This window comes from Caulobacter sp. Root1472, from assembly GCF_001426985.1.
In the GTDB taxonomy this organism is placed as follows: Bacteria; Pseudomonadota; Alphaproteobacteria; order Caulobacterales; family Caulobacteraceae; genus Caulobacter; species Caulobacter rhizosphaerae.
Genome location: NZ_LMFX01000051.1, coordinates 1 through 56,933, shown reverse-complemented (window position 1 = coordinate 56,933; position 56,933 = coordinate 1). Strand labels below are relative to the sequence as shown.

Annotated in this window: 49 protein-coding genes, 1 tRNA gene and 1 pseudogene (1 of these 51 running past the window's edge); 31 read left to right on the top strand and 20 right to left on the bottom strand. The window is 68.3% G+C overall.

The window, feature by feature from the left end; translation table 11 throughout:
- The 5 genes from greA to ASD47_RS24745 all read left to right on the top strand — a co-directional run.
- Nucleotides 1-450, top strand: partial view of a transcription elongation factor GreA gene (gene greA / locus ASD47_RS24765; RefSeq protein WP_056762473.1) — the 3' portion only. The gene continues 24 nt to the left of window position 1, outside the view; the window shows 450 of its 474 coding nt (coding positions 25-474); its start codon lies off the left edge, out of view; it ends in the stop codon at nt 448-450.
- A 71-nt stretch (nt 451-521) separates the two neighbouring features.
- On the top strand, nt 522-1,700 hold the full coding sequence (locus ASD47_RS24760; protein ID WP_235526206.1) for a mitochondrial fission ELM1 family protein: 1,179 nt from the start codon (nt 522-524) through the stop codon (nt 1,698-1,700).
- Nucleotides 1,701-1,806: 106 nt separating this feature from the next.
- Nucleotides 1,807-2,520 carry a cytidylyltransferase domain-containing protein gene (locus ASD47_RS24755; protein ID WP_056762471.1) on the top strand — a complete coding sequence of 238 codons (714 nt, stop codon included), beginning with the start codon at nt 1,807-1,809 and terminating at the stop codon, nt 2,518-2,520.
- Nucleotides 2,517-3,599 carry a UDP-2,4-diacetamido-2,4,6-trideoxy-beta-L-altropyranose hydrolase gene (pseG, locus tag ASD47_RS24750; protein ID WP_255355549.1) on the top strand — a complete coding sequence of 361 codons (1,083 nt, stop codon included), beginning with the start codon at nt 2,517-2,519 and terminating at the stop codon, nt 3,597-3,599. Before ASD47_RS24755 ends, pseG begins: the two co-directional genes overlap by 4 nt.
- A 46-nt stretch (nt 3,600-3,645) precedes the next feature.
- Entirely contained in the window at nt 3,646-4,518 is an 873-nt protein-coding gene (locus tag ASD47_RS24745) for an SDR family NAD(P)-dependent oxidoreductase (protein WP_056762469.1), read from the top strand.
- 26 nt (nt 4,519-4,544) lie between these two features.
- On the opposite strand, the gene pseI is transcribed toward ASD47_RS24745, so the two are convergent.
- On the bottom strand, nt 4,545-5,597 hold the full coding sequence (gene pseI / locus ASD47_RS24740) for a pseudaminic acid synthase (protein ID WP_056762468.1): 1,053 nt from the start codon (nt 5,595-5,597) through the stop codon (nt 4,545-4,547).
- Nucleotides 5,598-5,751: 154 nt separating this feature from the next.
- Between pseI and trxB the strand changes: the two genes are divergently transcribed.
- The gene (trxB, locus tag ASD47_RS24735; RefSeq protein ID WP_056762466.1) at nt 5,752-6,759 is read left to right on the top strand and encodes a thioredoxin-disulfide reductase; all 1,008 of its coding nucleotides are present in this window, start codon (nt 5,752-5,754) and stop codon (nt 6,757-6,759) included.
- Between the two features lie 48 nt (nt 6,760-6,807).
- On the opposite strand, the gene ASD47_RS24730 is transcribed toward trxB, so the two are convergent.
- A complete protein-coding gene (locus tag ASD47_RS24730; protein ID WP_310029518.1) occupies nt 6,808-8,025 on the bottom strand; it encodes a cell wall hydrolase in 1,218 nt (405 codons plus the stop codon).
- A 16-nt stretch (nt 8,026-8,041) separates the two neighbouring features.
- Nucleotides 8,042-8,521: a Dps family protein gene (locus ASD47_RS24725; protein ID WP_056762463.1), complete on the bottom strand. Its 480-nt coding sequence runs from the start codon at nt 8,519-8,521 to the stop codon at nt 8,042-8,044.
- Nucleotides 8,522-8,700: 179 nt separating this feature from the next.
- On the opposite strand from ASD47_RS24725, the gene ASD47_RS24720 reads away from it, so the two are divergent.
- From ASD47_RS24720 to ASD47_RS24685, 8 genes are all read left to right on the top strand, one after another.
- Complete coding sequence (locus ASD47_RS24720) at nt 8,701-11,010, top strand: PAS domain-containing sensor histidine kinase (protein ID WP_310029520.1); 2,310 nt, start codon at nt 8,701-8,703, stop codon at nt 11,008-11,010.
- A 117-nt stretch (nt 11,011-11,127) separates the two neighbouring features.
- The gene (locus ASD47_RS24715; protein ID WP_056762460.1) at nt 11,128-14,193 is read left to right on the top strand and encodes a DUF3857 domain-containing protein; all 3,066 of its coding nucleotides are present in this window, start codon (nt 11,128-11,130) and stop codon (nt 14,191-14,193) included.
- Nucleotides 14,194-14,435: 242 nt separating this feature from the next.
- Nucleotides 14,436-15,521 carry a quinolinate synthase NadA gene (nadA, locus tag ASD47_RS24710; protein WP_369800357.1) on the top strand — a complete coding sequence of 362 codons (1,086 nt, stop codon included), beginning with the start codon at nt 14,436-14,438 and terminating at the stop codon, nt 15,519-15,521.
- A gap of 125 nt (nt 15,522-15,646) precedes the next feature.
- Nucleotides 15,647-17,188 (top strand): L-aspartate oxidase, encoded by a 1,542-nt coding sequence (locus ASD47_RS24705; RefSeq protein WP_056762456.1) that lies wholly within the window; start codon nt 15,647-15,649, stop codon nt 17,186-17,188.
- Entirely contained in the window at nt 17,185-18,030 is an 846-nt protein-coding gene (nadC, locus tag ASD47_RS24700; protein WP_056762455.1) for a carboxylating nicotinate-nucleotide diphosphorylase, read from the top strand. The genes ASD47_RS24705 and nadC overlap by 4 nt, the downstream gene beginning before the upstream one ends.
- Before the next feature lie 228 nt (nt 18,031-18,258).
- On the top strand, nt 18,259-20,145 hold the full coding sequence (locus ASD47_RS24695; protein WP_056762453.1) for a glycoside hydrolase: 1,887 nt from the start codon (nt 18,259-18,261) through the stop codon (nt 20,143-20,145).
- A gap of 159 nt (nt 20,146-20,304) precedes the next feature.
- On the top strand, nt 20,305-21,363 hold the full coding sequence (locus ASD47_RS24690) for an ATP-binding protein (protein WP_056762451.1): 1,059 nt from the start codon (nt 20,305-20,307) through the stop codon (nt 21,361-21,363).
- Between the two features lie 4 nt (nt 21,364-21,367).
- Nucleotides 21,368-23,239 carry a VWA-like domain-containing protein gene (locus tag ASD47_RS24685; protein WP_056762449.1) on the top strand — a complete coding sequence of 624 codons (1,872 nt, stop codon included), beginning with the start codon at nt 21,368-21,370 and terminating at the stop codon, nt 23,237-23,239.
- Nucleotides 23,240-23,291: 52 nt separating this feature from the next.
- Here ASD47_RS24685 and ASD47_RS24680 read toward each other — a convergent pair whose 3' ends face one another.
- Nucleotides 23,292-24,284, bottom strand: a complete 993-nt coding sequence (locus tag ASD47_RS24680; RefSeq protein WP_200945303.1) for a hypothetical protein — start codon at nt 24,282-24,284, stop codon at nt 23,292-23,294.
- A gap of 98 nt (nt 24,285-24,382) precedes the next feature.
- Here ASD47_RS24680 and ASD47_RS24675 point away from each other — a divergent pair, with 98 nt between their 5' ends.
- Nucleotides 24,383-25,789, top strand: coding sequence for a PLP-dependent aminotransferase family protein (locus tag ASD47_RS24675; RefSeq protein WP_056762446.1), 1,407 nt, complete (start codon nt 24,383-24,385; stop codon nt 25,787-25,789).
- Nucleotides 25,790-25,929: 140 nt separating this feature from the next.
- On the opposite strand, the gene ASD47_RS24670 is transcribed toward ASD47_RS24675, so the two are convergent.
- A complete protein-coding gene (locus tag ASD47_RS24670) occupies nt 25,930-27,162 on the bottom strand; it encodes a calcium-binding protein (protein WP_056762444.1) in 1,233 nt (410 codons plus the stop codon).
- A 577-nt stretch (nt 27,163-27,739) separates the two neighbouring features.
- Here ASD47_RS24670 and ASD47_RS24665 point away from each other — a divergent pair.
- From ASD47_RS24665 to ASD47_RS24660, 3 genes are all read left to right on the top strand, one after another.
- Entirely contained in the window at nt 27,740-28,912 is a 1,173-nt protein-coding gene (locus ASD47_RS24665) for a site-specific integrase (RefSeq protein ID WP_056762442.1), read from the top strand.
- Between the two features lie 367 nt (nt 28,913-29,279).
- Entirely contained in the window at nt 29,280-31,673 is a 2,394-nt protein-coding gene (locus tag ASD47_RS26400; RefSeq protein ID WP_082564799.1) for an SIR2 family protein, read from the top strand.
- A 197-nt stretch (nt 31,674-31,870) separates the two neighbouring features.
- The gene (locus tag ASD47_RS24660) at nt 31,871-32,443 is read left to right on the top strand and encodes a recombinase family protein (RefSeq protein WP_056762631.1); all 573 of its coding nucleotides are present in this window, start codon (nt 31,871-31,873) and stop codon (nt 32,441-32,443) included.
- A gap of 50 nt (nt 32,444-32,493) precedes the next feature.
- Here ASD47_RS24660 and ASD47_RS24655 read toward each other — a convergent pair whose 3' ends face one another.
- Entirely contained in the window at nt 32,494-32,712 is a 219-nt protein-coding gene (locus tag ASD47_RS24655) for a helix-turn-helix domain-containing protein (RefSeq protein ID WP_235526204.1), read from the bottom strand.
- A gap of 159 nt (nt 32,713-32,871) precedes the next feature.
- Between ASD47_RS24655 and ASD47_RS26925 the strand changes: the two genes are divergently transcribed.
- Entirely contained in the window at nt 32,872-33,489 is a 618-nt protein-coding gene (locus tag ASD47_RS26925) for a hypothetical protein (RefSeq protein WP_156402422.1), read from the top strand.
- Between the two features lie 52 nt (nt 33,490-33,541).
- Here the strand turns inward: ASD47_RS26925 and ASD47_RS26920 are convergent, their stop codons facing one another.
- Nucleotides 33,542-34,201 carry a hypothetical protein gene (locus ASD47_RS26920; RefSeq protein ID WP_156402421.1) on the bottom strand — a complete coding sequence of 220 codons (660 nt, stop codon included), beginning with the start codon at nt 34,199-34,201 and terminating at the stop codon, nt 33,542-33,544.
- Between the two features lie 248 nt (nt 34,202-34,449).
- Nucleotides 34,450-34,995 (bottom strand): hypothetical protein, encoded by a 546-nt coding sequence (locus ASD47_RS26915; RefSeq protein WP_156402420.1) that lies wholly within the window; start codon nt 34,993-34,995, stop codon nt 34,450-34,452.
- Nucleotides 34,996-35,137: 142 nt separating this feature from the next.
- Here ASD47_RS26915 and ASD47_RS28385 point away from each other — a divergent pair, with 142 nt between their 5' ends.
- Complete coding sequence (locus ASD47_RS28385; protein WP_156402419.1) at nt 35,138-35,305, top strand: helix-turn-helix domain-containing protein; 168 nt, start codon at nt 35,138-35,140, stop codon at nt 35,303-35,305.
- 502 nt (nt 35,306-35,807) lie between these two features.
- Here the strand turns inward: ASD47_RS28385 and ASD47_RS24650 are convergent.
- Nucleotides 35,808-35,884 (bottom strand) — tRNA-Arg (locus ASD47_RS24650).
- A 213-nt stretch (nt 35,885-36,097) separates the two neighbouring features.
- On the opposite strand from ASD47_RS24650, the gene ggt reads away from it, so the two are divergent.
- On the top strand, nt 36,098-37,837 hold the full coding sequence (gene ggt, locus ASD47_RS24645) for a gamma-glutamyltransferase (RefSeq protein ID WP_056762438.1): 1,740 nt from the start codon (nt 36,098-36,100) through the stop codon (nt 37,835-37,837).
- 54 nt (nt 37,838-37,891) lie between these two features.
- Here the strand turns inward: ggt and ASD47_RS24640 are convergent, their stop codons facing one another.
- From ASD47_RS24640 to ASD47_RS24620, 5 genes are read right to left on the bottom strand one after another with little or no spacing between them, the layout of a single operon-like run.
- Nucleotides 37,892-39,406, bottom strand: a complete 1,515-nt coding sequence (locus ASD47_RS24640) for a HAMP domain-containing sensor histidine kinase (RefSeq protein WP_056762437.1) — start codon at nt 39,404-39,406, stop codon at nt 37,892-37,894.
- 9 nt (nt 39,407-39,415) lie between these two features.
- Complete coding sequence (locus tag ASD47_RS24635) at nt 39,416-40,153, bottom strand: TVP38/TMEM64 family protein (protein ID WP_056762435.1); 738 nt, start codon at nt 40,151-40,153, stop codon at nt 39,416-39,418.
- Nucleotides 40,150-41,226, bottom strand: a complete 1,077-nt coding sequence (locus ASD47_RS24630) for a quinone-dependent dihydroorotate dehydrogenase (protein WP_056762433.1) — start codon at nt 41,224-41,226, stop codon at nt 40,150-40,152. Before ASD47_RS24630 ends, ASD47_RS24635 begins: the two co-directional genes overlap by 4 nt.
- A gap of 10 nt (nt 41,227-41,236) precedes the next feature.
- A complete protein-coding gene (locus ASD47_RS24625; RefSeq protein ID WP_056762431.1) occupies nt 41,237-41,581 on the bottom strand; it encodes a DUF952 domain-containing protein in 345 nt (114 codons plus the stop codon).
- Nucleotides 41,578-42,090 (bottom strand): histidine phosphatase family protein, encoded by a 513-nt coding sequence (locus tag ASD47_RS24620; RefSeq protein WP_056762429.1) that lies wholly within the window; start codon nt 42,088-42,090, stop codon nt 41,578-41,580. The genes ASD47_RS24625 and ASD47_RS24620 overlap by 4 nt, the downstream gene beginning before the upstream one ends.
- Before the next feature lie 76 nt (nt 42,091-42,166).
- Here ASD47_RS24620 and ASD47_RS24615 point away from each other — a divergent pair, with 76 nt between their 5' ends.
- The 3 genes from ASD47_RS24615 to ASD47_RS24605 are packed head-to-tail and all read left to right on the top strand — an operon-like array spanning nt 42,167 to nt 44,789.
- Nucleotides 42,167-43,324, top strand: coding sequence for a homoserine O-acetyltransferase (locus tag ASD47_RS24615; protein ID WP_056762427.1), 1,158 nt, complete (start codon nt 42,167-42,169; stop codon nt 43,322-43,324).
- Nucleotides 43,321-43,989 (top strand): methionine biosynthesis protein MetW, encoded by a 669-nt coding sequence (metW, locus tag ASD47_RS24610; RefSeq protein ID WP_056762425.1) that lies wholly within the window; start codon nt 43,321-43,323, stop codon nt 43,987-43,989. The genes ASD47_RS24615 and metW overlap by 4 nt, the downstream gene beginning before the upstream one ends.
- The gene (locus ASD47_RS24605) at nt 43,986-44,789 is read left to right on the top strand and encodes an endonuclease/exonuclease/phosphatase family protein (RefSeq protein WP_056762424.1); all 804 of its coding nucleotides are present in this window, start codon (nt 43,986-43,988) and stop codon (nt 44,787-44,789) included. The genes metW and ASD47_RS24605 overlap by 4 nt, the downstream gene beginning before the upstream one ends.
- Here the strand turns inward: ASD47_RS24605 and ASD47_RS24600 are convergent.
- Complete coding sequence (locus ASD47_RS24600) at nt 44,719-46,254, bottom strand: phospholipase D-like domain-containing protein (RefSeq protein ID WP_056762422.1); 1,536 nt, start codon at nt 46,252-46,254, stop codon at nt 44,719-44,721. The genes ASD47_RS24605 and ASD47_RS24600 overlap by 71 nt on opposite strands.
- 92 nt (nt 46,255-46,346) lie before the next feature.
- Here ASD47_RS24600 and ASD47_RS24595 point away from each other — a divergent pair, with 92 nt between their 5' ends.
- On the top strand, nt 46,347-47,903 hold the full coding sequence (locus ASD47_RS24595) for an MFS transporter (RefSeq protein WP_056762420.1): 1,557 nt from the start codon (nt 46,347-46,349) through the stop codon (nt 47,901-47,903).
- A 120-nt stretch (nt 47,904-48,023) separates the two neighbouring features.
- Here ASD47_RS24595 and ASD47_RS24590 read toward each other — a convergent pair whose 3' ends face one another.
- Both ASD47_RS24590 and ASD47_RS24585 read right to left on the bottom strand, forming a co-directional pair.
- Nucleotides 48,024-48,368 carry a P-II family nitrogen regulator gene (locus ASD47_RS24590; RefSeq protein ID WP_056762418.1) on the bottom strand — a complete coding sequence of 115 codons (345 nt, stop codon included), beginning with the start codon at nt 48,366-48,368 and terminating at the stop codon, nt 48,024-48,026.
- Between the two features lie 29 nt (nt 48,369-48,397).
- On the bottom strand, nt 48,398-49,219 hold the full coding sequence (locus ASD47_RS24585; protein ID WP_056762416.1) for a class I SAM-dependent methyltransferase: 822 nt from the start codon (nt 49,217-49,219) through the stop codon (nt 48,398-48,400).
- A 97-nt stretch (nt 49,220-49,316) separates the two neighbouring features.
- On the opposite strand from ASD47_RS24585, the gene gloB reads away from it, so the two are divergent.
- The 3 genes and pseudogenes from gloB to ASD47_RS27835 all read left to right on the top strand — a co-directional run.
- On the top strand, nt 49,317-50,063 hold the full coding sequence (gene gloB / locus ASD47_RS24580; protein ID WP_056762630.1) for a hydroxyacylglutathione hydrolase: 747 nt from the start codon (nt 49,317-49,319) through the stop codon (nt 50,061-50,063).
- Nucleotides 50,060-50,524 (top strand): cupin domain-containing protein, encoded by a 465-nt coding sequence (locus ASD47_RS24575; protein WP_056762414.1) that lies wholly within the window; start codon nt 50,060-50,062, stop codon nt 50,522-50,524. The genes gloB and ASD47_RS24575 overlap by 4 nt, the downstream gene beginning before the upstream one ends.
- Nucleotides 50,506-50,644, top strand: a pseudogene (locus ASD47_RS27835) (hypothetical protein); the annotation flags it as partial. The gene ASD47_RS24575 and the pseudogene ASD47_RS27835, both read left to right, overlap by 19 nt.
- A gap of 34 nt (nt 50,645-50,678) precedes the next feature.
- On the opposite strand, the gene ASD47_RS24570 reads toward ASD47_RS27835, so the two are convergent.
- Nucleotides 50,679-52,580 carry a peptide MFS transporter gene (locus ASD47_RS24570; RefSeq protein ID WP_056762412.1) on the bottom strand — a complete coding sequence of 634 codons (1,902 nt, stop codon included), beginning with the start codon at nt 52,578-52,580 and terminating at the stop codon, nt 50,679-50,681.
- 184 nt (nt 52,581-52,764) lie between these two features.
- Between ASD47_RS24570 and ASD47_RS24565 the strand changes: the two genes are divergently transcribed.
- Together ASD47_RS24565 and ASD47_RS26905 are read left to right on the top strand one after the other, a co-directional pair.
- The gene (locus ASD47_RS24565) at nt 52,765-53,424 is read left to right on the top strand and encodes a DUF427 domain-containing protein (protein WP_056762410.1); all 660 of its coding nucleotides are present in this window, start codon (nt 52,765-52,767) and stop codon (nt 53,422-53,424) included.
- A gap of 112 nt (nt 53,425-53,536) precedes the next feature.
- A complete protein-coding gene (locus ASD47_RS26905) occupies nt 53,537-53,695 on the top strand; it encodes a hypothetical protein (RefSeq protein WP_156402418.1) in 159 nt (52 codons plus the stop codon).
- 21 nt (nt 53,696-53,716) lie between these two features.
- Here ASD47_RS26905 and ASD47_RS24560 read toward each other — a convergent pair whose 3' ends face one another.
- Nucleotides 53,717-55,075 carry a glutamate--cysteine ligase gene (locus tag ASD47_RS24560; RefSeq protein WP_056762408.1) on the bottom strand — a complete coding sequence of 453 codons (1,359 nt, stop codon included), beginning with the start codon at nt 55,073-55,075 and terminating at the stop codon, nt 53,717-53,719.
- 229 nt (nt 55,076-55,304) lie between these two features.
- Entirely contained in the window at nt 55,305-56,021 is a 717-nt protein-coding gene (locus tag ASD47_RS24555) for a 16S rRNA (uracil(1498)-N(3))-methyltransferase (RefSeq protein WP_056762407.1), read from the bottom strand.
- A 46-nt stretch (nt 56,022-56,067) separates the two neighbouring features.
- On the opposite strand from ASD47_RS24555, the gene ASD47_RS24550 reads away from it, so the two are divergent.
- On the top strand, nt 56,068-56,829 hold the full coding sequence (locus tag ASD47_RS24550; RefSeq protein WP_056762405.1) for a polyphosphate kinase: 762 nt from the start codon (nt 56,068-56,070) through the stop codon (nt 56,827-56,829).
- The last annotated feature ends 104 nt before the right edge of the window (nt 56,830-56,933 follow it).

Here is a 56,933-nt window from a genome sequence, read left to right as displayed (position 1 = left end):
GGGGGTTACCAGACCCTCGACGAAGAACTGAAGCGTTTGAAGACCATCGAACGGCCGGCGGTGATCGCCGCGATTTCCGAGGCGCGCCAGCATGGCGACCTGTCGGAAAACGCCGAGTACCACGCGGCCAAGGAACGCCAGGGCTGGATCGAAGGCCGGATCGCCGAGATCGAGGACAAGATCGCCCGCGCCCAGGTCATCGACGTCTCGAAACTGTCGGGCACCCAGGTGAAGTTCGGCGCGACGGTCAGCGTCGTCGACGAGGACACCGAGGAAGAGGCCCGCTACCAGATCGTCGGCGACCACGAGGCCGACGTGAAGTCGGGCCGCATCTCGCTGAGCTCGCCGCTGTCGCGCGCCATGATCGGCAAGGAAGTCGGCGAGGTGGTCGAGGTCAACACGCCCGGCGGCGTGAAGGCCTACGAGATCCTCAAGGTCGAATGGGTCTAGCTTAAGCCCCATTCCGGGGACATTGCAGGCGACGCGCCGGCCGCTCAAGCTTGCCGGCGCGTCGCTTTGCTATGGCCGGGATCACCGACGTGGTTGAAAAGAAGACATCCGAGGCGACGGGGCCAAAGCCCGCCAGGGGTCGCAAGACCCCGGCCAACGCGGCCGCCGCGCCCCGGCCGGAATCGCGCCCCGGGGCCGCCGAGACGGCCGCGCCCGAGCCGACGCCTCCGCCCGCGCCCGAAACCCTCGCCCCCGAACTATCCTCCCGCGATCCGATCGTCATCTGGGCGATCTCGGACGGCCGGGCCGGAATCGAGGCCCAGGCCGTGGGCCTGGCCGAGGCCGTGGCCCGCCAGGTCCCGGCCCGCATCGTCGTCAAGCGCGTGGGCTGGAGCGGCCGGACCGGCCGCCTGCCCTGGTGGGCCAACTGGCTGCCGCGCCGCTGGCTGACGCCGGAGAGCGAGATCCAGCCCCCCTGGCCCGACCTGTGGGTCGCCGCCGGCCGCGCCACCCTGCCCCTGTCGATCCGCGCCAAGCGGTGGTCGGGCGGCAAGACCTATGTCGTCCAGATCCAGGACCCGCGTGTGCCGGCCCACATGTTCGACCTGGTCATCCCGCCCCGGCACGACCGCCTGTCGGGCGACAACGTCCTGCCGATCACCGGCTCGCCGCACCGGGTCACGGCCGAGCGGCTGGACAGCGAGTACGCCCGGTTCCGGGACCAGATCGACGCCCTGCCCCGGCCGCGCGTGGCGGTGCTGCTGGGCGGCAAGTCCCGGGCCTTCGACCTGTCCGCGGTGCGCGCCGCCGAGATGGCCCACCAGATCCAGCTGCCGCTGGAGCAGGAGGGCGGCAGCCTGCTGATGACCTTCTCGCGGCGCACGCCCGAGCCGGCCAAGGCCCTGCTGACCGCCCGCCTGCGCCACCTGCCGGGGATCATCTGGGACGGAACCGGGGCCAACCCCTATTTCGCCTTCCTGGCCGCGGCCGACTACATCCTGGTCACCGAGGACTCCACCAACATGGCCACCGAGGCGGCCTCGACGGGCAAGCCGGTGTTCATCCTGAAGATGGATGGGACCAGCCTGAAGTTTCGCCTGTTCCACCAGGAGCTGGAGAGCCTGGGCGCCGCTCGCCCCTATGGCGGGGCCTTCCACGGCTGGACCTACGCGCCCGTCGACGAGACAGCGCGCGCGGCGGCCGAGGTGGTGGCGCGGATGGACGCCCGGACGGCGGGCGCCGCGACCTGAGGTTCGTCGCCCTCGCCTCGTCTTCTCCAGCGTCGGCGCCGACCGCGTTGCGTCGCCTGGCCGGCCGGGCGATCATGCGGCCTCTCCCGTTCCGGAAAGCGCGTTCTTGATCCTCGCCGTCCTCCAGGCCCGCATGGGTTCCGAACGCCTGCCGGGCCGGCCGTCGATGCCGCTGGCCCGGGCGCCGCTGATCGTGCGCCAGATCGAGCGGATGGCCCGGGCCCGGCGCGTGGACAGGATCGTCGTCTCGACCACCACCGACCCGGCCGACGACGCCCTGGAGGCCGTGGTCCGGCGCGAGGCGATCGCCGTCCACCGCGGCCCGCCGCAGGACGAACTGGCCCGGCTGGCCGGGGCGCTGGAAGCTCACCCGGCCGACCACGTGGTGCGGATCGGCGACGACAGTCCGCTGGTCGACCCCGACCTGATCGACGCGACGATCGACCTGCACCTGTCCGAACAGGCCGACCACACCACCAATCGCTCGCCGGGGGCCGCCTTTCCGGCCGGCCAGGGGGTCGAGGTGATCACCGCCGACGGCCTGCGCCGCCTGGCCGCCGACAGCGCGGCCCTGCGGCTGCGGGCGGGCGACGCTCGGGAGGCGCCGCCGCCCGTCCGCTGGTCGTCCCTGGCCCTGCTGGCCCAGCCCGACCAGGGCGAGGTGCGCTGGGCGGTCGAGGGGCCGGCCGACTACGCCTTCGTCGCGGCGATTTATGACGTCCTGTACCCGGTCAACCGCGCCTTCACCTCGGCCGACGTGCAGCGGCTGCTGGAACAGCGGCCAGACCTGGCGAGCTTCGGCGGGGTGAGACGGCTGTGAGAATCAAGGGCCCGCTCTCCTCCCCCCGCATCCTGTTCGTCGCCGACGCCGGTCCCGCCGTGGGCGGCGGCCACGTGATGCGCAGCCTGACCCTGGCCCGGGCCCTGGCCGACGAGGGCGCGGCCTGCGCCTTCATCGCCACGCCCGCCGTGGCGACGGTGCTGGACGCGTTCGGCGCCGACGTGGCGCGGGTCGAGGCCGCCGCCGCCACGCCGGCCGACCTGGTCACGGCCGCGGCGCGCGCGGCCCAGGACGTCGACGCCGTGGTCATCGACCACTACGGCCTGTCCGCGCCCGATCACCGCGCCATCGCCGGCGACAGGCCCGTCCTGGTCATCGACGACCTGGCCGACCGGCCCCTGGCCGCCGACCTGGTTCTCGACTCCGGCCCGGCCCGGGCGGCGGCGGACTATGACGGCCTGCTCCCGCCGCACGCCGAGCTGCTGCTGGGCCCCAGCCACGCCCCGGTTCGCCCCGCCTTCGCCGCCCTGCGCCGCGAGGCCCTGGTCCGCCGCGCGAACGCGCCGCCGGTGCGGCGCATCCTGGTGTCGCTGGGCCTGACCGACGTGGGCGGGATCACCGGCCGGGTCGTGGACCTGATCCTGCCGCGCCTGAGGACGGGCGGGGCGGGCAAGGCCGTGCTTGACGTGGTTCTGGGGTCCGGCGCGTCCAGCCTGCCGGGCCTGCAGGCCCTGGCCGCCCGCGACCCCCGATTGGCCCTGCACGTCGACAGCCAGGACATGCCGCGCCTGACCCTGGAGGCGGACCTGGCCGTCGGGGCCGGCGGCTCCAGCAGCTGGGAGCGCTGCGTCCTGGCCCTGCCGACCCTGCTGCTGGTGCTGGCCGCCAACCAGGGCGAGGCCAGCCAGGCCCTGGCCGAGGCCGACGCCGTCCTGGTCCTGGACGTGGCCGAGCCAGGCTTCGAGGCGGCGTTCGCGACGGAGCTTTGCCGCCTGCTGGCGGACCCGGCGCTGCGCGACCGCCTGTCGTCCGCTTCGGCCGCCGTCTGCGACGGACGCGGGGCGGCGCGGGTCGCGGCGCACTTCCTGGACCTGATCGCGCGGCGTCAGGCTGGATAACGGCGTTCACCTGCTTCATCTTGGCCGTGACCAGGGGAGCGAAAGCATGAACGACCAGGCCAGCAGATCCGTCGTCGTCACCGGCGCCTCCACCGGGATCGGCTGGGCGGTGGCCCAGGTGCTGACCCAGCGCGGCTTCCATGTGTTCGGCAGCGTGCGCAAGGCCGCCGACGCCGAACGGCTGACCGCGGCCTTCGGCCCGGCCGTCACCCCGCTGATGTTCGACGTCACCGACGAGGTCGCCGTGCGCGCGGCCGCCGGCCAGGTCGAGACGGCGCTGGACGGGCGTCCGCTGGCCGGCCTGGTCAACAACGCCGGCATCGCCGTCGCCGGCCCGCTGCTGCACCTGCCGATCGACCAATGGCGCAGGCAGCTGGAGGTCAACCTGACGGGGGTGGTGATCGCCACCCAGGCCTTCGCGCCGCTAGTCGGGGCGCGCTTGCCGGTCGCTGGCCGGCCAGGGCGGCCAGGACGGATCGTCAACATCGGCTCGGTCGGCGGCCGCAACGCCAATCCCTTCATGGCTCCCTACTGCACCAGCAAGTTCGGGCTGGAGGGCCTGTCGGAATCCCTGCGCCGCGAGCTTTTGCCGTTCGGCGTCGACGTGGTGGTGATCGCCCCCGGCGCGGTGGCCACGCCGATCTGGGACAAGGCCGACGAAACCGACACCAGCGCCTATGCCGACACGGTCTACGGCCCCGCCCTGGAGCGGCTGCGCGCCTACATGCTGTCGATCGGCAAGTCGGGCCTGCCCGCCGAACGGATCGGCGAGGCGGTCCACACCGCCCTGACCGTCGCCCGGCCCAAGGTCCGCTACACGATCACGCCGCAACCGATGCAGATGCTGATGGCCGACCTCCTGCCCAAGCGGACGCTGGACCGGATCGTCGGCAAGCGGTTGGGTCTGCTGCCGGAATAGCCTGGCTCCCGCACGGGAGAGGCCGCCTACCCGACCATGTCCCAGGCCAGCGGCTCGCCCCGCTTCAGGGCGCGGGCGGCCGGGCGGCCCAGCACGGCGTCGTAGTCGGCCGGCGGCAAGCCGTTGCCCGGGCGCACCGAGCGGACGTTGGCCCGGGTCAGGGTCTCGCCGGCCGCCACGTCGGCGGTGACGTAGAGCGAGCGGCGGAACTGGCGGTTGCCGCGCTCGCTGCCCAGCAGGTCGTAGTTCACGCCGCCCAGGGCCTTCCAGGCGTTGCGGGTGTCGTCGCACAGGGCGCGGAACTCGGCCGGCTCCAGGCTGAAGGCCGCGTCGGGGCCGCCGTCGGCGCGGGCCAGGGTGAAGTGCTTCTCCACCGCGCAGGCGCCCAGCGACACCGCGGCGATGGCGGCCGCCGCCCCCGGCGTGTGGTCCGACAGGCCGATCGGGCAGCCGAACCGCTGGGCCATATCGACCACGGTGCGGACGTTGGCGTCCTCGAAGCTGGCCGGATAGCTGGACACGCAGTGCAGCAGCAGCACGCCCGCCGCGCCGGCTTCCAGGGCGGTGTCCAGGGCGGCCTGCATCTCGGCCAGGTTGGCCATGCCGGTCGAGATGATCAGCGGCTTGCCCTGGCGGGCGGCGTAGCGGATCAGCGGCAGGTCGACGGCCTCGAACGAGGCGATCTTGTAGGCGGGGGCGTCCAGGCCGGCCAGCAGGTCGACGGCGGTCTCGTCGAACGGGCTGGAGAAGATCGTCACGCCCCGCTTGGCGGCGCGCTCGAACAGGGCGCCGTGCCATTCGTAGGGGGTCTGGGCCTCCTGGTAGAGCTCATGCAGGCTGCGCCCGTCCCACAGGCCGCCGTGGATCCTGAATTCGGGCCGGTCGACGTCCAGGGTGATGGTGTCGGCGGTATAGGTCTGCAGCTTGATGGCGTCGCAGCCGGTGTCAGCGGCGGCGTCGACCATCTGCAGGGCCCGGTCCAGGCTGCCGTTGTGGTTCCCCGACAGCTCGCAGATCACGTAGGGCGGGTGGTCGGCGCCGATCTTGCGGCCGGCGATCTCGATGAAGGGGGCGGTCATGGACGGGCTCGTGGGGCTTTCGTCCATATTAACCCTGAAATCGTGGACGAGGCGTTGATCGCCTCATGGGGCTCAGGCCGGGTCAATGATCGAGTCTCCGATGGCGAAAGCCGACCCGTCGCGCTCCGGCGGAATCGGCCCTATATCTGTGCCCATGTCGACTCCCGAACCCCGCCACACCCGCTGCCTGATCATCGGATCCGGTCCCGCCGGCTACACCGCCGCCATCTACGCCGCCCGCGCGCTGCTGAAGCCCGTGCTGATCGCCGGCATCCAGCCGGGCGGCCAGCTGACGATCACCACCGACGTCGAGAACTATCCCGGCTTCGCCGACGTCATCCAGGGCCCCTGGCTGATGGACCAGATGAAGGCCCAGGCCGAGCACGTGGGCACCGAGTTCGTCAGCGACATCGTGCTGAGCGCGGACCTGTCCAAGCGCCCGTTCCACCTCAAGACCGACAGCGGCCAGGAGTGGTTCGCCGAGACCCTGATCATCGCCACCGGCGCCCAGGCCAAGTGGCTGGGCCTGGAGAGCGAGAGCCGGTTCCAGGGCTTTGGCGTGTCGGCCTGCGCCACCTGCGACGGCTTCTTCTATCGCAACAAGGAGGTGGTCGTGGTCGGCGGCGGCAACACCGCCGTGGAAGAGGCTCTGTTCCTGACCAGCTTCGCCAGCAAGGTCACCCTGGTGCACCGCAAGGACGAACTGCGGGCCGAGATGATCCTGCAGGAGCGCCTGCTGGCCCATCCCAAGATCGAGGTGATCTGGGACAGCGCCATCGACGAGGTGCTGGGCGACACCGATCCGATGGGCGTCACCGGCGTGCGGCTGAAGAACGTCAAGACCGGCCAGACCCAGACCGTCAAATGCGACGGCGTGTTCATCGCCATCGGCCACGCCCCGTCGTCGGAGCTGTTCAAGGATCAGCTGGAAACCCACGCCGGCGGCTATCTGAGCGTCAAGCCGGGCACGACATCGACCGCCGTGGCCGGCGTCTACGCGGCCGGCGACGTCACCGACGACATCTACCGCCAGGCGGTCACCGCCGCCGGCATGGGCTGCATGGCCGCCCTGGAAGCCGTGCGCTTCCTGGCCGAGGAAGACCACAAGAAGGCCCATCACCCGATCAGCCATCACGAGGCCGAGAAGATCGGGGTCTGGTAGGCGCGAGATTGGGGACAGGCGCATGCGCCTGTCCCCGCCCGTGTCCCCTTAATCCAGCCGGTTGACCAGGCTCGGCGGCCGGGCCTTCGGCTTGGGGGGCGGCGGCGGAGGCGGCGGGGCGGCTTCGACGGGCTTGACCGTGGCGTCGACCGGCGGCGCCTCCAGCACGCCCAGGGCCTTGTTGATCCTGTCGATCTCTTCCGGCGTCGGCAGGCGGCGGCCGCCGCGCATGGCCGCGGCCGGGTCGCCGGTCATCGGCGGCAGGATCTCGACCACGCCCTCGGGGCTGACGATCTTGGCCGACTCGCCGGTGGCCACGGGGACCAGCGCCTCGCGGCCCGTCGCAACGGCGGCCAGGGAGCCGGGCGGGGCCGCCTCCAAGGTGCGAGGGTCGGCGCCCATCAGGATGTCGGCCGACACCGTCTCGTCGCCCGAATAGCGGCCTCGGAAGGCCGCCTGCGTGCCCGACGGCCCCGTCCAGCGATAGAAGACGTGCGTGCCGATGGTGCGCAGCTTGACCAGGGTCGGCGCCCAGTACGGATAGACGTAGGCGGCGTGGTAGTGGGTGGCGGCGCCGACGTCCTTCATCACGTGGCCGGCCAGGGCCTGCCTGGCGACAATCTCGGCGTTGGTCCAGACCACGGGACTGATCGGCCGCTGCAGCGAGCCGTCGCAGGTGAAGCTGAACTGGCAGCCCGTGCCGCGCGCCGCGCCTTCGTAGACGACGCCGCAGATCGACTTGGGATAGCCGGGGTGGCGCACCCGGTTGATCACCGTCTGGGCCACCGCCCGCTGGCCCTCGATCGGCTCGAAGCCGGCCTCGAAATAGACCGCCTGGGTCATGCACAGCAGGGCCTTGTCGCGCTGGTCCTTGGCGCCGGTCAGCATGAACGGCCGCGACGGCTCCACGGCCAGGGGCGAGGCCGCCTTGAGGCCGTTGATGATCCGCGCCTCCTCGAAGTCCGGGTCGCGGTCGCCCAGGCGCGGGATCAGGTGAAGGTCCAGCTTCTCCCAGCCCTGCACCCGACCCCAGTAGTCCTTGTGCGGCCGGGGGTCGTGCCGGCGGGCCAGGGCCAGCATGGCCGGATCCATGTCGGCCGCGTAGCGCGCCAGTCCGGCGTCCGACAGCGATCCGGCGATGGTCGTCAGAGCGGCCGCCCGGCCCGACCCGGCGGGAACGCGCCCGACCGCGCACGCGGAAAGGCCGCCGAGGACGACGAGCGCCCCGACGGCCTTGACCATCGACTGTCGATCTAGTTCGGGCACGAAGGCTCCAGGGCGATCACTTTCCGCCGAGCGTGGAGCGGATCATCCAGGCGTGCTTCTCGTGGGCCGCCAGGCGCTGGGTATAGAGGTCGGCGGTGGCCTCGTCGCCGGCGTCGTCGGCGGCCTTGAACGCATCGCGCAGGGTGGCGATCACCGTCTCGTTGTCGGCCAGCAGCTCCTGGAACATGCCCTCCCACTCCTTCTCGGCGTCGCCGTCCTTGATGCTGGACAGGTTGCCGAACGCTCCGTAGCCCATCGGCGCCAGTTCGCCCAGGGCGCGGATGCGCTCGGCGATGGCGTCCAGGGCCGTCCACTGCTCGGTGTACTGGCCTTCCAGCAGCACGTGCAGGGCCTGGAAGTTGGGGCCGCGCACGTTCCAGTGATAGCCATGGGTCTTCAGATACAGCGCATAGCTGTCCGCCAGAACCTTGTTCAATCCCGCCACGACGTCGGCGCGTTGTTTCGCGGTGAAGCCGGTGTTCAGGTTCGCGGCCATCGTGATCTCCCGTGTTGCGTGTCCTAGGTAAGCGTGTCCATGCTTCAGGCAAGCGGTTATGTACGAGCCCCATGAAGATTGAAGATCCCCACGCAAAAGCCGGTGGGCGCGCTTGGCCTGACACGGTAAGCGCGTGGCTCATTCCGGGGATCCCGCCGCCGGCCTGGCGGGCCGTCCTGGTGACGGTCGCCGCGATCCTGGCGGCGATGGGCCTGAGAATCGCCCTGCTGGGCCTGACCGCCGGAGTCGGGGCGACCCAGACCTTCTTCCCCGCCATGATCCTGGTCACGCTCTACGCCGGCTGGCGGTGGGGACTGGCGCCGATCGCGGCGGGCCTGGTCTTCGCCGGCTGGCTGCTCGGCGCCTTCCGGGGCGAGGCCATGAACCGCAGCCAGATCGCCACCCTGGTGCTGTTCGTGATCTCGTCGCTGATCACCACCGCCGTGGCCGCCGGCTTGCGCGCCAGCATGCTCAAGCTGGCCGAGGCGCGCCGGCGACAGTCCGAGGCCGAGTCCCGCCTGCAGGTCACCCAGACCTCGGCCGGGGTCGGCCCGTGGGAGTGGGACATCCGCAACAACATCCTGGACCTGTCGCTGACCGCGCGCCGCAACCTGGGCCTGCCGCTCGAGGGACCGCTCGACCTGGACCGGCTGGTCGAGGTGATCCATCCCGACGACCGCGCACGGGTCCAGGCCACGCTGCGCGACGCGGTGAAGGGCGGTCACTACGAGGTGGAATACCGGCTGGCGCGCCATCCGGACGGCGAACGCTGGATCCACGGCCGCGGCGAGGTGATCCGCGACGAGGCGGGCCGCGGCGTGCGCATGCTGGGGGTCAATTTCGAAGTCACCCAGCGCCGCCGAGCCGAGGAGAGCCTGCGCGAGAGCGAGGCCCGCTTCCGCGCCCTGGCCGACAGCGCCCCGGCGCTGATGTGGATCAGCGGCGACGACGGCGTGCGGATCTTCGTCAACGCCGCCTATGTCGAGTTCGCGGGCGTGACCTATGAGGAGGCCCTGGTGCTGGACTGGCGCTCGCGCCTGCACGCCGACGACCTGCCGGCCATTCTCAAGGCCCAGATCGCCGGCGAGGCCTCGCGCCGGCCGTTCAGCCTGCAGGGCCGCTACCGCCGGGCCGACGGCCAGATGCGCTGGCTCAAGTCGTTCTCGCAGCCGCGCCTGGGGCCGGGCGGCGAGTTCATCGGCTTCATCGGCATCGCCTTCGACGTCACCGAGGCCAAGGAGGCCGAGGCAAAGCTGACGGGCCTGAACGAGCTGCTGGCCGACCGCGTGCAGGAGGCCCTGGCCGAGCGCGACGCCGCCCAGGCCGCCCTGACCCAGTCGCAGAAGCTGGAGGCGATCGGCCAGCTGACCGGCGGGGTGGCCCACGACTTCAACAACCTGCTGACCGTGATCATCGGCGCGCTGGACGTGCTGCAGCGCAATCCCGACGACGACAAGCGGCGCGGGCGCATGCTGGAGGCCGCCCAGTCGGCGGCCCGGCGCGGCGAGAAGCTGACCCAGCACCTGTTGGCCTTCGCCCGCCGCCAGCCGCTGAACCCCGAGATCTGCCGCATCGACACGATGATCGCCGACAGCGAGAGCCTGCTGCGCCGCGCGGTCGGGGAAGGCGTCGACCTGGTCCTGGACCTGAAGGCCGGCGGCCGCACCACCCTGACCGATTCCGGCCAGTTCGAGGCCGCCCTGCTGAACCTGGTGGTCAACGCCCGCGACGCCACCCCGCCCGGCGGCCGCATCACCATCGCCTCGCAGGGCGTGGACCTGACCGAGCCGGAAAGCGAGCTGCCGGCCGGCCGCTATCTGCGCGTGGCCGTGCGCGACACCGGGGCGGGTATGGAGGCCGAGACCCTGGAGCGCGCCTTCGAGCCCTTCTACACCACCAAGCCGGTCGGCAAGGGCACGGGCCTGGGCCTGTCGCAGGTCTATGGCTTCGTGCGCCAGAGTGGCGGCGAGGTCAGCATCGAGTCCGAACTGGGCGTCGGCACGAGCGTGGCCATGATGCTGCCGGTGCGCGAAGCCTTTTCGCCGGTCGAGGTGCGGGCCGTCCAGCCGCCGGCCACCCGCGCCACCTCCCACGTGCTGCTGGTCGAGGACGACGCCGAGGTGGGCGACCTGATCGCGGCGATGATCGACGAGCTGGGCCACATGGTCAGCCGCGCCGCCACCGCCGACGAGGCCCTGGCCATCGCCCGAACCGACCCGACCGTGGCCCTGGTGATCACCGACGTGATCATGCCGGGCGGCAAGAGTGGGGTCGACTTGGCCGTGACCCTGTCGCACGAGCGGCCCGAGCTGCCGATCCTGCTCAGCTCCGGCTACACCGGCCAGGAACTGGTCCGCGCCCACGAGACCCCCTGGCCCCTGCTGCGCAAGCCCTACGCCCTGGACGCCCTGGCCCAGGCCATGGCCGACGCCTGGGACCGCCACGCGCCGGCCAAGTCGGTGAGGAAGGGCGGAAAGGCGAAGGGGTAGGCAGCGCCCTCTCGGCGGCATCCAGGCCGCGACACGCTCCGCTTGGGGTTGCGCACGATCGGCGGCGCGCTAAGCTGCGCCGTTCGGGGGATTGCAATGATTGTAAAAGCGTTAGCCATGGCGGCTGTCACCGCCACGGCGAGTGCCGTCGTCGCCGCGCCGGCGTCGGTCCGGGCGGCGGCGAATCACACGGCGCCGGCGGAAGGCCGTACGGTGCTCTACGGCGCACCCGCCCCCTGGGTGAAGCCGGCCGAGGCGCCGCCCGCGCCAACGGCCACGCCGGGCGCGGCCTACGTCTATCAGCTGATCGACCAGCAGGTCCGCATAAGCGCCGACGGCGACGAAACCTATACTGACGTGGTCTTCAAGATCCTGACCGAGGAGGGGCTCGCGGCGGGCTCGCTCAAGCTGGATTGGGACCCCGCCTCCGAGATCATAACCGTCCATCGCCTGGTCATCCTGCGTGATGGCGAGGCGATCGACGTTCTCAAGTCCGACAAGTTCGAGATCCTGCGCCGCGAAACCAATCTGGAATCGGCGATGCTGGACGGACGCCTGACAGCCGCCCTCCAGGTCAAGGGGCTGCGGGTCGGCGACTCGCTGGCCTTCACCATCTCCCGCCGCTACCGCGATCCCGTCCCCGGCGCGCGCAGCGAATGGCGCTCGTCCGTGGACCACGCCGGCGTCGCGCCGCGGGTTCGGATTCGCGCGCTGTGGACCAAGGACCGGCCGATGCGCTGGCTCAAGGGCTCGGACCTGCCCGCGCCAGTGGTCAGCGAGACGGAAGCCGGCGGCGAACTGCTGCTGGACCTCAAGGACATCAAGGCCCCTCAAGCGCCCACCGGCGCGCCGATGCGCTACGCCTATATCGACCAGTTGTCGTTGAGCGGCTTCGAGACCTGGGGCCAGGTGTCCAGCCTGATGGCGCCGTACTACGCCCGGGCCGCGACGCTGGAAGCGGGTTCGCCATTGAAGGCCGAGGCGGACAAGATCAAGGCGGCCAGCGCGGACCCCGCCGTACGCGCGGCCCTGGCTCTGAAGCTGGTGCAATCGCAGGTGCGCTACGTCTTCGTCGGCCTGGACGGCGGTGGTCGCAAGCCCTCGGCCGCCGACGAGACCTGGCGTCACCGCTTTGGAGACTGCAAGGGCAAGACCGCCCTGCTGCTGGCCCTCCTCAGCCAGTTGGACATCCCGGCCGAGGCGGCGCTGGTCAATTCCAGCGGCCAGGGCGACGGCCTCGACCAGCGTCTGCCCGGGCAGGACATGTTCGATCACGTCCTCGTCCGCGCGACGGTCAATGGCCAGACCTACTGGCTGGATGGCACGCGGTCGGGCGACGAGAACATCGCCAATCTCGACGTGCCGCCCTTCCGCTGGGCCCTGCCCCTGCGTGCGAACGGCGCGGACCTGGAGAAGATGGAACCCCGCCCCCTCCTCAGACCCTACAGCGAGACGGTCATGCGGGTGGACGCCTCGGCGGGCGCCGATGTCCCGGCGGAGGTCACCATCCAGGCGATCCAGCGCGGCGACCAGGCGATCGAGACCAACCGGCAAATCTCCAGCCAGCCGCGCGACGAAGTGGTTCGCGCCAGCCTGCGATCCTGGAGCGAGCAGATCAGCTGGGTCGACTTCACCGATATCGACTGGACCTATGACGCCAACGCCGCCCTGTTCGTCGCCAACCTGCGCGGCAAGGGCAAGATCCACTGGTGGCCCGTCGCGGGCGGCCTGCGCCAGTGGGACTTGGACGGCGCCGCCCTGACCTACACCAGCTTCCAGCGCGACAGCGCGATGGACACCAAGGCGCCCTATGGCGTGGCCTATCCGTCCTTCGGTCGCTGGGTGACCGCGGTCATCCTTCCCGACGGCGGCGAGGGATATCAGACCAACGGCCGCTCGCTGAACGAGGTGGTCGGCGGGGCAAAGGTGCTGCGCGCCTATGACCAGTCACACGGTCGGGTGACGGTGATCCGCAGCCTGCGCACCGTCGCCAGCGAAATCTCGGCCGAGGACGCCAAGGTCTCGACGCTGCGGGCGCGGGAAGGCGTCGGCGTGGTGGCCATCCGCGCCATCGACAAGGACTCCAAGGAGGCGCCGAAGGTCGCGCCCCAGCCGGTCGACCGGGGACCTCTGTCGGCGGGTTATGACGCCTGGGCCAACGACCGCCAGGATCTCGCGTCGCGCCTGTTCCAGAAGGCGCGGGACGCCCAGCCGACCGAGGACGCGGCGTGGAGCGCGCTGGTCAATCTGGCGGTCTCGCGCAAGGACTACGCCGGGGCCCTGAAGCTCTGCGATCAGGCCGCGCGCAAAAGCGCCTCGCCGCAGCAGGTCTGGCAGGCCAACCGCGCCGGCGTCCTGATCGCGGCGGACCGGGCCGAAGAGGCCGTCGCCGAACTCGAGAAGGCTCTGTCGGCCAAGCCCGACGACAAGAACCTGCTGCTGATCCTGGCCCGTGCGCATGGCCACCTGAAGAAGATGGACCTGGCGCGAAAGGACCTTGATCGAGGCTTGGCCGCGGCGCCGACCGACACCGAGCTTCAACGTGCGCGAGGCTGGGCGGCCTTGGAAGCCAAGGACTATGACGACGCCGTAGCCCGCTTCGAGGCGCTGGTGGCGGCGGAGCCCGACAACATCTACCGGCTGATGAACCTTTCTCACGCCTACCAGATGGCCAAACGGCCGGAGGCGGCGCTTCGCGAAGCCGACGAGGCCCTGCGCATCGATCCGTTCGACACGGACGCCCTGACCTGGCGGGCCGAGTTGCTCCAGCGGCAGAAGCGGTTCGACCTGGCGCTGGCCGACGCCGAGACGATCGTGACGTTGCGCCCGGACATCGCCTCGTCGTGGAATTCGCGCTGCTGGGCGCGCGCCGTCGCGGGGGTGGAATTGGACAAGGCCTTGGCCGACTGCAACGCCTCCCTGAAGCTGCGGCCGCGCAGCGCGTCGATCCTGGACAGTCGGGCGCTTACCCAGTTGCGTCGGGGTGAACTGAAGGCCGCCCTAGCCGACTACGACGCCGCGCTCGCCGTCGAGCCCAAGCAGGCCGCTTCGCTGTACGGCCGCGGATTGGTCAAGCAGAAGCTCGGCGACAGGACGGGCGGCCAGGCCGATCTGCAAGCCGCCGTCGCCCTGGAGCCGGAGGTCGCCGAACGCTTCGAGAGCTATGGCCTCAAGGCGGGCTGAACCCGCCTGGGCCGGAGCGGATCGCCGAGGACGAACTCCGCCCCTCGCGCCCGCCGAACACGGATTTTCTCGGCCGCCCTTTGCAAGCCGCCGCGGAAGGTCTATATGTGATCCATCCCTTTTGCTCAAATTCAGCATAAGGGGCGACGCCGAGGCGGGGAAACCCTCCGTTTCCGGCGTTTTTTGAGGCCCTTGAAATGCTCACATTGAGCATAAGTGAGGTTCACATGGCTGACGGTTTCGTGGCGGACGGTTTCGCGCCCCTCGCCTTCACCCCCGATGTCGAGGCCCAGACCGCGGCGATGTGGGACAAGGTCAAGCACCATGTGACCCCGCTCGAATGGCGGGCGCACGCGCCGCTGATCGCCGAGATCAACCGGCTGAAGCGCGAGAAGAACGCCGTCATCCTGGCCCACAACTACATGACGCCCGAGATCTTCCACGGCGTGGGCGACTTCGTGGGCGACAGCCTGGCCCTGGCCCGCGAGGCCGCCAAGTGCGACGCGGCCGTGATCGTCCAGGCCGGCGTCCACTTCATGGCCGAGACCAGCAAGGTGCTGGCCCCGGAGAAGCGCGTGCTGATCCCCGACCTGCGGGCCGGCTGCAGCCTGGCCTCCTCGATCACCGGCGCAGACGTGCGGCTGATCAAGCAGCGCCACCCGGGCGTGCCGGTGGTCACCTATGTCAACACCACCGCCGACGTGAAGGCCGAGACCGACATCTGCTGCACCAGCGCCAACGCCGTGCAGGTGGTGGAGTGGGCCGCGCGCGAATGGGGCGTCGACAAGGTGATCCTGATCCCCGACGAGTTCCTGGCCCGCAACGTCGCCCGCCAGACCGCGGTGAAGATCATCGCCTGGGCCGGCCGCTGCGAGGTGCACGAGCGCTTCACCGCCCAGGACATCGCCGACATGCGCTTCGCCTGGCCCGAGGCCGAGATCCTGGCCCACCCCGAGTGCCCGGCCGAGATCCTGGAAGCGGCCGACTTCGCCGGCTCGACGGCGGCGATGAACGACTATGTGGCGCTGCGCAAGCCCAAGCAGGTGGTGCTGATCACCGAGTGTTCGATGGCCTCCAACGTCCAGGCCGAAAGCCCGGGCACCCAGTTCATCGGCCCCTGCAACCTGTGCCCGCACATGAAGCGGATCAGCCTGCGGAACATCTACGACGCCCTGGTCCACGACCAGTACGAGGTGACGGTCGATCCCGGCGTCCAGGTCCGCGCCAAGCTGGCCGTCCAGCGGATGATCGACCTGCCGCCGCCGCTGGTTCCGGCGCGGTACGACCTGGTCAAGGCCAAGCACCACGTGGACGTGGAGCTGATCTAAGACCGCCGCGTCGACGCCCTCGTCCTTCGACAAGCTCAGGATGAGGGCGACTGAGCCGCAATAGATATCCTCATGCTGAGCCTGTCGAAGCACGAGGATATCGGCCCCTGAGAGGAGCCGCTTCGTTGACCCACGATCGCATCACCTTCGACGGCCCCGTGATCCTCGGGGCGGGCCTGGCGGGCCTGACCGCCGCCCTGGCCGCCGCGCCGCGCAAGGCGTTGGTGCTGTCGCCGACGCCGCTGGCCACCGGCTGCTCCAGCGCCTGGGCGCAGGGCGGCATGGCCGCGGCCTTGTCGGACGAGGACGCCCCGGCCCTGCACGCCGCTGACACGATCGCGGCCGGGGCGGGTCTCTGTGATCCGGCCGCCGTCGCCTTGCTGACCGCCGAAGGCCCCGCCGCCGTCCGCGCCCTCGCCGCCCTGGGCGCCCCGTTCGACCGTCAGGCGGACGGCGGCTTCGTCCTGAGCCTGGAAGCCGCCCACGCCAAGGCCCGGGTGGCCCGGGTCGGCGGCGACGGAGCCGGGGCGGCGATCATGGCCGCGGTCATCGCCGCCGTCCGCGCCGCGCCGTCGATCGAGGTTCGCGAGAACGCCCGGGCCCGTCGGCTGCTCCAGGACGCGGCCGGCCGCGTCGTCGGCCTGATCGCCGAGATCGACGGCGCCCTGGTCGAGATCATCGCGCCGGCCGTGATCCTGGCCACCGGCGGGGTGGGCGGCCTCTACGCCGTCACCACCACGCCGGCCCAGGTGCGCGGCGAGGGCCTGGGCCTGGCCGCCCTGGCCGGGGCGGAAATCGCCGATCCGGAGTTCGTGCAGTTCCACCCCACGGCCATCGACATCGGCCGCGACCCCGCGCCCCTGGCCACCGAGGCCCTGCGCGGCGAAGGGGCGATCCTGCGCAACGCCCCCTTGGGCGACAAGAACGGCCGCGCCTTCATGGCCGACTACCACCCGGCCAAGGAACTGGCCCCACGCGATGTCGTGGCCCGCGCCATCCATGCCGAACGGGCGGCCGGCCGCGGCGCGTTCCTGGACGCCACGGCGGCGGTGGGCGAGCACTTCCCGCACGAATTCCCGGCCGTGTTCGCCGCCTGCATGAGGGCCGGGATCGACCCGCGCGTCCAGCCGATCCCCGTGACCCCGGCCGTGCACTACCACATGGGCGGGGTGGCCACGGACCTCGACGGCCGCACCAGCCTGCCGGGCCTGCTGGCCGCCGGCGAGTGCGCCAGCACGGGGGTGCACGGCGCCAACCGTCTGGCCTCCAACAGCCTGCTGGAAGCGGCGGTGTTCGGGGCCCGGGCCGGCCGGGCCGCGCGTGACCTCGTCATGGGCGGCGCGCCCCTGGCCGCCGCGCCGACGCCCGACCTGCCGGACTCCGCCCTCCAGACCCTGCGCCAGGCCATGAGCCGCGACGCCGGGGTGATCCGCGACGCCGACGGCCTGTCCCGCCTGGTCGCCGTCCTGGACACGCTGGAGACCGCCCACGGCCCCGCCCCCACCCTGGTCGCCGCCCAGCTGATCGCCCGCGCCGCCCTGGCCCGCCAGGAAAGCCGAGGCGGCCATTTCCGCGCCGACTTTCCCGCCACGGCTCTGCCGGAGCGGACCTTCGTCACCCTTCCGGACCTGGAGTCGGGCCGCGCGGTCCGGTACGCCGCCGAATGATCACCCCCCTGCCCGACCTCCTCGTCCGCCCGATCATCGACATGGCCCTGGCCGAGGACCTGGGCCGGGCCGGCGACATCACCGCCCAGGCCTGCATCGATCCGGACGCCCGCCTGTCGGTGGTCTGGGCCGCGCGGCAGGACGGCCGGGTCGCGGGCCTGTCCTGCGCCCGCCTGGCCCTGGCCGCCCTGGACCCGGCGGCGTCCTTCGAGGTCGTCACGCCCGACGGCGCCGACGCCGCCCCGGGCGCGATCCTGGCCCGGGCCGAGGGAAACGCCCGCGCCGTGCTGGCCGCCGAGCGCACGGGCCTGAACCTGCTGGGCAAGCTGTCGGGGATCGCCACCCTGACCCGCGCCTATGTCCGCCTAGTCGAGGGCACGGGCGCCACCATCGTCGACACCCGCAAGACGACGCCCGGCCTGCGCGCCCTGGAGAAATACGCCGTGCGCTGCGGCGGCGGGATCAACCACCGCTTCGGCCTGGACGACGCCATCCTAATAAAGGACAACCACGTCGCCGCCTGCGGCGGGGTCGGCGAGGCCGTCCGCCGGGCCCGCGCCTTCGCCGGCCACCTGGTCAAGGTCGAGGTGGAGGTCGACGGGCTGGACCAGCTGGAGGACGCGCTGAAACACGGGCCGGACGTGGTCATGCTCGACAATTTCAGCCTCGACGACCTGAGAGCCGCCGTCGCCCTGGCCAAGGGCCGGGCGGTGCTGGAGGCCTCGGGCGGGGTCAATCTGACCACCGTCCGCGCCATCGCCGAGACGGGGGTGGACGTGATCAGCGTCGGCGCCCTGACCCACTCGGCCCTGACCCTGGACATCGGCCTGGACGCGGTCTGAGCGGGCGCCCGGCCGCCAAGGGCGCCAAGGGCCGCCCGGCATGAATTGCGTTCGTAGCTCGACCTAGAATTGGTAGGTTGCGGCGCTCGCCGTTCAGTGGCTCGATCCAGCGTCGCCATCGAACAGCCCCCCTCTTGATCATGACCAGTTTCAACGCGCCGGGCCGGCGTTGGTCGGCTTGAGACGTTGGCGCGACCTCTCGACGCCGCCGGACTCCTGGAAGCTGACATGATCCGCCTGTCCCCTCTGGTCGCCACGCTTGTCGGACTGATCGCTTCGACGGCGATGGCCGAGCCGATCATCCTGCGGGCGGGCCCCGTCGCCTATACCGTCGATCCCGGCACGCTGGAGATCAGGGCGCGGCCGGACGGCGCGGCGACGGCGCTCCTCATGCCGCCGCTGCACCCGCCCGAGGCGGCCACGATCGCGCCGGAGGGCGATGGCTGGCGCTGGACGGACGCGGAGGGCCGCTCGTTCGCCCTGTCCATCGAAGGCCAGGCCCTGCGCTTGCGGATCTCCGGCGTGAAGGGCTCCAGCTTGGCTTGGCCCATGCCGCCGGCGACCGGCGGGACCTGGCTGATCCCCGACGGGGAAGGCATGGCCTACCGGGCCGACGACCCGTTCTGGCGCGCCGCCTACGCCCAGGAAAAGTGCCTCGGCGGGACAAGCCTGTTGTCCTTCCCCGCCTGGAGCCATCTGGATGGAGCCCAGGCGGCGACCTACGCCCTGCAGGACGGCCTGCTGTCGAAGCTGTGTCTGCACGACCAGGACGGTCTGCAGGCGCGCCTCAGGCACGAGTTCGGCGACGGGGCCCAGACGCTGGACCTGCTGCTGGCGCTGCGGCCGCCCGAGCCGTTGGCGCCGGCGCTGTTCTACCGCGAGGTTCTGAAGGCGCGCGGTCAGTTGAAGACCTTCGCGGACAAGGCGACGCCGGACTTGCCCCGGCTGTTCGCCGCACCGCACGCCTATGTCTTCGACGACGGGCGCGAGCTCGACTTCCTGGATGACCTGAAGGCGCTGGGGATCGACCGCGTGGTGCTGAGCTACGATCAGGATCCGCGCAGCCACAAGCACATCGTCGGTCCGGCCTACCTGGCCAAGGCGAGGGCGCTGGGTTTCCTGGCCGGTCCCTACGAGGCCTTCGACAACGCCCAACCGGCCGCGACGGCGGACATGCCCTCGGCGATCTGGAGCGAAGATCTCTACCCGTCGGGCTGTGTCGTGGACGCGGCGGGCAAGGTCGTGGCCGGCTTCGCCAATCGGGGTTGCGCGATGTCCAGCGAGGCCATCGTGCGGCGCTCCGGGCCGTTCTTTCCGGCCCTGCGTTACGCCGGCCACATCAGGGACGGCGCCAGCCAGGTGTTCGTCGACGTCGACGCCTTCGGAAACTTCCAGGAGGACCACAGTCCGGACCATCCGATGTCGATGGCCCGGGACCGCGACAATCGAAAGGCCCGTCTGGCGCTTGCCATCGACTCCTTCAAGCTGGTGCTTGGCTCGGAGAACGTCACGGCCTGGAGCAGCGGCGTCGCCCACTATTCGCACGGGACCGCCCAGGCTCACGCCTCGGCCGTATGGCCGCTGCTGGGCGACCAGAAGCGGTTCGGCGGCTTCTGGCCGCCCGACCGTCCCGGCGTCTTCTTCAAACCGTTCCAGCCGACTCCCGACGAGGCCCGCGCCCTCTTCGGCGCCGCCGATCGTCTGCCGTTGTTCGAGGCGGTGTTTCACGACTCCGTGGTCGCCTTGGACCGATGGGAGTTTGGTCTGATGAAGGTCCCGAGCCAGGCGAATGGACGGTTCGCGCGGTCGCTGCTCTACGGGACACCGACGATGTGGAGCTTGGACCGGAACGAGCTGGCGCGGGTGGGGACGTGGCTCAAGGCGGCGCAGGACGACTTTCGACTGGTCCACGGCGCGGGGCCGCCCGTCGCGCTTACCGGCTTCCGCTGGCTGACGTCCGACCGGCTGGTGCAGCAGGTCACCTATGCCGACGGTCGCACCCTGATCGCCAACTTCGGCGAGACCACCTGGCAAGGCCTGGGAACCGATTGCGTGCGCGTGGACACGCCGGGCCGGCGGGCGGTCGATCTTTGCCCGCCGACCAATCGCCCCTAGCGGGTCGCGCCAACAGGCCGAGGCGGTCTGCATTTCGGGCCCTCCCCCAAGGCGCACGGGCGAAACTGCAGGTGGCGCCTCACACTCGCCACGGGTTAAGCTTGGCCTGCGGCGGGACGAGAGTGGCGGCGCGTAACCTCAATACGACGTTCGAGCGCCATGGAATCCGCCCAGGTCCTGACCCCCGCCACCCTGACGCCGTTCCTGCTGAACGTCGCGCCGGTTCTGCCGATCTTCATCTGGGGCCCGCCCGGTATTGGCAAGTCGGCCCTGGTGCGCGAGTTCGCGGACGCCGTCGGCCTGCCGTGCGTCTCCTTGCTGGGCTCCCAGCTGGCGCCGGAAGACATCATCGGCGTGCCGCAGATCGTCGACGGCAAGTCGCGGTTCTGCCCGCCGACCCTGATCGCCCGCGACGAGCCCTATTGCCTGTTCCTGGACGAGCTGAACGCCTGCTCGCAGGAGGTCCAGAAGGCCTTCTATTCCCTGGTGCTCGATCGTCGGGTCGGCGAGTTCGAGCTCCCGAAGGGAACGATCGTTATCGGAGCCGGCAATCGCGCCGAGGACGCGGCGATCACGCGGCCGCTGTCGTCGGCCCTGGTCAACCGGCTGGTCCACGTCCAGCTGCGCGCCTCGGCCAAGGACTGGCTCGACTGGGCCAATCGCAGCGGCCTGCACGAGCTGGTGGTGTCCTATGTGACCCAGCGCTCGGACCACCTGTGGTCCAAGCCGCCCAAGCATGAGGAGCCGTTCTCCACGCCCCGGGCCTGGGACATGATGTCCAACGCCCTGAAGGCCTACGGCCCGGCGATCACCCTGGAAGAGATCAACGTTCTGGCCAGCGGCCTGTTGACCCCCGCCCATGCCCGTCAGTTCGTGGCCTTCGCCAAGCTGCGCGACCGCGAGCACGACCTGGCCGCCATCCTCAAGGGCGATCGCGGCTGGCCGGAGCGTCCGGACGAACGCGACATTCTCTATTTCCTGGTCCAGCAGCTCCGCGACCGCCTGATCAAGGAGCTGCCCGACGATGAGACGAAGATGGGACGCGACACCCGGCAACTGGCCAATCGCGCCAAGGAGCTGATCGTCAGCCTGTCGCGGATCTCGACCGAGTTGGCCCAATTGGTCGTCACCGAAGCGGAGAGCGGCGCGACCCTGCCGGCCTGGTACACGATCGACCTCGCCCGCGCCCTCCCGCGCCTGGCCGCCCAGCGCGCCTGACGCCGTGTCCAAGGCGCGCAAGGATCCGCCCAAGGAGAACATCCGCGCGATCGAGGCCGGGGTTAACCTGCTGCGCGCCCATCCCCTGTTCGGGGCGCTTGGACTGGACCGGTGGTGGACGCCGCACCTGAAAGGCGAACCGTTTTCGCCCAAAGGCTATGCGCGGCTGCACAGCCATCCTCACGACCATCGCCAGCGCGAGGGCTTCGCGACCACCGTCGAGGCCAACCCGTGGCAGCGGGCGACACCGGAGGAATGGGCCCACGTGCTGGGCCAGGCGCTGCTGCACATCTATTTATGCCATGCCGATCCGGAGCGGTCGGACGACGCCTGGCCCGTGGCCTGCGAGGTGGTGGCGGAGGAGTTCCTGCGCGCGCTCGATGTGGGCCGACGTCCTGAGGCGCTGCGTCCGGCCGATCTCCCGTCGCTGGGCCGCGATGTCGAGTCCGTAGCCAACGCCCTGCGCGAGGGCGGCGCCTCGCTACTGGCCCTGTATGGCGTCGGCCTGGCCGCCGGCGCGCCCAGCTTCACCTTCACCAGCGGTCTTCCGCCTCTGCCGGCGAAGGTGCGCCGAGAGCGTCAGGAGATCCTGGCCGCCGCCATTCGCGCCAGCGTGGTCAAGGCGATCTCGGCGGCCGGCGACACGGCGCGCGGCGTGTCGACGGCGCAGCGCAATCCCAATTCCATGGCCCAGAGGGCGCGCTCCTGGTTCGTGGCCAGCTACCCGCTGCTGGGGGCGCTGGCCGCCGCCTTCGAGATCGTCGAGGACGCCGCCCTCTGCGAACTGCACGACATCGCCGTCGCCGCCGTCGATAGCGAGCTGCGGCGCGTCTACATCAATCCCAAGTTCGCCTGGACCTATCCGGGCATGCAGTTCGTGATGGCCCATGAGCTTCTGCATGTCGGCCTGCGCCACGAGGCTCGCCGACAAGGGCGCGAGCCCTATCTGTGGAACGTGGCCTGCGACTACGTGATCAATGGCTGGCTGGTCGAGATGGGCGTCGGCGAGTTTCCCACCGACGATCTGCTGCTGGACCCCGAGCTGGGCTTCGAGAAGGAGTCGGCCGAGGCCATCTACGATCGGATCGTCGGCGACCTGCGCCTGACCCGCCGCCTGAACAAGGCCCGCACCCTGCGCGGCCAGGGCAAGGTCGACATCATCAGCGAGCGCCCGCCGGCCTGGTGGAGCGGCCCTGGCACGGACCTCGACGCCTTCTATCGCCGGGCCTTGGCCGATGGCCTGGACCTGCACGTCGCCTCGGGGACCCGCGGCCTGTTGCCCGGCGATCTCGTCGAGGAAATCCGGGCCATCCAGCAGCGGCCAATCCCTTGGGACGTGCAACTGGGCCAGTGGATGGACGCCTTCTTCCCGCCGCTGGAGGCCAAGCGCAGCTTCGCCCGGGCCAGCCGCCGCCAGGCCTCGACGCCCGACATTCCCCGGCCGATCTGGTTGCGCCCGGAAGAGCGCTTGGCCGCCCGGACCTTCGGTGTGGTGCTCGACACGTCCGGTTCGATGCCGCCGCGCCTGCTGGCCCGAGCCCTGGGCGCCATCGCCAGCTACGCCCTGAGCCGCGAAGTGCCACGGGTACGGGTTCTTCAGTGCGACGCCGGCGTTCACGACATGGGCTATGTCGAGCCCGAAACGCTCCTTGGTCAGGTGGAGGTGCGTGGCCGGGGCGGCACCGTGCTGCAGCCGGCGATCACGCGCCTGGAGGCCGACGCTCGCTTTCCCAAGGACGCGCCAATCCTGGTGATCACCGACGGAGGCTGCGATGCGCTTTCGATCCGTCGAGAACATGCGTTCCTGATGCCTGAAGGCGCGCGGCTGCCCTTTCATACGCGCGCCCCGCGCTTCGCGTTCGAGCGTGGCGACTAGTCGCCAGATCGCGTCGCTCCCCCGGGGTGAACAACCTTCAGAGCTTCGACACCTAGAGCCGCAGCCCGCACAGCCCGGCGGTGATCGCCGCCGAGAGCGCGGCCGCGCCCGCCAGGCCCGCGCCCCACAGGCCGTTCACGAGCTCCCGGCGAACGCCGTGTGCGAGCAGCACCTGGCGCAGGCCGCAGACCAGGTGAGCGACGACGAAGAAGGCCCCCAAGGCGTAGTGCGGCACGAGCCGAATGTTCCAGGCGTCCCGCAACAGGCCGTCGGGCGCGCCCGTGGCCCAGGCCCAGTCGGTTTGGATGTGATGGACCATCCGCGCGGACACGAACGCCGAGTTCATGTGGGTGAGGATGAAGGCCGCCAGATAGGCGCCCGACCCCACCTGGATCGCCCGCGCCACGTCCAGCGGACGAGCGCTCCACCGCCAGGCCATGGCGAGCCCGCCGAGCACCTGCAACAGAAACAGGATCATCAGCACCGGCTCGACGAAGGGTGACCGATAAACCACGCGGCCCAGCTTCATGAGGCGTGCGTGCGCGTCCGGACCCAGCAGGCCCGTCAGGTGATTGAAGAGGTGGAAGGCCACGAACAGCAGGATCAGGACGGCCGCCACGCCGTGGGCGACCCGCAGGCGAGGCCACGACCGCGGCTCGTGTTCGGTCCCGGCGGACTTGCCGAGCGCCGTCGCCAGACCCAGGCCGATCCACAGGACGGACCAGGGCCAGACATCCTTCACGGGCGAATGCAGCAGGCCGGCCAGGACGCCGGTCAGGACGAACAGGGGCGGCGCGGCCAGTCCGGCGAAGGCAAGGCGGCGGGTCGCGACGCTACGCTGTCCAGCGCGGGACAAGGCCAGCGCCAGGCACGACAGCGGCAGGGCGAAGGCGACGGCCAGCCAGGCGCCCGCGACCAGCGTCAGGCCTTCGGTCGCCGCCGCGCCATGAAACGCTCTCAACGCCCAGGGATAGAGCAACGCCGCCGCGACGGGCGGCCAGGGCGCCAGGCCCCGTCGCCCGTCCGCTGAAACCTCTGTCGACACGCCGCGACCCTCGTTCGCCGCGCACCACGGCGGCGGTCGGACTAGAAAGCCGCAATGGTCCATTGCATAGGGCCAAATCTGGTGAAATTTGGTGGACCATGAACCCAGCGCCCGACCTTGACGCCTTCGCCATCGACCGGACTTCCGAGCTGCCGCTGCACCACCAGCTCTATGAGCGGATCCACGTCGCGATCCGTGACGGCCGTTTGCCGCCAGGGACGCGGCTGCCCTCGACCCGCAGCCTCTCGACCCAGCTAGGCGTCGCGCGCGGCACCGTCGACGCCGTCTACGCCCGCCTGGCCGGCGAGGGGCGCCTGACCGCCCGCCGTCCAGGCGGGACGGTGGTCAGCCCCGGTTTTCGCTCGCCGTCCGGCGCGCCCATGCCCTCGCCCGCGGCGCGGCGGCAGGAGCCGTCCGAGCCTTGGCTGCCCCTGCAGTTGGGCTTGCCGGCGCTGGATCTCTTCCCGCGCAAGACCTGGACCCGCATCCTCGCTCGGCGGGCGCGCCAGCTGCCGGTCGACGAGATGGTCGCGCCCGATCCGATGGGTCTGCCGGCGCTGCGCGAGGCGATCGCCGCCTATCTGGCGGTGTCGCGCGGGGTCACCTGCGACCCCCACCAGATCGTCATCACCCACGGCTATCAGGACGCCCTGAACTTGACCGCCGATCTTGTGCTGACCGGGGGCGACGAGGTCTTGATCGAGGATCCGGGCTACGGTTTCGTTCAGCGGGCGCTGCGCGCGAGGACCATGACCGTCGTCGCGACGCCGGTCGACGAGGCGGGATTGCGCGTCGATTGGGCGCGCGCGCACGCGCCCCGCGCCAAGCTGGCGATCGTCACGCCGGCGCACCAGTTCCCGCTCGGCGTCACCCTCTCGCCAGCCCGACGCCGCGCCCTGCTGGCCTGGGCCACCGAAGGCGAGCGCTGGATCCTGGAAGACGACTACGACAGCGAGTTCCATTACAGCGGCCACAAGCCCGCGGCCTTGAAAGCCATGGATGTGGATCAGCGGGTCTTCTACGCGGGCAGCTTCAGCAAGTCGCTGCTGCCGTCGCTGCGGCTGGGCTATCTGGTCCTTCCGCCGCAACTGGCGAACGCCGCGGGGACGGCCCAGCAACTGCGCCACCGCGGGGTGGCGATGTTCGAGCAGCTGGCCGTGGCCGACCTGATGCGCCAAGGCCACTTCGCCCGGCACCTGCGCCGCATGACGGTGCGCTACAAGGCGCGGCGGAACGCGCTGGTCGCCGCGCTGGAACGCCGGTTCGGCGACAGGATCGTCCTTACCCACAGCGCCGGCGGCCTGCATGTGCTGGGGCGCTTTCCCGGACAGGGCGACGATGTCGCCCTGGCGCGGCGGGCGCGGGCGGTCGACCTCGGGCCGGCGCCGCTGTCGGGTCAGTACCTGACGCCCGGCGAGGATCAGGGTCTGCTGATGAGCTTCACCAACGTCCCCGAAGACCGAGCCGACGAGATCGTTGCGAGGTTGGCGGGCGCGATAGGATGAAACGTGTGGAAGACGCGCCGTCCAAGTGAACGGCGGCCTGTTCCTCACGCCCCTCCCTTCCACGATTGGAGCGCCCTTCAGAAACCGGACATTCAAGCGCTTGGCGATGACGACCGGCGACTGAAGGGCTTGGCCGAGGCCTAGAAGAGGAAGTTGTGGTAGGCGATCGCGTCGAGCCCGACGCCGGACAGCTGGACGACGTCATCGAGATGCCCGCCGGCTCCGTCCACCGTTCCGGCGAACACGAAAACGTCCGCGCCCACCTTTACGGCGGCGTAGACATTGGTCGGGTCGCCAGGGACGAGACGCGCCATCGCGAAGGCAAGGGCGTCCGCGTAGCTGTCCGCCGTCGAGGTCTCGAAAGACCAGGCCCCTTCTCCCGCCGCCCTCAGGGCGTTGTTGAAGACCAACTGATCGTCGAGCCCGAACCCGGTGATGATGTCCACGCCTTCGCCCAGGGCGTCGATCGCCACGGAGTCGCCGACGTCGAAGACGAAATAGTCCTTTTGCGCACCGCCGCTCAGCGCGTCCTGCCCCTGCCCGCCGACCAGGGTGTCCCGGCCTTCGCCGCCGACCAGGACGTCGTCGCCATCGCCGCCACGGAGCACGTCTCCGCCTTGGGCGCTCGCCGTCAGGAGATCGTCACCGGCGCCGCCGTCCAACAGGTCTCCGCCGCCTATGGCGGTGAGCGTGTCGTTTCCGCCGTTCCCGAAAAGTCCGTTCTCCGCCGCGTTGCCAATGAAGGCGTCGTCGTAGTTCGAGCCCCAGATACCCTCCACGGAGATCAGCTTGTCCGAGCCGTGTCGCGCCGGATCGTAGGGGTACTGAACCGGGACGCGCAGGTCGACAAAAGCGCCCGCCGCGACGCCGTCGTCATAGCTGATGGTGTCGTACCCCTCGCCGCCGTCGATGAAATCGACACCGGCGCCGCCCTCGAAATGGTCGTCGCCGGCGCCGCCGATCAGCGTGTCGTCGCCTTGCGCCCCATGCAGATAGTTGGCGCCCGCATCCCCGATCAGAACGTCGTTGTGCACGGAGCCATAGAGGTTTTCGACGCCGTTGAGCACGTCCACGCCACCGCCGCCGGTGGTCTGGGGCGTCGCCAGGTTCAGGTCCACCCTGACGCTGGCGGTCGCATCCTCGTAGGAGGCCCAGTCGTTCCCGCTCCCGCCATCGATCGTGTCATCGCCGGACCCGCCCAGCAGGTAGTCGTCCCCTCCGCCGCCGCGCAAGATATCGTTGCCGGCGCCGCCCGCCAGGACGTCATCGCCTGAACCGCCTTGGAGCGTATCGGCCCCGCCATAGCCATAGAGCACATCGTTTCCGGCGCCGCCGATCAAGACATCGGCGCGATCCGTCCCTTGCAGTTCCATTCTGAAACACTCCAAAGCCGCTGAAACCTATGCGACTGGAATTTGCAAGGCGCGTACCGCTTTGGTTGCATAGCGCCGTTCCGCCGCGGCCCTTCGCCTTGTCGACGACTTCCGCTCTGGGAAGAGATCGTTCGATGGGTGGCCCCCGCCGCAAGGGAGCAGAGCTTGCAACGCCAAGAGGTCGCTCCCCTCGACGGCGCCCCCGGAGCCTCAGACTACCAAGCTCCATGCATGATGTTGTTTTATAGAGGTAAAATCAGAAGAAAGCACCAAACGACCCGCAGTTTACAGGTCGGTTTACAGCGGTTACAGCCGCATACAGATGAATTTCCGCCGGGCGGATATCCACGAGTTTTTGATTAGGAGAAAATGGCGCGCCCGGAACGATTCGAACGTCCGACCCTCAGATTCGTAGGCCGATAGAAGCGACTACCAGGGAACACCACCGTATACGATGGTCTACGGCAACCGATTGTTTTCGCTTGTCTTTGCGGGTCGCTTTCTACGACAGAAGCACATCTAGCACGCGGCTTTTCACTCCCGCCTGCTTCCTATTTGCTTCCGACCTGGAGATGTGATGGCGACAAAAAATATCAAGATCGGCGAACGAACCGTTGCTGCTCTGCTGGCGACCGGGAGGGACTACAAGGTCTTCGACGAGAACCTGCCGGGCTTCCACGTCCGGGTACAGCCAAGCGGCACCAAGACCTATGCCGTCTTCTATCGCAACCACTCAGGCAAGCAGCGAACCATCACTCTTGGGCGAACTGAAACAGTCAAGGCTGAAAAGGCTCGGCGGATGGCACTCCAGCGTCTGGCTGAGGTAAGCGGCGGTAACGACCCCTCCCTGGAGCGGCAGTTGCAGCGGAGAGCGACGACTGTGAGCACGCTGTTCGATCATTACCTCGAAAAACACGCCATTCCGAACAAGCGACCACGCTCCGTCGCAGGTGACCGGATTCTGTGGCGCCTCCACCTTGAACCCACCTTTGGGAACATGAAGGTCGCGGCGATTGGCCGTGATGACGTCGAGGCGTTCATCCGCTCAAAGCAGAATCGTAAAGGTGCGGCCAACCGGGCGGTAGCGCTGCTGTCGACTATGATGAATTTCGCCATTCGATGGGAACAGCGTGCCGATAACCCCTGTCGACTTGTCAGGCGGTATGAAGAACTGCCGAAGGAACGCGCGCTTACCCCCAAGGAAGTTGCGAAGCTGAGGAGCGCCCTCGACGCAGACCATGACACCATTGGCGCGGAGGCGATTAGGTTTCTTATCCTGACCGGTGCCCGCCGTGGCGAGGTCCTACAGGCAACTTGGAGCCAATTCAGGATAAACGATGGCGCGATGGTGTGGGTGGTTCCGCGCGAAAATCTCAAAGCTCTCGCCAAAGGCCAAAGGGAACTTGTGCGTCCACTGGCAAAGGAAGCGGTGGCGCTGATCCGCGCCAGGGAGAAATTTCGAGGTAATGACACGGACCTAGTTTTTCCGAGTCTGCTGGGCTCCGATCAAGGCCGATACGACCTGAACGCAATTTGGAAGCGCGTGACAACTCGGTCCGGCCTCGTCGGTGTCCGTGTGCACGACTTGCGGCACTCATTCGCATCCGCTGCATTCAACGCCGGTCTGCCGCTCGACATGATCGGCAAGGTACTAGGACATGCCGATGTTCGCACGACCCAGCGATATGCCCACGCCAACCGAGCAAGCCTTCAACTCGTCGCTGACACGGTTTCAGACTTCTACGGATAGTGGGCCGCTGGTAGGCCGCCCTGCAGACAAGCTTGGCACCTATGGCGGCGAGGGTTAATCATCGCCGCCATGCTCCACTACGTCCATTTCCAGTTCAAAGATCGGGACGCCGAACATCAGCGATACGGCTCCCGAGAGCTGGCGATCAGCCAGGCCAGGGGCTTAATGGCTTCAATGCGGGCGGTATCGGCTGCTGTGACCGACGCAAACGGCAACCTCGTTTGGAAGTCTCCCGATCCCGAGTGATACCGACCTCAGACGCGTCGCGCTCTCACAACCAACACCATCGACGCGCGTGAAGGCTGACAGCTTCACCGTGGGTGGTACAAGGGAGTCTTGAACCGACCCGAATCGAAATCGAGACTCGATGGCCTTTAGTAAGCTGCAACCAGCCTACCAGCGCCTGCGCGAAATCCACGCCGAACGGCGCAAGCCTATCGTATTTTGGACCGGAGCCGGCCTCAGCATGCCGGCGAAACTTCCAAGCTGGCCGGGTCTCCGCGACCAGTTGATCGACCGGGCCATGGAAGCGCTAGTCACGCTGCCTGAGGCTGAGGCTTCGGAACGGGAAGCTGTGCTGGAGGGGGCAAAGGTCAATCCAAGCCTCTGGGACGCATTCCAGGCCATCAAGTCGACTATGGGCTCTCATGAGTTTAGAGAGGAAATCCGCGAAATCCTCTCCCATGCCCGCGACGTCGAAATTCCGGACGCCTATCGACTTATCTGGGAACTCCCCGGCGTCCGGGGAATGCTCACGCTCAATCTGGACGAGTTCGCGCTCAAATCACACAGGCGAACCCGCCTTAGTGAAGACGTCGTCAGCTTCGTTGGCCGAGACGCCCCAGACTTCGCTCACGTGTTGGGCAAGGGCCGCCCCTTCATCGCCAATCTGCATGGGATAGTAGACTCTCAGAAGAGCTGGATATTCACCAACGATGAAGTTTCTTCGCTCATACATAGCGTAGGATACAAGACCTTTATCGCCACGGTCTTTAGTCAAATGTGCGTGGTATTTATAGGAATTTCGGCAGAAGATGCCTCCGCCGGCGGCTTTCTCGACCAGCTGACTAAATCAGGCCTCGATCTTGGCGAACACTTCTGGATCACGGACCGAACTGACGCGACCATGCGAGCCTGGGCCGGAGATGCTGGGCTAGGTGTCATCCGGTACTCACCGGTAATCTCTGGCGACGCCGGCGATCATGTTCCGCCGATCACAGACCTATTGACCGACCTGCGTGACTACGTGTCCAAGGACGCGCCCGCAAAGCCATTGATCCCCGATGTCCACTCCGTTCCACATCTCGACAGCGTAGGCAATCTACTGATCGACGATGTTGACGTTATGCGCACAAAGCTCAGCGGCTATGCGAAACAGCTCTTGGAGTCCGACGAATTTGGGCGAGATGCTGCATACGAGCAGTTTTTAAACGACTATGGCAGGTGCATCCATCAAGCTTGGTGGATAACAGAAACATCCCCGGGGAACAGTTTCTATGGATATACAATAGAGCAGGCCATTTCGCGGTCGCCATTTTCGACTGTTTGGCGCCTAAAGGGTAATGACGGCAAAATATACGCTCTCAAGGTTCTTGAAATTCGAAATCTTCGTAGCGGACCCGAAATCGAAAGCTTTAGGCGCGGAGCGCAGTCGCTCGGCTTTCTAACAGCCGCGAGCGTTCCTGGCACCCCCGCTCTAAAGGTGGCGTTCGAAATTCCCACCTCAGTCGTGATGGATTTTGTCGAAGGCGAAAACTTGGTCCAGATTGCGGCGCAGCGGTCGTTTTCGCCATGGACAGACGGCTTGGCCATTATGGAAAAGGTCTGCGAACATTTGCGGTTCGGACACAACCTTCCACAGGGGGTTCTACATCGTGACGTGCGGCCCTCGAATATCATGGTCCCATATTTTTACTGGCAACCTGACTTCCTAGAGGGCGAAGCGCCAAAGAAGCATGAGGTAAAACTTCTAAACTACGATATGTCTTGGCACTCTAACGCAAAAGGTCAGGCAATTGCTGGCGACATCGAGGAATCCGGTTACTATGCCCCGGAATACACGAGCGGCGACATCGATCATCAGCGCTCGACCCTCGTGGACTCCTACGGCGTAGGCATGTGTCTGTATTTTGTCTTTACAAAGACTCCTCCGCCACCGGGAGGATGTAAGTCCACGGATTGGCAAGGTTTACTGGACTCAAGTTTCCGCCCCAACGTCAAACACAAGTGGCGCTCTGCTGCGACGCGGGTTCGACGTCTGATCGATCGCGCCACTTCACCGACGCCCGACCAGCGGCCCGTCATGGACCAGATTGCTGCGGAACTTCGCACGGTGCGCCTGGCAATCGAGGGTCATACAAAACATCTAACGGCGGACATGTGGGCAGAAGAATTGATTAGCCAGGCCGAGGAAGCTGAATACACTTCGGACGTGAATGGCGTCCGCTTTATGCGCGAACCACGGGCGGGTAGGACAATCACTGTAGAAGGCGACCTTCAAAGAAATAGAGTGGTTGTGAGCTTCCGAAATCAAGCACTTCCTTCCACAGATCGTTCTAAACTTGACCGTATTTGGTCCGAAAAATTGCAACGTGCCCGTGAAGTTCTTACCTCCTACAAATGGATGGTCTCCGATCGTACAGCGTACGGCAACATGGAAATCCTTCTTTCAGCGGAGGTCGATGTCGAAAACCTGTCTATGGACTTCAAAAGATACCTGGAAGGATTGAAGCGAGGTCTTGATCTAGTTCGAATTGAATAGATTGAGATGGAATCAACCGCCCCCCGGGGGACTCCGTATCTTTGGGTGGGGCCCAGTGCCTCGGCAGGAGGGCCACCCAAGGCGGCTCGGAATTGACCGGTTTCGATACATGAGCGGCAAGTGTATCGAAAAATATATTGACGCACATTTCGATACACTCGATATTCCGAGCTACCTTTTCGATGCACGGAGTGTCCATGCCCCGCACGTTCGCCTACTGCCGCGTCTCCACGAGTGATCAAACCGCCGAAAACCAGGCGAGGGAGATCGAAGCTTCCGGCTTCGCGATCGAACCGCAGCGCCTTGTGACCGAAACCGTCTCGGGATCGACGCCCGCCTTTGAGCGGCTGGGCTTCGCCAAGCTTGTCGACCGATTGGAGGCCGGCGACGTGCTGGTGGTCACGAAGCTTGATCGTTTAGGCCGCAATGCCATGGACGTCCGAGCAACTGTAGAGCGGCTCAGCGCGAGCGGCGTTCGTGTTCATTGCCTTGCACTCGGCGGCGTCGATCTCGCGAGCCCAGCAGGCAAAATGACCATGGGCGTTATCGCCGCCGTTGCTGAGTTTGAGCGCGATCTTCTGATTGAGAGAACACAGTCAGGCCTGGCGCGTGCGAAAGCCGCTGGCAAATCGCTGGGACGTCCGTCTCGCCTCTCCGCCGAAGAACAACGCACGGCCCTCGCCAAACGGCAGGCCGGAGCCTCACTCGGCGCCCTCGCCAAGGAATACGGTGTCTCACGGGCGGCGATTCAACGCCTGGAACGGAAGTAAGAGTGACAGCCCCGCCCCGCGCTCTTCACTCAACCGGACGGCGGGCTTAGCTAAATACTGAGGTCACCCGGCAGCGTGGCCGCCAAGTCAGCAAGCAAGCCGTCATCGGGCACGCCAATCGCACGCGAGATAGCGATAAACTCGACAACATCGACGCGTCGCTCGCCAACCTCGATCTTGGCAACAAAGGACGGCGGCTTGCCTAGGCGCGCAGCCAGTTCTCGCTGAGTCAGACCGTAGGATTTCCGCGCCTCGACCAGCAGCGTCACCGCCGCCTGGTATGCCGAAGACGAAACCCAACCCCTTTTCATCAGCCGCTTGCCCCGCGCTAGGGCGCCTTGCTATGCGGGTATCGATCTGCTCCCATTTTAGGAGCGGCGTGTAGGTAGCGGATTGCGCCAAGGCGTAGTGGGTATTGGGGCTTCGATTTGACTGAACAACGACCGGGCTACAGCGCCATCACCCACGCTGTACGTGCAGGACTGATTGGGGGCGTAGCGATCGGACTCATTTCCTGCGAGTCCGAGACCCATGCAGAGGCCCGACAAGCAAAGCACCGGGCCGAGCAAGCTGCGATAGCGGCGCGTCAGGACCGCGCACGCGCCGTGGAAGCGGAGCGCGCAAATGCCGAAGCCCGAGGAAATACCACCGCCCCTTCCCCCCGCGATCCGATCGCCGCGCAGTATGCCGCCAGTACCGCTGCGGCCAAGCAGGCGGGTGTTGGACGTATATGCCGGGCGGCGATTGCAACGGTAATGGGCCGCGACCCGAGCACGATCAAGGCGGCGCCGGCACCGGATGCGACCACGGACCAGGGAATGACCGTTCGAACCCGTTACACCCGGGCGTCCGACGGGACCGTCTGGCGGAATGAATGCTCGGTGGCGGGGAATAGAGTTCTATGGGCCGCCGTGGATGCCGACGGGTCGGTAGGGCGCAAACGACTTGAGGACCAAATCTATTTCCGAGCCGAAGGCCACAACATTACGATCCAACTCGAAATGGACGGTCAGCGGGTTTCGGAAAAGACCTATCTCGTCCCTTAGGTCGATGGACGAGAGTGGGGAAAGTTCCCCGCATTCTCGCCAAGACTAGGGGCTATTGGCTGCGCTGACCGTCGTACCAAGCCCGCGCTTTCTGTCTCATGCCATTAGTTGCGAACAAGGTGGCATTACCGCTGCCTTGCGCTGTCAGCGCGTTACCGGTGACGTCAACATGCTTGCCAAGGTATCGAGCCCACTTCCACGGAGTGGTGATGGTCTCGGTGATTTGGACCTGCCTTCTGCCGCCCTTCCAAGCCCCCAGGGCGGCCTTTAGCGCACGCCGGAAGGTACGGCGCTGACGGACGCGCTCCAGCCCCTCAGGAGCCGCACAATAGGCCCCGTGGAGGTGTAAAGCCTCGCCCCCCTGGCAGGCTCCGAATGAAGCATCTTCCACTACAAAGAAATAATCAGGAGCAGCCATCCCGACGCGAGCAAACTCGCTGCGGACTGATTTTTGAATACAATCCCTCATGTATGACGCAAAGCCGAGCTTAGATGTGGACGCGCGCTCGATGACCGCTGCACCAATGTGCGCCGTCACGGTGGAGCCTATTTCATTTCCGACCGCTCCGCACATCGCCATAATTTTTAAGCGATCACCCGTATGATCCCAGTGCGGGACCCAAACAGCCTGCTCCGTAATCCCGGAACCAGCCTCTCTTTCAATCTCCGCTTCTACTATTCTCCTTTCTTCTTCTCCTAATCCCCTCTTCATATACTTAACTACAGCGTCGCGACGGGCAGTAAGCCGCACAGGCACCCCCGCTTGCTCAAACCCGGAGATTACAAGGGCTATGGCATCGTCTCGAAGATGGGATCGCCTCGACGCCCGATATGGCTTTCTTGACGCAGCTGACTTCAGCCGAGCTACAGTCTGCGCATGTCGAATTGCTACACGTCTACTCGCCGCGCGCTCATTCATCACAGCCCGGCGCAGATCGGCCTCAATAGTACGTCGCACCACTATCGGCGCACCCCGCCCAGCAGGGAACCGACCGCCACCACCAGCGCAACAGCGCATGATCCGAGAACATCACGCTCGTTTAGGAGCTTGGGGAGCACGGATCGCGGCGTTTCGCTCGGCGGCCCATCGGAGAACTGGACATCAACCAGGCGAAAGAGGCCGTGAGTCTCCTCGACCCATACATTTTTGAGATCGCAGAGAATGAGGCGAGACGGCACTGTGAAGGCAGGGCCTTCCGAACACCCCTCCCCACCCATTGCCGCCCACTCCCGCGCAATACGCTCCAACCAATCTCTTCCGCCGCGCTGCAACAATGCGGCAGCGCCAACGAGTGAAAAGCCGGAATACTCAGCCAAGGACACTATGGCCCGCGCGATCTGAACATCCTCAGCGGCCCAAGCCCTCTTACGACCTCCACCATCAATCGTTTGATAGCGGGGCTGTAGGAGCTTCACGCCAAGCACCTTCTTCAACGTAGGAACAGACGGCAGGCCTGATGCAGATAACAGCTCCTCGTCGTCGATGAGTTTGAGCGAACCCTCCACAGGAAGCTTCGTCGGATCGGGTTTGGAAGGTGCGCTTGGATTCACAGATGCCTCTTGATTGCAGCGTTCGGATATTTTAATTACCCGATCGTCGCCAGTTCGACAATCACCTAGAGCGCCCGGAGCGCAGTTAGAGAGCTACATGAACCCAGACCCGATTTTCCTTTGCACGAAGAAGGCCGCCAAAATTCTCGATGTTAGCTATCGTACGCTTGAGCAATGGCGCCTTCTAGGAAAAGGACCAAAATATTCAAAGCTTGGCCGAAGCGTTCGATATCGCTTTGACGACCTAATGCAATTTGCAGCATAGCACCTATAGGCACTAGAGACTTATATCCATGACATGGGCGCGCATCTTTGAGCGCGCTCATTCATTTGGACATTTCGGAAGCGCATTTAGGGCCGCAAATTCACTCCAGATATTAATCCCGACATGGAAAAAACCTGGAGAAAACCTAGACTAATGTGGAAATCCCCACGCCATCGACGCCCTTGAGCGGTCTCTACTTCTAAGGACGGTCCAAGCCCTCCTCGTGATGCGATAGCCCTATAAGAAGTCGGTTATCGATCGTCGTCCAATGACACGACGGGGATCGGTCCTGGCCGCGAATCTGTAGGACTTCGCCCCCCATTCGCACCCAGCGGCACCAACACCCCGGCTAACGCACCTTCAACAATCCACAGCGAATTTGCCGACGCGCTACCAGCGAGAACGTCCGCGCGAGTTGCTTCCGGCCTGCTTCCGAGCAACCGAACAAGCAGCTCGCAGCCCGTGCATAGGACTCACAAGCAACTGAAATAACTTGAGAAAATGGCGCGCCCGGAACGATTCGAACGTCCGACCCTCAGATTCGTAGTCTGATGCTCTATCCAGCTGAGCTACGGGCGCGCATTGCCTTTCGGCGAGGCGGGGGAGATAGCCCGGACGATCCGGGGACGCAAGCGCCTTTTGATGCAGAACGCGCGAAGTTTGTGGAGAAGGGCTTGCGGGCCTTGACCCGCAAGGTCCCGCTCCCTTCTTGAGAGGAACGACCTTGGCCGCGCGGGGATCGCAACGGCGCGCTCCTCGTTTCCGTGACCGGGGTCTTCGAGAAAGTTCGCCATGCGCCTGATCGCCACCCTGCTCGCCTCCCTGCTCGCCGGCTGCGCGGCCCTTTCGGCCGAGGCGACGCCACCGGCCCCAGCCCCGGCGGCGGCCCCGGCGGCGGCCCCGGCGTTCGCCTACAAGCCGAGCGGCATGGTGGCGGCGGCCAATCCGCTGGCGGTCGAGGCCGGCCTGCGGGTGTTGCGCGACGGCGGCACGGCGGTGGACGCGGCGGTGGCGGTGCAGGCGGTGCTGGGCCTTGTCGAACCGCAGAGCTCGGGCCTGGGCGGCGGGTCGTTCATGGTGTTCTACGACGCCAGGACCGGCAAGGTGACCGCCTATGACGGCCGCGAGACGGCGCCCCAGGCGGCGACGCCGCAGCTGTTCATGGGGCCGGACGGCAAGCCGCTGAACTTCGTGACCGCGGTCCTTTCAGGTCGTTCAACAGGCGTGCCGGGGGCTGTCGGCATGCTGGCCCAGGCCCAGAAGGCGCATGGCAAGGCCGCCTGGAACACGCTGTTCAAGGACGCCGAGCGCCTGGCCGACGACGGCTTCACGGTCAGCCCGCGCCTGGCCGGCATGATCAACAGCCCGCGCGTGCCGCAGAACGTGGCCCCGGACGTGATCGCCTATTTCACCAAGCCGGACGGCCAGCGCTACCAGGCCGGCGACACCCTGAAGAACCCGGCCTACGCCGCCACCCTGCGCGACCTGGCCAGCAAGGGTCCCAGCGCCCTCTACGAGGGTCCGCTGGCCCAGAAGATCGTCGACCGGCTGCACCAGGGGGACCTGGCCTCCAGCATGACCCTGGCCGACCTGAAGGCCTACAGGCCGCGCTCGGCCGACGCCCTGTGCCGGCCGTGGAAGGTCTACACCGTCTGCGTGCCCAATCCGTCGTCGAGCGGCGTCTCGGTGCTCCAGGCGCTGATGATGCTGGAGCACACCGACATCGCCAAGCGCGAGCCGACCGATCCGGTGGCCTGGACCCAACTCGCGGAGGCCGAGCGCGTCATGTACGCCGACCGTGACCGCTATGTCGGCGACCCCTCGTTCGTGAAGGTTCCGATCGAAGGGCTGCTGGATCCGGCCTATGTCGCGCAACGGGCCAAGCTGATCGGCGAGGCCGCCGGCCCGGCCCCGAGCTTCGGCCTGCCGAAGGGCGCGCCTGCCGTCGGCCCGGACAAGACCCAGGAGCCGGCCGGGACGACCCACATGGTCATCGTCGATCCGATGGGCAATGTGGTGTCGATGACCACCACGGTCGAGAGCGTGTTCGGCTCGGGCCGGATGGTCGGGGGGTTCTTCCTCAACAACCAGCTGACCGACTTCAACTTCGACCCGCACGACGGCGACGGCGCGCCGGGCGCCAACGCCGTGGCCGGCGGCAAGCGCCCGCGCTCGTCGATGGTGCCGATCATCGTCCTGGACAAGGACGGCAAGTTCCTGGCCGCCGTGGGCTCGCCGGGCGGCTCGGCGATCCTGTCCTATAACCTGAAGGCCATGGTCGGGGTGTTCGACTGGGGCCTGACCATGCAGCAGGCGATCAGCCTGCCCAACCTGGTCGCGCGCGGCGACAGCTTCTCGGCCGATGTCGAGAAGTTCGGACCGGAGATGACGGCGGCCCTGCAGGCGCGGGGCGTGGCGATCAGGACCGGCCAGAACGAGACCTCGGGCCTGCACGGCGTGATCGTGCGGCCGGGCGGCGTGCTGGAAGGCGGCGCCGATCCCCGGCGAGAGGGCGTGGCCAAGGGATTATAATTTTACATCCGCTCATCCCGGCGAAGGCCGGGATGAGCGGGTTTCCTGAAGCGCTCAGGGCTTGGACCGCGCCTTCGGCTTCACCGGTTCGGGCGACGCTTCCGGCAGCGGCTCCGGCGTTCCCGCCAGGGTCAGGTCGAACACCGAGCCGCCGGGCCCGGTCTCGACCAGGGCCAGGTCGCCGCCGTGGCCCTGGGCCAGCTCGCGGGCGATGGCCAGGCCCAGGCCCGTGCCGCCGCGCCGCACCGAGCCCACGAACGGCTGGAACAGGTTGTTGCGGGCCTTTTCCGGCACGCCGGGGCCGTCGTCGGACAGCCGCAGGATGCTGAGGCCCTCGGCGCGTCGCAGCTCGACGAACACCCGGCCCTTGCCGCCGCGGTCGGGGGCGCCCTCGATCGCCTCGCGGGCGTTGCGCAGCAGGTTGGTTAGGATGCGGTGCAGCTGGTCCGGGTCGGCCAGCACCTGCTCGCGGCCGTCGATCACGGTCTCCAGGGCCACGCCCGTCGGCTGCAGGCCGGCGTCCTCGGCGGCCATGTCCAGCGCGGCGCGCAGCGGGGCGGCGCGCAGGGCCGGGGCCGGCTCCTTGGACTTGCCGTAGGCCATCACGTCGCTGGCCAGGGTGATGGCGCGGTCCAGGGCGCGTTCGAGGCGCGGCAGGGCCTGGGCCACCTTGGGGTCGCCCAGGGCGGCCAGGCGGTCGGAGGCCATCTGGGCGCTGGTCAGCATGTTGCGCAGGTCGTGGTTGATCTTGGCCACCGCCTCACCCAGCGCCGCCAAGCGCGCCTTGGCCTGCAGGGCGGTGATCAGGTCGGTCTGCATCATGTCCAGCTCGCGCTCGGCGCGGCCGATCTCGTCGCGGCGGCGCGAGACCACCACCCGGGCGGCGGGGTCCTCGGGATTGGCCCGGAACCGCTCCATGGCCAGGGTCAGACGCTGCATGGGCCGCACCAGCAGGAAGTTCAGCGCCAGATAGATCAGCCCGCCGGCCAGGGCCGCCACGAAGATCGTCACCGCGGCCAGACGGCCCAGATAGCCGACCAGCAGCGCCTTGAGCTGGGCGTCGGGCAGGACGATCTCGACGAACTCGGCCTCCTGGCGGAACCGCGGCTCGGCCATCACCCGCACCATGCTGCCGGGGGCGCTCTTGAGGGTGAAGAACGGGGCGGCCAGCCAGGAGCCGGGGTTCTGGCGGCGCAGGTCGACCAGGTAGGGCGTCTTGATCTTCAGCCCACGCGGCTCGGTGGGCAGGACCAGGCGGCGGGCGCCGTCGACCTCCAGCGCCACGATCACCACCCCGGCCTGGTCGAGCAGTTGCTGCGACACCCGATCGGTCACCCGGCGCTCGGGATCCGCGTCGGCGATGGTCGAGGCCAGTTCGGCGGACCGCACGCGGTCCAGCAGCCACTGCTTTTCGAAGTCGGCCAGGGCGGGCGGCAGGATGAAGGCGGCGGCGATGGCCACGAACAGGGCGGTCAGCAGCAGCAGCCGCGCCGACAGGCCGCCGGGCCAGGGAAAGCGACGCCCTGGCTTGGGAGGTTCCGACACTGCGGGCGCGACCGGCTCGGTCATTCGTCTGGGTTACTTCACGTCTGGGGCTTGGGCAACGCGCCGGTTACGCCAATAGCGCCACAGCGGCGGCAGCAAGGCCAGGGCGCCCATCGCCGCGATCGGCAGGTAGATGCGCGGCGAGAACAGCGTGTGCATCGTCACGGGCTCGCCGCTGGCGAAGATGTGGCCCAGGCCCGCGCCGATGCCGGCATAGACGAACGAGCTGGGGATCATCCCCAGGAACGAGGCCAGCAGGTAGGTCCGCACGGGGATGTTCATCAGGCCCGAGGCGACATTGACCAGCAGCAGCGGGAAGGCGGGGATCAGTCGCAGGGTCAGCAGGTAGGAGAAGGCGTCGGCCTTGAAGCCCTCCTCGATCCGGGTCAGCAGGGCGCCGGGCTTCTGGCGCAGGAAGTCGCCGAAAGCCGTGCGGCAGACGAGATAGACCACGGTCGAGCCGCCGGTCGCTCCGGTCACCGCCGCCGCCCCGCCGCCGATCGGCCCGAACAGGAAGCCGCCGGTCAGGGACAGGATCAGGGCGCCCGGCAGCGAGATCGACACGGTGGCGACGTAGATCAGGATGTAGATCGCCGCGCACTTCAGCGGATTGGCCGCGGCGTAGGTCTGCAGGGCCTGCCCGTGGGCCTGCAGGGTCGCCAGGTCGAGCTTGCCGGCCAGGCCGCTGGCCAGGGCGACGATCAGCAGGATCAGCAGGGCGCCCAGCGGCCCGAACCGGCGCAGCCAGGCCAGGGTGGCGTCGGGCGTCATCCCGCGCCGACCGCGTCGGTCGCCGAGGCGAAGCCTTCGGCGCGCAGCCTGGCCGCCAGCTCGCGCTTGATCCGCTGGACCAGGCCCGGGCCGCCATAGACCAGGGCCGAATAGAGCTGCACGGCGCTGGCGCCGGCCCTGATCTTGGCCAGGGCGTCGGCGCCGCTGGCGATCCCCCCCGCCCCGATCAGGGCCAGGCGGCCGCCGTTGGCGGCGTGGAACCGGGCCAGCATGGCGGTGGAAGCGGCCAGCAACGGCCGGCCGGAGAGGCCGCCGCTCTCGCCCTTGTGGGACGAGGCCAGGTCGGCGGGGCGCGCGATCGTGGTGTTGCTGACGATGATGCCGTTCAGGCCGTTGGCCGCGACGGTCTCGACGATGGCCTCGACCTCGCCGTCCTCCAGGTCGGGCGCGACCTTCAGGAAGATCGGATAGTCAACCGTGCCGGCCGCCTTCAGCAGGCCGCGCGCCTCGGCGATGCGGCCCAGCAGCTCCTCCAGCGCCGCCTTGGTCTGCAGGGCGCGCAGGCCGGGGGTGTTGGGCGAGGAGATGTTGACGGTGAAATAGTCCGACAGCCCCCACAGCCGCGTCAGGCCGGCGACATAGTCGGCGATGCGGTCGGCGGCGTCCTTGTTGGCCCCGATATTGGCCCCGACCACGGGTCGCCGCCGTTCAGGAACGGGCGCGGCCTTCAGGGCCGACAGGCGCGCCGCGAACGGCTCCAGGCCCTCGTTGTTGAAGCCCATGCGGTTGATCACCGCCTGGTCCTGCGTCAGGCGAAACAGCCGTGGCCGCGGATTGCCGGCCTGGGCCAGGGGCGTGACCGTGCCGCATTCCACGAAGCCGAAGCCGGCCTGGGACATGGCGGCGGGGACCTCGGCGTTCTTGTCGAAACCGGCGGCTAGGCCCACGCAGTTGGACAGCGACAAGCCCGCGACCGTGCAGGCCAGGATCGGGTCGTCGACGTCGGACTGGCGCGGGCCCAGGCCCATCTTCAGGCCGCGGATCGCCCAACCATGGGCGTCCTCGGGATCCAGCGCATGCAGGGCGCGGGCGGCGATGTCGTGCAAGGTCATTGGGGCAGGCTCATGCGGCCAGCTCGCCCAGGATCGGCGCGCCGTCGGCGTCCAGCGCGATCGCCCGTTCGGCCATCACCTCGTCCACCTTCAGCGCGCGGAACAGGTGCGGGAACAGGGCCCCGCCGCGCGAGGCCTCCCACTTCAGGGCCTCGCCCAGGTGGTCGGCCTCGACGGTCAGCAGCATCAGGTCGGACTGGCCCTTGAAATAGAGTTCGGCCGTCCGCTGGGCGGTGTCGTGGCCGGAGAAGTGGATGAAGCCGTCGGCCAGATCGACCGCCGAGCCGGCGAAGACGCCGGTCGCGCGAGCAGCGTCCCACTCGGCCTTGGGAAGGATCTTGTAGATCTTGCTCATTCGCCGCCGTGTCCGCCGTTTTCCGAAGCATAGAACAGGTGGCTCAAGGTCGGGGCTCCGTCGGGATCGATCGAAAACACCGCGACGGTCGCGGTGGGAAACTTGCCGCGCAACTGGGCCAGCCGGGCGGGATCGGCCGGGCCGCCCAGGGCCAGGCGCAGGGCCAGTTCGTGCAGGCCCGGATTGTGGCCCACCACCATGACCGTTCCCGTGTCGGGCGCCTCCTCGCGAATCGCCGCCAGCACGTCCTGGGCCTCGGCGTGGTAGAGGTCGCGGCGGGTGGCGGCGCGCGCCCTGGGAAAGGCCGGGGCGGCCGCGTCCCAGGTCTCGCGGGTGCGGCGAGCCGAGGAGACCAGGGCCAGGTCGGGCGACAGCCCGGCCTTGGCCAGGACCTTGGCCATCAAGGCCGCGTCGTTCTGGCCGCGCGGCGCCAGGGCGCGCTCGAAATCGCCGCCCGACGCGGCGTGCTGCTCGGCCTTGCCGTGGCGCATGAGGATCAGTCGGTCCATGATCCTCCATAGCCTTGACCGGAGCGCATCGGAAGCGCGCGGTTGACACGGAAGACGCCAAGCGGTCCAAGGCGGCATGGCTGAACTCGACTTCGCCGGACCTGTGCTGTCGGAAGGCGGAACCTGGCGGTTCCCGCCCCATCAACCCCTGCCGCTCGACTCCGGCGCCCAGCTGGAAAACCTGGAGATCGCCTACCGCACCTGGGGCGAGCTGAATGCGGACGGCACGAACGCCGTCCTGATCTGCCACGCCCTGACCGGCGACCAGCACGTGGCCGGAACCCACCCGGTCAGCGGCAAGCCCGGCTGGTGGACCCGCATGGTCGGCCACGGCCGGCCGATCGATCCGGCCAAGCACTTCATCATCTGCTCGAACGTGGTCGGCGGATGCATGGGCTCGACCGGTCCCGCCTCGATCAACCCGGCCACCGGCAAGGCCTACGGCCTGACCTTCCCGGTCATCACCATCGCCGACATGGTGCGCGGACAGGCCATGCTGGTCGAGGCCCTCGGGGTCGAAACCCTGCTGGCCGTGGTCGGCGGCTCGATGGGCGGCATGCAGGTCCAGCAATGGGCGGCCGACTATCCCGACAAGCTGTTCAGCGCGGTGATCGTCGCCTCGGCCTCGCGCCACTCGGCCCAGAACATCGCCTTCCACGAGGTGGGCCGCCAGGCGATCATGGCCGACCCCGACTGGAAGGCCGGCGCCTACGCGCAAGGCAAGTCACGGCCGGAAAAGGGCCTCGCCGTCGCCCGGATGGCCGCCCACATCACCTACCTGTCCGAACCGGCCCTGCAGCGGAAGTTCGGCCGCGAACTGCAGCGCGACGGCCTGTCGTGGGGCTTCGACGCCGACTTCCAGGTGGAGAGCTATCTGCGCCACCAGGGGGCCAGCTTCGTCGACCGCTTCGACGCCAACTCCTACCTCTACATCACCCGGGCCATGGACTATTTCGACTTGGCCGCCGCCCATGGCGGGGTGCTGGCCCAGGCGTTCGCCGGGGCGCGCCATGTGCGCTTCTGCGTGCTGTCGTTCACCAGCGACTGGCTCTATCCGACCGCCGAGAACCGCCACATCGTCCGCGCCCTGACCGCCGCCGGCTGCCGGGCGGCCTTCGTCGAGATCGAGAGCGACAAGGGCCACGACGCCTTCCTGCTGGACGAACCGGTGATGGACGCGGCGTTGCAGGGCTTCCTCGGCTCGGTCGAACGGGAGCGAGGCCTGTCCAAATGATCCGCGAGGACTTCAAGGAGATCCTGCGCCTGGTCCGCCCCGGCTCTCGCGTGCTGGACGTCGGCTGCGGCGAGGGCGTGCTGCTGGACCTGCTGACCCGGGAAAAGCAGGTCGACGGCCGCGGGCTGGAGATCAGCGCCGCCGGGGTCGCCGCCTGCATGTCGCGCGGCCTGTCGGTGGTGCAGGGCGACGCCGACCAGGACCTCGACCACTTCCCCGACCGCACCTTCGACTACGCCATCCTGTCCCAGACCCTGCAGGCGACGCGGCGGCCGCGCCACGTGCTGGACGAACTGCTGCGCATCGCCGACCGGGCCGTGGTGTCGTTCCCCAATTTCGGCCACTGGCGGGTGCGCTGGTCGCTGCTGCATCGCGGCCGCATGCCCGAGACCGAGGCCCTGCCCCTGCCCTGGTGGTCGACGCCCAACATCCACCTGTGCACCCTGGCCGATTTCCTGGCGCTGACCGAGGACCTGGGGGTGCGCATCGACGCCTGCGCCGCCTTCGCGGGCAACGGCTCGGCCCGGCAGATCGACCCCACCAAGGCCATCGAGAACTGGCGCGCCGAAAGCTGCCTGTTCATGCTCAGCCGCAATCCTCCGCCGGTCCAAAGCTTGGCGCGGACGGAACCTCCAGCGACTTCAGGCGATCTCTTCGACGGATGAAGCTTCGTCTCATGACCTACAATGTCCACCGGTGCGTGGGCACGGATCGCAAGCTCGACGTCGAGCGTGTGGCCGAGGTCATCGCTGCGGAAAACGCCGACGTGGTGGCGCTTCAGGAGCTGGACGTTCGCCGGGCCCGCACCCGGGGCGTGGACCAGGCCCACCGCCTGGCCGAACTGCTGAAGATGCGCTCGCATTTCCATCCGGCCATGACGGTGGAGGAAGAGCTCTACGGCGACGCGATCCTGACCGCCCTGCCCGAGAAGAAGGTCAAGGCCGACGGCCTGCCGCTGTATCCGCGCATCCCCGGCCTGGAGCCGCGCGGCGCCATCTGGATCACGGTCGACGTCGGCGGAACGCCGGTGCAGATCATCAACACCCACCTGGGCCTGGTGCCCCAGGAGCAGAAGCGCCAGGCCGCCGCCCTGCTGGGCGAGCAATGGATGGCGCACGAGGACTGGAAGGCTCCGGGCATCCTGCTGGGCGATTTCAACGCCAGCCCCTATTCAGCGACCTACCGCCTGCTCAGGACCGTCCTGCGCGACGCCCAGGGCCGCAGCGCGTCGTGGACGAGGACGCCGACCGCGACCTTCCCCTCGAGCTTCCCGTTCATGCGCATCGACCACGTCTTCCTGACCAAGGGCCTGGAGACGGTGGCGGTGCGCTCGCCTTACGGGTCGTTGGCCCGGGCGGCCTCGGACCACCTGCCGCTGGTGGTCGACCTGGAAATCAGTCCTGCAGGTGATCCGGCAGGATCGGCGACTGGTGATCGTCCATCAGGCGGTGCAGCTCGCGCTTGAGGCGCTTGCGACGGCCCCAGGGCCGCCAGGCGTCGGTGGGCGAGATGGCGTCGCCCAGGCTCCAGTCGGCGATGAACTGCTGGACGCCGGTCAGCGGCTTGACCGGCACCGGCGCCAGGCGGCGCGGCTGGCCGTCCTTGCGATCTAATGCGTTGATCGTCGCGGCCAGGCCGCCCAGGCGGTCGTAGGTCTCCAGCACATAGCCGGTCTCATGGTCGAGGAAGTGGCCGATCAGCCGCCCCAGAAAGGCGCGAACCGCGGCGCGGCTGGTCTCGTCGGTCCCCTCGAAGGCGATGTCGCACTCGGTGTCCAGCCCGATCGAGCGGTTGTTGAGGTTGGCCGAGCCCAGGCGCAGCACCCGGTCGTCCATGATCGCCACCTTGGAGTGGACGATGATCGTCGCACCCTTCGGCGTGCGGGCGCTGAAGGCCGAGAAGCGGCCGTGGACGTCGATCTCGCGCAGGCGGTTGATGGCCGAGGTGCGGGCGCTGTCCATGGTCATCTGGTCGAAATAGCTGGGGCTGTGGGCCGGGCCGACCGTCACCACCTCGGGCCCGTCCGGCTCGGCCAGGCGGTCGGCCAGGGCTTCGACGATGATCGGCGAGGTCAGGTACTGGTTCTCCAGATAGACCAGCCGCTTGGCCGCCTTGATGCTGGCCAGGTGCATCAGCATCGACTCGTTGATCTCGGCGTCGTGCTTCCAGGCCGGCTGGGTGCGGCAGACGGCGACCGGAACGTTGCGCAGATCCGGCGTCAGATAGTCCGGCCAGGGCGCTTCTTCGGGCTTTTCCGAGCGCTCCAGCGACTCGCCCGTCGACCGGACCCAGCGGGCGATGAACAGGTCGCCCAGGGCCTCTGCCGCCTTGCCGTCGACCATCGCCGCCACCTCGTGGCGAGCCGGGTAGTGGCGGCCGGTCGGCAGGCGGCGGCGCGGGTCGTTGTCCAGGTGCTGGGTGGTGTCCCAGCGATCGACGCCGATGTCGCCGCCGCTGACCAGGGCCACCGAGCCGTCGACCACGACTACCTTCTGGTGATGGCTGGCGCTGGCCGGCAGGGTGTTGTCCAGGTGGTACTTCACCCGTGAGCCGGTGAAGAACACCTGGCCGCGATGGGGTCCGAACAGCTGCGAGGCGGCGATCGGGAAGGGCATGTCCCAGACCAGGATCCGCACGTCGAGCGCCGGGTTCAGGGCCGCCTGGCGGCGCAGCAGCAGGCCGATGCGGTCCACGTGCCGGGGGTCCCGGCTCTTGCGGACCCGGTCGGGATCCAGGCGCGTCAGCGGGTCGAACACCCAGGCCAGGATCCAGATCGACTTCTTGGCCGTCAGCAGGATGGACTTCAGCGCGTCGAACGCCTCGTCATTGTCGATGAACAGCGCCAACCGGTCGGCCTGCTCCACGCGCCAGCAGGTGGCGCCGGGCCTGAGCAGGGAAGCGGAGGTAAGCGAGGATGCGTCGTCGGCCATATCGCCCCTTGTGCCATGGAAATTCGTCAACGCACGGACCCATGTTATGGCTCCGCTTGGATTGAATGCTGACCCATGTTTGTTGAACGCCGATGACCGCCCAGACGCCCGCCCACCACGTCCTCGCCGACCGCAAGCGCCTGTGGGCCTTCTGGCTGGGCTGCCTGGTGGTCACGGCCGGGGTGATCCTGCACGTGCCGATGTACCTGATGGGGGCCGACATCGGCTACCAGCTGGCCGGCATGAAGATGGACCTGGGCATGACCGTGGGCATGCTGATCATCCCGCCCGGCTGCGCCCTGGCCGGCTGGGGCCTGCTGCCCCGGCGCGGCGTCGACCATCACCTGGAGCACACGATCGAGGTCACCCCGCCCGAGGACGCGCCGCTGTCCGCGGCACACTGGGGCCTGATGCTGGTGCTGGTGGTGGCCTTGGTCATCGACATCATGAAGCCGGCCAGCCTGGGCTTCGTAGTGCCCGGCATGATCAAGGAGTACGGGGTGACCAAGGCCATGGTCGCCTGGCTGCCGTTCGCCGCCCTGACCGGCACCGTGGCCGGCTCGATCATCTGGGGCGCCCTGGCGGACGTCTTCGGGCGGCGGGCCTCGATCCTGCTGTCGGCGGTGATGTTCGTCGGCACCTCGATCTGCGGGGCCATGCCCGATTTCTGGTGGAACGTGATCATGTGCTTCATGATGGGCGCGGCGGCCGGCGGGCTGCTGCCGGTGGTCTACGCCCTGCTGGCCGAGACCATGCCGTCCAAGCACCGCGGCTGGGCCCTGGTGCTGGTCGGCGGCCTGGGGGCGGTGGGCGGCTACCTGGCCTCGTCCGGCTGCTCGGCCTGGCTGCAGCCGGTGTTCGGCTGGCGGATCATGTGGTTCCTGAACCTGCCGACCGGCCTGATCCTGATCGCCCTGTCCGGCTTCATTCCCGAATCGGCCAAGTTCCTGATGGCCATTGGCCGCCTCGACGCCGCCCATGCGGTGATGAAGCGGTTCGGCTCGGTCGTCCGCGAGAAGGAGGACAGGCCCGAGGACCACCACCACGTCCTGACGCCGCCGCCGGTCGAGCGGCGCTTCATGGGCAAGACCGCGGCCCTGAGCATCGCCGCCGTGGCGTGGGGCCTGGTCAATTTCGGCCTGCTGCTGTGGCTGCCGGCCGAGTTGGTCGCCGAGGGCCACAGCGTCGGCGTCTCAAGCCAGCTGCTGGCCAAGTCGGCCCTGATCGCCTTCCCGACGGTCTTCGTGTGCGCCTTCCTCTACAGCCGCTGGAGCACCAAGTGGTCGATGGCCGCGACGATCGCGGTCAGCGCCCTGGGCGTGGCCGGCGTGTTGACCATCGGCCCCGGCGTCAGCCCGGTGCTGCCGGTGGCCCTGATGATCATCGGCACGAACGGCCTGCTGGCCATCCTGCTGCCCTACACCGCCGAGAGCTTCCCCCTACGGATCCGCGGCCGCGCCACGGGCTGGGTGGCGGCGTGCAGCAAGTCGGGCGGGCTGATCGCCCAGCTGCTGGGCATCCTGGCCGCCGTGCCGCCCCTGAAGGTCGCCGCCCTGATGATCATCGCGCCCCTGGCCCTGGCCCTGGCCCTGGTGGCCTGGTTCGGCACCGAGACGCGCGGCCGGGACCTGCGGGAACTGGAGAGGTAGGCGCCCTGCGTCCTTCGAGGCCCGCTACGCGGGCGCCTCAGGATGAGGAGATCAAAGCCAATCCAACATCCTCATCCTGAGGTGCGAGCCACAGGCGAGCCTCGAAGGACGCAGTGAGGATCAGCCCGCGATGGCCGCGGCGTCGCGTTCGCCGGTACGGATGCGCAGGGCCTGTTCCAGGTCCATGACGAACACCTTGCCGTCGCCGATCTTGCCGGTGTTGGCGGTGCGCTGCAGGGCCTCGACCACCGGCTCGACGACGTCGGTGGGCACGGCGATCTCCAGCTTGACCTTGGGCAGCAGCTTCACCTCGTACTCGGCGCCGCGATAGACTTCGGTCTTGCCCTTCTGTCGGCCGTAGCCGCGGACCTCGGTGACCGTCAGGCCCGAGGCGCCCGCCTCGGTGACCGCCTCAAGCACGGCGTCCAGGCGACTGGGCTTGATAACGGCGACGATCATCTTCATGGCGCGGCTCCCGCTGGCGTCGGCTTGTTCTACGACTTGAAGCTAGGCCCGGGAATCGACGGCTCCAAGGGCTTTGCGGCATTTAGAGTACCCGGCGCCTTTCGAACAGGCGCCGCCCGGACCGGAGCGGGGCCGCCGGGCGAGGGCGCAAGCACCCCCGGCGCGAAAACCCGCACGCGGGCCCGGCTGCCCCGTGGCTTGACCGCGAAGGTCTGCTTGACGGCCTCCATCAGGATCAGACCGGCGAAACGCGGCCACAGGCGGGCGCCGACCTGCTCGAATCCCTCGGCCCAGCGTGCGGCCACGCCCATGGGCGGGGCGTAGAGCGCCCGCGTCCAGCCGGCGGGCTCCAGGTCGGCCTCCCGCAGCAGGGCCTCCAGCTGATGGCGGCTGAACGGCCGGCCGTGGCCGAACGGCGTGCTCTCGGCCCCGGCCCACAGGCCGTCGCGCGACGCCACCGCGACGATCAGCCGGCCGGACGGCGCCATGACCCGCCAGAGCTCGCGCAGCACCGCGCCCGGATCGTCGGCCTCCTCCAGCGCGTGCACCGCCAGGATCCGGTCGAACATGGCGTTGGGGAACGGCAGGGCGATCTCCTCGACCAGGGTCGCGGCGTTGGCCCCGCCGGAGGGCCAGACCTCGACGCCCTGGGCCGCCGGCATGGCCGCCACCACCCGGCGCGCCTGGGGGCGGGCCTTGTCGAGGAACGGCGTGGCGTAGCCCAGGCCCAGCACGTCCAGCCCGCGCGCGTCGCCCCACGCCTCCTCGACCTTGCGGCCCAGCATCTCGCGGGCCGCGCGTCCGAGCGGACTGGCGTAGAAGGCTCTGAGATCGAGCACGTCGCGGCGCATTGAGTCTCCCGATCGATCGCATCATCTATGTAGGCGGGCGGGTCCCTGGCGTCACGTCCCGCCCCACGAGAGCATGGCCCTGCCCGGAGTCGAAACCATGTCGCTGACCGTTCACCAGTTTCCCTGCCTGTCGGACAATTACGGCTTTCTCGTGCGCGACGACGCCACCGGGACGACGGCGACGATCGACACGCCCGACGCCGACGCGATCCTGGCGGAACTGGGCAAGCTGGGCTGGACGCTGGACCTGATTCTCAACACCCACTGGCATCCGGACCACGCCGGCGGCAACGCGGCGATCCAGGCGGCGACCGGCGCGACGATCGTCGGCCCCCAGGAGGTGACCCGGATCGCGCCGCTGGACCGCGCGGTGGGTCAGGGCGACACGGTGATGCTGGGCGAGACGCCCCTGTCGGTGATCGACACCGGCGGCCATACTTTGGGGCACATCGCCTATCACGACGCGGCCGACCGCATCGCCTTCGTCGGCGACACCCTGTTCGCCTTGGGCTGCGGCCGCTTGTTCGAGGGCACGGCCGAGCAGATGTGGTGGTCGCTGTCCAGGCTGGCCGCCCTGCCCGACGACACCACCGTCTATTGCGCCCACGAATACACCGCCTCGAACGCCCGCTTCGCCCTGTCGGTGGACGACGCCCCGGCGCTCAAGGATCGGGCCGAGGCGGTGTTCGCCGCCCGCGAGCGGGGTCAGCCGACCGTGCCGACCACCATCGGCCTGGAGAAGGCGACCAATCCCTTCTTGCGCGCGCCGCTGCTGCGCCCCCATCTGCCGCCGGCCGAGGCGTTCGGCGAGATTCGCGCCGCCAAGGACGGTTTCAAGGGATGACGTTTATGGGCGGCCATCAGGGCCTTTCCGGCGATCTGGGCGGCAAGGAGATCGTCCGCCTGCTCGACCTTCAGCCGCACCCCGAGGGCGGCTGGTATCGCCGGACCTTCGAGGACGAGACGCTGATCGACGGCCGTCCGGCCTCGACCGCGATCTACTACCTGCTGCAGGCCGAGGAGATGTCGGCCTGGCACCGGATCGACGCGGTCGAGACCTGGCACTGGTACGCCGGCGCGCCGATCTCCCTGACCCTGGCCCCGCCCGACGGCGTCGGCATGACCGCCCACACCCTGGGCCCGGACCTGCGCGCCGGCTGCCGGCCGCAACTGATCGTGCCGACCGGCTGGTGGCAGACCGCCGTCAGCCTGGGGGCCTGGACCCTGGTCGGCTGCACCGTGGCGCCGGGCTTCCGGTTCGAGGGCTTCGAACTGGCGCCGGAGGGATGGCGGCCGACGGCATAGGCTTCGCGTCCTTCGAGGCTCGGCTACGCCTCGCACCTCAGGATGAGGACTTCAGCAAACGCTCCTCATCCTGAGGCGCCCGCGCGGCGGGCCTCGAAGGACGCAGAGCGCCACCAAGAAAAAAAGGCCCCGGAGCGATCCGGGGCCTTTTGCCTTACGGCGCGACCGAAGCCGGTTCGGCGGCGAGTTCGGGGTTGGTGTCGTCCGAGCCGTGCGACCACTTCTTGAGGATCGGCGACAGGGCCAGGAACAGCACGCCGATGGCGATCGCCACCAGGCCGATGACCTTGAACACCAGCAGCGACTGGGTCATGGCCGCGGCCGGGTCCAGCACCTGGCCGCCGATGGTCTCGCTGGAGGCGATGGCCGCGATCCAGCTGCCGAACAGGTTGGCCATGGCCAGCGCCATGTACCAGACCGCCATGACGAACGAGACGATCGACAGCGGCGACAGCTTGGTCATCTGCGACAGCCCCACCGGCGACATGAACATCTCGCCGGAGGTGTGCAGCATGTACATCAGGATCAGGAAGATCAGCGGCATCCGGAACGCGCCGTCGGCGAAGTGGGCGCCGATCAGCAGGATCAGGAAGCCCGCCCCCACCTGGATCAGCGACAGGCCGAACTTGACCATCGGCCCCGGATTGCGGCCGCGCCGGCCCAGCACCGTCCAGAGGGCGGCGAACACCGGAGCGAAGATCAGGATCCAGCCGGCGTTGATCGCCTGGGTCTGGGCGGCGTTGAAGGCGGTGTTGACCCACAGCTTGCCGGCCGGGTTCAGGCCGGCCGCCGCCAGCTGCTCGGGCGAGCCCAGCACGACGGCGCCGCCGAACCACTGCACCGGGTGCGACAGCAGGGTCAGGTTGACGTTGGTGGCGGCGAACAGGTTCAGGGACGAGCCGGCCTGTTCGAACAGGGTCCAGAACACCACCGCGCCCAGCACCAGCACCGTGGCCAGCAGCAGCCGCTCGCCCTCGACCTTCTCGCACTTGGCGAAGGCGAACCACAGAATGTAGCCCAGCGAGCCGAACATGCCGGCGACCAGGGTGGCGCTGACCACCGGGGTGTACTGCACCAGGAAGAAGATCAGCCCGACCACGCCCAGCGAGGCGGCGTAGATCAGGCCCTCGCGGTTGACCGGCCCCAGGACCGGGGCCTTCAGCTTGGGCAGTTCCGGCGGCTCGCCCTTGCCCAGCAGCCAGGGCTTGCCCAGCACGAAGGCCACGAAGCCGGCCAGCATGCCCAGGCCCGCGGCCCCGAAGCCCGCCGACCAGCCGAAATTGACGCCGAGCAGGCCGCAAAGGATCGCCGCCCAGAACGAACCCAGGTTGATGCCGTAGTAATAGAGGGTGAAACCCGGATCGCGGCGCGGGTCGCCCTGCGGATAGAGCTGGCCGACCAGGGTGGCGACATTGGCTTTCATGAAGCCGACGCCCACGATGATCAGCGCCAGGGCCAGCCAGAAGATGTTCAGGTACAGCGGGTCGCGGTCCTTGACGCCCAGCTTGTACTGCCCCTTGGGCAGGACGCCGGGCAGAGCGGCTTGCGCCGGCAGGTTCTTGATCTCGAAGTCGCCCTTGTCGTTGGCGGCGACCTCATAGGGCTTGTCGCCCACGATGATCCTGGCCACGCGCGCCTCCCCGCGGCCCTCGACCTTGAAGTCGTAGGTCTGGCTGGCGTAGGTCAGCGTCTGGGTAGCCGGACGGCCCTCGACCGCCATGGCCAGGTGCCCGGCCACCAGCAGGATGGCGCCGAAGGCCACGGCCTTGCGGGTGCCCAGATAGCGGTCGGCCAGGAAGCCGCCGAGCAGCGGCACGATATAGACCAGGGAGGTGTAGGAGCCGTAGTGGCCGCTGGCGACCTTGGGGTCGAACAGGAAGTGCTGGGTCAGGTAGAAGATCAGCAGCCCGCGCATGCCGTAGTACGAGAAGCGCTCCCACATCTCGGCCAGGAAGCAGATGATCAGGCCGCGCGGATGGCCTCGCAGCAGCTGGATAAGCACGGGTACGCCGGTCACCAGGGTGACCAGAATGCCGACGGCGACAACGATATTCATTCACGAACCTTGAAACGTAAAAGCGGTGGGGCGACCAGCAGGTGGTTTCGCCCTCCCCTCCCCAATTGGCGGGGAGAAGATCACGGCGCTTTGCGTTTCACAAGCAATGGCTTGCCGCGCCGGAGCCCCGTTCCCGTCCCGCGCGTTTGATAGGCGTCACCTCGTCTCACGGGAGAATTCAGCCATGGACGCCACCCATCAGGACCACCCGATCACCTGCGCCAAGGAGCCCGGCCGGGTCCAGGTGCTGTTCGAGGGCCACAGCATCGCCACCAGCGACGACGTGCTGGTGCTGCGCGAGGAAGGGCATGACCCCGTCCGCTACTTCCCGCGCGAGCACGTGGCCATGGCCTTCCTGAAGAAGACCGACAAGGTCACCCACTGTCCCCACAAGGGCCAGGCCTCGTACTACACGATCATGCGCGACCGGCAGATCATCGAGAACGCCGTCTGGTCGTACGAGGACCCGCTGCCCGGCATGGGCCAGATCGCCGGCCGGCTGGCCTTCTATCCCGAGCATTTCGACTTCCAGGTCGGCGCCCAGTCGGCGTCGGACACCGAGGCGCTCGAGCACGGCCGGACGGAGGCGGCCAACGCGCCGGGGAGCAACGGCCGGCCCGACTCGGGTTGGGCGCCAGCCCAGGGTCGCGGGGCGGAGCGCTCGTTCGCGCCTGGGGTCGACGAGGTGGTCCGGCATACCGACAGCGGCTCGGGCGCCAGCCAGGCCGAGCATTGGGACGCCAACGTCTCGATGCCGGACGACGAGGCCTGGGAAGGCGACGACATCCGCGAGGATCGCCCTCCGACGGTGGCCAAGCCCTACGAGGGAACCGGATCGATCTGAACGCCGCCGTGGAACCTCGAGCGTAAAACGTTCGTTAACCTATGAAGCGCTGCAATGACCGCAACACTCGAGCTTGAAGCCTCCCCAAGAGAGGCGTCCTGGGAGAAACGTCGTGGCTTACATCGGTTATGATTCCGGTTTACGTCCCCCTTCCGGCCGGACGCAGTCCCGACCCGCCCGCGCCAGGTTCGCCTGGGAACGGCTGGGGCTGGTGGCGGCCAGCATCCTGGCCTGGGCCGCGATCATCGCCGGGGTGCGCGCGATCCTCTAGGGCGGCGCGCTGGGTCCAGACTCAGTACGCGAAGTCCTCGAACACCCGGCTGATGTCGCCCTTCCACGCGCCTTCGTACAGCGCCAGCAGCCGTTCGGCCGGCGTGACGCCGGTCTCCGCGATCTCCTCCAGGTCGCCCAGATAGATCGTCTCGTCCAGGAAGCCGCCGTTCAGGTGGGCGCGGGCCTTGAGGCCCTGCTTGGCGATGGCCACGAAGTCCTTGGCCACGTCCTGAGCCGAACGCCCCGCGACCTGGGCCTTGAGACCCAGCCTCGGCACGTCGCGGCGCAGGCCGGCGCGATCCTCGGCCGTCCAGTCCTTGCAGAGGTCCCAGGCCGCGGCCAGGGCCGCATCGTCGTAGAACACCCCCGTCCACAGGGCCGGCAGGGCGCAGAGGCGGCTCCACGGCCCGGCGTCGGCGCCGCGCATTTCCAGGTAGGTCTTCAGGCGGACTTCCGGGAACAGGGTGGTGGTGTGGTCGGCCCAGTCCTTGATCGAGGCGCGCTCGCCCGGCAGCTCGGGGATCTTGCCGTCGATGAAGTCGCGGAAGCTGCGACCGGCGAGATCGATGTACTTATCGCCGCGCTTGGCGAAGTACATCGGCACGTCCAGGGCGTAGCGGGCGTAGCGCTCGAAGTCGAAGCCGTCCTCGAACACGAAGTCCAGCAGGCCCGTGCGGTCGGCGTCGGTGTCGGTCCAGACATTGGCGCGGGCCGACAGGAAGCCGTTGGGCTTGCCTTCGGTGAACGGCGAATTGGCGAACAGGGCGGTGGCGATCGGCTGCAGGGCCAGGCTCATCCGGAACTTGGCGACCATGTCGGCTTCGCTGGAGAAGTCGAGATTGGCCTGCACCGTGCAGGTGCGCAGCATCATGTCCAGGCCCAGGCCGCCGACCTTGGGCATGTAGTTGCGCATGATGACATAGCGGCCCTTGGGCATGACCGGCACCTCGTCCCGCCGCCACAGCGGCGAGAAGCCCAGGCCCAGGAAGCCCAGGCCCAGCTCGTCGGCCACGGTCTTGACCTCGTCCAGGTGCTGGCCGGTCTCCTCGCAGATGTCGTGCATGGTCTTGAGCGGCGCGCCGCTCAGCTCGAACTGGCCGCCCGGCTCCAGGCTGACATTGGCGCCGTTGCGCTCCAGGCCGATGATCGTCGGCCCCTCCATCACCGGCTTCCAGCCGAAGCGCTGCAGCCCAGTCAGCAGGGCGTAGACGCCCTTGTCGCCTTCGTAGGGAACCGGCGCGTGCGAGCCCAGGTAGAAGCCGAACTTCTCGTGCTCGGCGCCGACCCGGAACTGGTCCTTGGGCTTGGAGCCCTGGGCGAAATAGGCGGTCAGATCGTCCAGCGTCAGCGGACGCTCCTGGCTCACGGTTTCGGCCATCGGCCCCTCCCCAAAACACGCTTCAAGAAGGGAGGGAAGTTCCCTCCGACCAGGCCGCGAACTGTCGTGCTGCGCAGTTGGGCGTTTTCTTAGCGAACCTCAAGGGGCGCGGACAGGGTTTCGCGACAGGCGAGGCCCGCTTGCGGAAACGTAGTCTCAAATCACACCGTCATTCCGGGTCCTGTTGTTCAGAGCGGGATGACGGTTGAAAGAGGCAGGATCCGACGCCCTACCGCCAGTCCCCGGCCGCCGCCTGCCACAGGGTCATCGCCGCGATGGCCGCCGTGTCCGCCCGCAGGATGCGCGGGCCCAGCGAGACCGGGATCACGAACGGCAGCGACCGCAAGCGCTCACGCTCCTCCGGGGCGAAGCCGCCTTCGGGGCCGATCAGGATCGCGGCCGGCGCGCCGGTCTCCGCCAGCGCCTCTATCATCGACCGGGCGTCGCCGCCCTCGTCGCAGAAGACCAGGCGGCGGGCCGGGTCCCAGCTGTCGAGGATCTTGTCCAGCTTCTGCGGGTCGTCGACGGCCGGGACGTCCAGCCGGCCGGTCTGCTCGGCGGCCTCGATGGCGATGGCGTCCAGGCGGCCCAGCTTGACGAAGTCGACATTGGTCCGCCGGGTCTGGGTCAGGCGCACCCGCCGGGCGCCCAGTTCGGCGGCCTTCTCGACGATGGTCTCGACCCGGCCGCGCTTGACCATGGCGATCACCAGGTCGAGGTCGGGACCATAGGCCTGGGGCCGCGTCTGTTCCTCGGCCTTCAGCACGCAACCGCGCTTGCCCGCCTCGGCCAGGCTGCAGCGCCATTCGCCGTCCTGGCCGTTGAACACCAGGATCTCGTCGCCGACCGACAGCCGCATCACCGCGGTCAGGTAGCGCGACTGGTCGATGGTGGGCGCGACGCCGGCGCCGGCCTTGAGCGGATGCGGAACGAACAGACGGATCATGCCGTCCTTCTAGCGCAACTGGATGTTCCGGGGGTAGGCTCGACGGATGAGCAAGTCCGAAGATTACGAAGCCGAGCTCCGCGTCCTGCAGCTGGCGATGATCGGCCTGCAGCGCCAGGCGATCAAGGAAGGCTGGAAGACCGTCACCCTGTTCGAGGGCCGCGACGCGGCCGGCAAGGACGGGGCGATCGCCCGCCTGACCGAGCACGCCCATCGCCGCGCCACCCAGGTGATCTCCCTGCCCGCCCCAAACGAGCGCGAGCGCAGCGAGTGGTACTTCCAGCGCTATGTCCGCTACCTGCCCGGGGCCGGCGAGGCCGTGGTCTTCAACCGCTCCTGGTACAACCGGGCCGGGGTCGAGCGGGTGATGGGCTTCTCCACGCCGCACGAGCAGGAGCAGTTCCTGCGCGACGTGCCGGCCTTCGAGCTGATGCTGGTCGACAACGGGATCAAGCTGACCAAGTTCTGGCTCGACATCGACCAGGACACCCAGGCCGAACGCCTGAAGGCGCGCCGCGACGAGCCGCTGAAGGCCTTCAAGGTCAGCGACCTGGACGCCGTCGCCCAGGCCAAGTGGGACGACTATTCGGCGGCCCGCGACGAGATGCTGATCCGCACGCACTCCACGCCCGTCCCGTGGATCTGCGTGCGCGCCAACCACAAGAAGGCGGCGCGGCTGAACATCCTGCGCTGGCTGCTGCACGTCTCGGCCCCGAAGAAGCTGCTCAAGGGCGTTCCGAAGCCGGACCCGGAGGTGATCTTCAAGTTCGAGCCGGCGGCCCTGACGGACGGACGGCTGGCGAAGTAGATCCTCCCCCTGTGGGGCAGGGGAATCGCATATGGATTTTTGGTCCGAACGGGATTCTGAGGGTGTCTCCTTGTGAGAGGGAGACGGTCGGATGGAGACGTTCG

Bases quoted from the DNA above. Each gene is read 5' to 3' on its own strand.
- ASD47_RS24760 (WP_235526206.1), top strand. From the start codon at position 522: ATGGCCGGGATCACCGACGTGGTTGAAAAGAAGACATCCGAGGCGACG.
- ASD47_RS24745 (WP_056762469.1), top strand. From the start codon at position 3,646: ATGAACGACCAGGCCAGCAGATCCGTCGTCGTCACCGGCGCCTCCACC.
- pseI (WP_056762468.1), bottom strand. From the start codon at position 5,597: ATGACCGCCCCCTTCATCGAGATCGCCGGCCGCAAGATCGGCGCCGAC.
- trxB (WP_056762466.1), top strand. From the start codon at position 5,752: ATGTCGACTCCCGAACCCCGCCACACCCGCTGCCTGATCATCGGATCC.
- ASD47_RS24725 (WP_056762463.1), bottom strand. From the start codon at position 8,521: ATGGCCGCGAACCTGAACACCGGCTTCACCGCGAAACAACGCGCCGAC.
- ASD47_RS24715 (WP_056762460.1), top strand. From the start codon at position 11,128: ATGGCGGCTGTCACCGCCACGGCGAGTGCCGTCGTCGCCGCGCCGGCG.
- nadC (WP_056762455.1), top strand. From the start codon at position 17,185: ATGATCACCCCCCTGCCCGACCTCCTCGTCCGCCCGATCATCGACATG.
- ASD47_RS24695 (WP_056762453.1), top strand. From the start codon at position 18,259: ATGATCCGCCTGTCCCCTCTGGTCGCCACGCTTGTCGGACTGATCGCT.
- ASD47_RS24690 (WP_056762451.1), top strand. From the start codon at position 20,305: ATGGAATCCGCCCAGGTCCTGACCCCCGCCACCCTGACGCCGTTCCTG.
- ASD47_RS24675 (WP_056762446.1), top strand. From the start codon at position 24,383: ATGAACCCAGCGCCCGACCTTGACGCCTTCGCCATCGACCGGACTTCC.
- ASD47_RS24670 (WP_056762444.1), bottom strand. From the start codon at position 27,162: ATGGAACTGCAAGGGACGGATCGCGCCGATGTCTTGATCGGCGGCGCC.
- ASD47_RS24665 (WP_056762442.1), top strand. From the start codon at position 27,740: ATGGCGACAAAAAATATCAAGATCGGCGAACGAACCGTTGCTGCTCTG.
- ASD47_RS26400 (WP_082564799.1), top strand. From the start codon at position 29,280: ATGGCCTTTAGTAAGCTGCAACCAGCCTACCAGCGCCTGCGCGAAATC.
- ASD47_RS24660 (WP_056762631.1), top strand. From the start codon at position 31,871: ATGCCCCGCACGTTCGCCTACTGCCGCGTCTCCACGAGTGATCAAACC.
- ASD47_RS26920 (WP_156402421.1), bottom strand. From the start codon at position 34,201: ATGAAGAGGGGATTAGGAGAAGAAGAAAGGAGAATAGTAGAAGCGGAG.
- ASD47_RS28385 (WP_156402419.1), top strand. From the start codon at position 35,138: ATGAACCCAGACCCGATTTTCCTTTGCACGAAGAAGGCCGCCAAAATT.
- ggt (WP_056762438.1), top strand. From the start codon at position 36,098: ATGCGCCTGATCGCCACCCTGCTCGCCTCCCTGCTCGCCGGCTGCGCG.
- ASD47_RS24640 (WP_056762437.1), bottom strand. From the start codon at position 39,406: ATGACCGAGCCGGTCGCGCCCGCAGTGTCGGAACCTCCCAAGCCAGGG.
- ASD47_RS24635 (WP_056762435.1), bottom strand. From the start codon at position 40,153: ATGACGCCCGACGCCACCCTGGCCTGGCTGCGCCGGTTCGGGCCGCTG.
- ASD47_RS24630 (WP_056762433.1), bottom strand. From the start codon at position 41,226: ATGACCTTGCACGACATCGCCGCCCGCGCCCTGCATGCGCTGGATCCC.
- ASD47_RS24625 (WP_056762431.1), bottom strand. From the start codon at position 41,581: ATGAGCAAGATCTACAAGATCCTTCCCAAGGCCGAGTGGGACGCTGCT.
- ASD47_RS24620 (WP_056762429.1), bottom strand. From the start codon at position 42,090: ATGGACCGACTGATCCTCATGCGCCACGGCAAGGCCGAGCAGCACGCC.
- ASD47_RS24615 (WP_056762427.1), top strand. From the start codon at position 42,167: ATGGCTGAACTCGACTTCGCCGGACCTGTGCTGTCGGAAGGCGGAACC.
- metW (WP_056762425.1), top strand. From the start codon at position 43,321: ATGATCCGCGAGGACTTCAAGGAGATCCTGCGCCTGGTCCGCCCCGGC.
- ASD47_RS24605 (WP_056762424.1), top strand. From the start codon at position 43,986: ATGAAGCTTCGTCTCATGACCTACAATGTCCACCGGTGCGTGGGCACG.
- ASD47_RS24600 (WP_056762422.1), bottom strand. From the start codon at position 46,254: ATGGCCGACGACGCATCCTCGCTTACCTCCGCTTCCCTGCTCAGGCCC.
- ASD47_RS24595 (WP_056762420.1), top strand. From the start codon at position 46,347: ATGACCGCCCAGACGCCCGCCCACCACGTCCTCGCCGACCGCAAGCGC.
- ASD47_RS24590 (WP_056762418.1), bottom strand. From the start codon at position 48,368: ATGAAGATGATCGTCGCCGTTATCAAGCCCAGTCGCCTGGACGCCGTG.
- ASD47_RS24585 (WP_056762416.1), bottom strand. From the start codon at position 49,219: ATGCGCCGCGACGTGCTCGATCTCAGAGCCTTCTACGCCAGTCCGCTC.
- gloB (WP_056762630.1), top strand. From the start codon at position 49,317: ATGTCGCTGACCGTTCACCAGTTTCCCTGCCTGTCGGACAATTACGGC.
- ASD47_RS24575 (WP_056762414.1), top strand. From the start codon at position 50,060: ATGACGTTTATGGGCGGCCATCAGGGCCTTTCCGGCGATCTGGGCGGC.
- ASD47_RS24570 (WP_056762412.1), bottom strand. From the start codon at position 52,580: ATGAATATCGTTGTCGCCGTCGGCATTCTGGTCACCCTGGTGACCGGC.
- ASD47_RS24565 (WP_056762410.1), top strand. From the start codon at position 52,765: ATGGACGCCACCCATCAGGACCACCCGATCACCTGCGCCAAGGAGCCC.
- ASD47_RS24560 (WP_056762408.1), bottom strand. From the start codon at position 55,075: ATGGCCGAAACCGTGAGCCAGGAGCGTCCGCTGACGCTGGACGATCTG.
- ASD47_RS24555 (WP_056762407.1), bottom strand. From the start codon at position 56,021: ATGATCCGTCTGTTCGTTCCGCATCCGCTCAAGGCCGGCGCCGGCGTC.
- ASD47_RS24550 (WP_056762405.1), top strand. From the start codon at position 56,068: ATGAGCAAGTCCGAAGATTACGAAGCCGAGCTCCGCGTCCTGCAGCTG.